The 57,671-nt window shown below is 57.2% G+C and carries 45 protein-coding genes (2 of these 45 only partly in view); 24 read left to right on the top strand and 21 right to left on the bottom strand.

Features of this window, described 5'->3' with window-relative positions:
* The 5 genes from SERAS12_RS22720 to maa all read left to right on the top strand — a co-directional run.
* Window positions 1-466 carry the 3' portion of a YitT family protein gene (locus tag SERAS12_RS22720; protein ID WP_006317804.1) on the top strand. 152 nt of this gene lie to the left of the window's left edge, so only the last 466 of its 618 coding nucleotides appear in the window; its start codon lies beyond the left edge, outside the window; it ends in the stop codon at window positions 464-466.
* A 41-nt stretch (window positions 467-507) separates the two neighbouring features.
* Complete coding sequence (locus SERAS12_RS22715) at window positions 508-1,701, top strand: amino acid aminotransferase (RefSeq protein WP_013814736.1); 1,194 nt, start codon at window positions 508-510, stop codon at window positions 1,699-1,701.
* Between the two features lie 126 nt (window positions 1,702-1,827).
* On the top strand, window positions 1,828-2,244 hold the full coding sequence (locus SERAS12_RS22710; RefSeq protein ID WP_004948741.1) for a secondary thiamine-phosphate synthase enzyme YjbQ: 417 nt from the start codon (window positions 1,828-1,830) through the stop codon (window positions 2,242-2,244).
* Window positions 2,245-2,248: 4 nt separating this feature from the next.
* Window positions 2,249-2,602, top strand: coding sequence for an MmcQ/YjbR family DNA-binding protein (locus tag SERAS12_RS22705; RefSeq protein ID WP_004948738.1), 354 nt, complete (start codon window positions 2,249-2,251; stop codon window positions 2,600-2,602).
* 165 nt (window positions 2,603-2,767) lie between these two features.
* The gene (gene maa, locus SERAS12_RS22700) at window positions 2,768-3,325 is read left to right on the top strand and encodes a maltose O-acetyltransferase (RefSeq protein WP_013814735.1); all 558 of its coding nucleotides are present in this window, start codon (window positions 2,768-2,770) and stop codon (window positions 3,323-3,325) included.
* A 34-nt stretch (window positions 3,326-3,359) separates the two neighbouring features.
* Here maa and SERAS12_RS22695 read toward each other — a convergent pair whose 3' ends face one another.
* Window positions 3,360-4,412 (bottom strand): NAD(P)-dependent alcohol dehydrogenase, encoded by a 1,053-nt coding sequence (locus tag SERAS12_RS22695; protein WP_013814734.1) that lies wholly within the window; start codon window positions 4,410-4,412, stop codon window positions 3,360-3,362.
* A gap of 223 nt (window positions 4,413-4,635) precedes the next feature.
* The gene (uvrA, locus tag SERAS12_RS22685; protein ID WP_013814733.1) at window positions 4,636-7,470 is read right to left on the bottom strand and encodes an excinuclease ABC subunit UvrA; all 2,835 of its coding nucleotides are present in this window, start codon (window positions 7,468-7,470) and stop codon (window positions 4,636-4,638) included.
* A gap of 277 nt (window positions 7,471-7,747) precedes the next feature.
* Between uvrA and ssb1 the strand changes: the two genes are divergently transcribed.
* Window positions 7,748-8,284, top strand: coding sequence for a single-stranded DNA-binding protein SSB1 (gene ssb1 / locus SERAS12_RS22680; protein WP_006317814.1), 537 nt, complete (start codon window positions 7,748-7,750; stop codon window positions 8,282-8,284).
* Window positions 8,285-8,347: 63 nt separating this feature from the next.
* Here ssb1 and SERAS12_RS22675 read toward each other — a convergent pair whose 3' ends face one another.
* Window positions 8,348-9,097: a 3-oxoacyl-ACP reductase family protein gene (locus SERAS12_RS22675; protein ID WP_013814732.1), complete on the bottom strand. Its 750-nt coding sequence runs from the start codon at window positions 9,095-9,097 to the stop codon at window positions 8,348-8,350.
* Between the two features lie 129 nt (window positions 9,098-9,226).
* Here SERAS12_RS22675 and SERAS12_RS22670 point away from each other — a divergent pair, with 129 nt between their 5' ends.
* Window positions 9,227-10,144 carry a LysR family transcriptional regulator gene (locus SERAS12_RS22670; RefSeq protein WP_013814731.1) on the top strand — a complete coding sequence of 306 codons (918 nt, stop codon included), beginning with the start codon at window positions 9,227-9,229 and terminating at the stop codon, window positions 10,142-10,144.
* Between the two features lie 56 nt (window positions 10,145-10,200).
* Here SERAS12_RS22670 and SERAS12_RS22665 read toward each other — a convergent pair whose 3' ends face one another.
* A complete protein-coding gene (locus tag SERAS12_RS22665; RefSeq protein WP_013814730.1) occupies window positions 10,201-10,461 on the bottom strand; it encodes a YdgH/BhsA/McbA-like domain containing protein in 261 nt (86 codons plus the stop codon).
* 178 nt (window positions 10,462-10,639) lie between these two features.
* A complete protein-coding gene (locus SERAS12_RS26715; RefSeq protein WP_275426053.1) occupies window positions 10,640-10,783 on the bottom strand; it encodes a hypothetical protein in 144 nt (47 codons plus the stop codon).
* A gap of 17 nt (window positions 10,784-10,800) precedes the next feature.
* Between SERAS12_RS26715 and SERAS12_RS22660 the strand changes: the two genes are divergently transcribed.
* The 4 genes from SERAS12_RS22660 (at window position 10,801) to SERAS12_RS22645 (ending at window position 15,470) form a co-directional block, all read left to right on the top strand.
* Entirely contained in the window at window positions 10,801-11,469 is a 669-nt protein-coding gene (locus tag SERAS12_RS22660) for a glutathione S-transferase family protein (RefSeq protein ID WP_013814729.1), read from the top strand.
* 47 nt (window positions 11,470-11,516) lie between these two features.
* Window positions 11,517-11,924: a VOC family protein gene (locus tag SERAS12_RS22655; protein ID WP_013814728.1), complete on the top strand. Its 408-nt coding sequence runs from the start codon at window positions 11,517-11,519 to the stop codon at window positions 11,922-11,924.
* A 349-nt stretch (window positions 11,925-12,273) separates the two neighbouring features.
* Window positions 12,274-13,635: an NCS2 family permease gene (locus tag SERAS12_RS22650; protein ID WP_013814727.1), complete on the top strand. Its 1,362-nt coding sequence runs from the start codon at window positions 12,274-12,276 to the stop codon at window positions 13,633-13,635.
* A gap of 185 nt (window positions 13,636-13,820) precedes the next feature.
* Window positions 13,821-15,470: a Na+/H+ antiporter gene (locus SERAS12_RS22645; protein WP_013814726.1), complete on the top strand. Its 1,650-nt coding sequence runs from the start codon at window positions 13,821-13,823 to the stop codon at window positions 15,468-15,470.
* Between the two features lie 29 nt (window positions 15,471-15,499).
* Here SERAS12_RS22645 and SERAS12_RS22640 read toward each other — a convergent pair whose 3' ends face one another.
* On the bottom strand, window positions 15,500-16,387 hold the full coding sequence (locus SERAS12_RS22640; RefSeq protein ID WP_013814725.1) for a LysR family transcriptional regulator: 888 nt from the start codon (window positions 16,385-16,387) through the stop codon (window positions 15,500-15,502).
* Window positions 16,388-16,522: 135 nt separating this feature from the next.
* Here SERAS12_RS22640 and SERAS12_RS22635 point away from each other — a divergent pair, with 135 nt between their 5' ends.
* A complete protein-coding gene (locus SERAS12_RS22635) occupies window positions 16,523-16,945 on the top strand; it encodes a CidA/LrgA family protein (protein WP_013814724.1) in 423 nt (140 codons plus the stop codon).
* A complete protein-coding gene (locus SERAS12_RS22630; protein ID WP_013814723.1) occupies window positions 16,938-17,627 on the top strand; it encodes an LrgB family protein in 690 nt (229 codons plus the stop codon). The genes SERAS12_RS22635 and SERAS12_RS22630 overlap by 8 nt, the downstream gene beginning before the upstream one ends.
* Before the next feature lie 47 nt (window positions 17,628-17,674).
* On the opposite strand, the gene SERAS12_RS22625 is transcribed toward SERAS12_RS22630, so the two are convergent.
* The 15 genes from SERAS12_RS22625 to SERAS12_RS22555 all read right to left on the bottom strand — a co-directional run bounded on the left by SERAS12_RS22625 (window position 17,675) and on the right by SERAS12_RS22555 (window position 35,071).
* Window positions 17,675-21,616 (bottom strand): non-ribosomal peptide synthetase, encoded by a 3,942-nt coding sequence (locus tag SERAS12_RS22625; protein ID WP_013814722.1) that lies wholly within the window; start codon window positions 21,614-21,616, stop codon window positions 17,675-17,677.
* Window positions 21,617-22,265: 649 nt separating this feature from the next.
* Complete coding sequence (locus tag SERAS12_RS22620) at window positions 22,266-22,961, bottom strand: CTP synthase (protein ID WP_013814721.1); 696 nt, start codon at window positions 22,959-22,961, stop codon at window positions 22,266-22,268.
* Between the two features lie 127 nt (window positions 22,962-23,088).
* Window positions 23,089-24,009 (bottom strand): kdo(2)-lipid IV(A) palmitoleoyltransferase, encoded by a 921-nt coding sequence (gene lpxP, locus SERAS12_RS22615; protein ID WP_004948702.1) that lies wholly within the window; start codon window positions 24,007-24,009, stop codon window positions 23,089-23,091.
* A gap of 361 nt (window positions 24,010-24,370) precedes the next feature.
* Window positions 24,371-24,667 carry a DNA-binding transcriptional regulator Fis gene (gene fis / locus SERAS12_RS22610; RefSeq protein ID WP_000462905.1) on the bottom strand — a complete coding sequence of 99 codons (297 nt, stop codon included), beginning with the start codon at window positions 24,665-24,667 and terminating at the stop codon, window positions 24,371-24,373.
* 21 nt (window positions 24,668-24,688) lie between these two features.
* On the bottom strand, window positions 24,689-25,654 hold the full coding sequence (dusB, locus tag SERAS12_RS22605) for a tRNA dihydrouridine synthase DusB (RefSeq protein WP_004948691.1): 966 nt from the start codon (window positions 25,652-25,654) through the stop codon (window positions 24,689-24,691).
* A gap of 386 nt (window positions 25,655-26,040) precedes the next feature.
* Entirely contained in the window at window positions 26,041-26,775 is a 735-nt protein-coding gene (locus SERAS12_RS22600; RefSeq protein WP_013814720.1) for a carbonic anhydrase, read from the bottom strand.
* A gap of 190 nt (window positions 26,776-26,965) precedes the next feature.
* Window positions 26,966-27,847, bottom strand: coding sequence for a 50S ribosomal protein L11 methyltransferase (prmA, locus tag SERAS12_RS22595; RefSeq protein ID WP_013814719.1), 882 nt, complete (start codon window positions 27,845-27,847; stop codon window positions 26,966-26,968).
* A gap of 11 nt (window positions 27,848-27,858) precedes the next feature.
* Window positions 27,859-29,304 (bottom strand): sodium/pantothenate symporter, encoded by a 1,446-nt coding sequence (gene panF, locus SERAS12_RS22590; protein WP_013814718.1) that lies wholly within the window; start codon window positions 29,302-29,304, stop codon window positions 27,859-27,861.
* Entirely contained in the window at window positions 29,294-29,536 is a 243-nt protein-coding gene (locus SERAS12_RS22585) for a YhdT family protein (RefSeq protein WP_013814717.1), read from the bottom strand. The genes panF and SERAS12_RS22585 overlap by 11 nt, the downstream gene beginning before the upstream one ends.
* A gap of 153 nt (window positions 29,537-29,689) precedes the next feature.
* Window positions 29,690-31,039: an acetyl-CoA carboxylase biotin carboxylase subunit gene (gene accC, locus SERAS12_RS22580; RefSeq protein ID WP_013814716.1), complete on the bottom strand. Its 1,350-nt coding sequence runs from the start codon at window positions 31,037-31,039 to the stop codon at window positions 29,690-29,692.
* Between the two features lie 10 nt (window positions 31,040-31,049).
* Window positions 31,050-31,517 carry an acetyl-CoA carboxylase biotin carboxyl carrier protein gene (gene accB / locus SERAS12_RS22575; protein ID WP_013814715.1) on the bottom strand — a complete coding sequence of 156 codons (468 nt, stop codon included), beginning with the start codon at window positions 31,515-31,517 and terminating at the stop codon, window positions 31,050-31,052.
* A gap of 32 nt (window positions 31,518-31,549) precedes the next feature.
* Complete coding sequence (gene aroQ, locus SERAS12_RS22570) at window positions 31,550-32,002, bottom strand: type II 3-dehydroquinate dehydratase (protein ID WP_004948665.1); 453 nt, start codon at window positions 32,000-32,002, stop codon at window positions 31,550-31,552.
* Between the two features lie 241 nt (window positions 32,003-32,243).
* The gene (gene msrQ / locus SERAS12_RS22565; protein WP_013814714.1) at window positions 32,244-32,843 is read right to left on the bottom strand and encodes a protein-methionine-sulfoxide reductase heme-binding subunit MsrQ; all 600 of its coding nucleotides are present in this window, start codon (window positions 32,841-32,843) and stop codon (window positions 32,244-32,246) included.
* Entirely contained in the window at window positions 32,844-33,845 is a 1,002-nt protein-coding gene (gene msrP / locus SERAS12_RS22560) for a protein-methionine-sulfoxide reductase catalytic subunit MsrP (protein ID WP_013814713.1), read from the bottom strand.
* 248 nt (window positions 33,846-34,093) lie between these two features.
* A complete protein-coding gene (locus SERAS12_RS22555) occupies window positions 34,094-35,071 on the bottom strand; it encodes an MDR family oxidoreductase (RefSeq protein ID WP_013814712.1) in 978 nt (325 codons plus the stop codon).
* A gap of 307 nt (window positions 35,072-35,378) precedes the next feature.
* On the opposite strand from SERAS12_RS22555, the gene csrD reads away from it, so the two are divergent.
* The 11 genes from csrD to SERAS12_RS22500 form a co-directional block, all read left to right on the top strand.
* The gene (gene csrD, locus SERAS12_RS22550) at window positions 35,379-37,310 is read left to right on the top strand and encodes an RNase E specificity factor CsrD (protein ID WP_013814711.1); all 1,932 of its coding nucleotides are present in this window, start codon (window positions 35,379-35,381) and stop codon (window positions 37,308-37,310) included.
* A gap of 412 nt (window positions 37,311-37,722) precedes the next feature.
* Window positions 37,723-38,766 (top strand): rod shape-determining protein MreB, encoded by a 1,044-nt coding sequence (gene mreB / locus SERAS12_RS22545; protein ID WP_004948655.1) that lies wholly within the window; start codon window positions 37,723-37,725, stop codon window positions 38,764-38,766.
* Between the two features lie 94 nt (window positions 38,767-38,860).
* Complete coding sequence (gene mreC / locus SERAS12_RS22540; protein WP_013814710.1) at window positions 38,861-39,865, top strand: rod shape-determining protein MreC; 1,005 nt, start codon at window positions 38,861-38,863, stop codon at window positions 39,863-39,865.
* Window positions 39,862-40,350, top strand: a complete 489-nt coding sequence (mreD, locus tag SERAS12_RS22535) for a rod shape-determining protein MreD (RefSeq protein ID WP_004948651.1) — start codon at window positions 39,862-39,864, stop codon at window positions 40,348-40,350. Before mreC ends, mreD begins: the two co-directional genes overlap by 4 nt.
* Before the next feature lie 8 nt (window positions 40,351-40,358).
* Complete coding sequence (locus SERAS12_RS22530) at window positions 40,359-40,943, top strand: nucleoside triphosphate pyrophosphatase (RefSeq protein WP_013814709.1); 585 nt, start codon at window positions 40,359-40,361, stop codon at window positions 40,941-40,943.
* 38 nt (window positions 40,944-40,981) lie between these two features.
* Window positions 40,982-42,451, top strand: a complete 1,470-nt coding sequence (gene rng / locus SERAS12_RS22525) for a ribonuclease G (protein WP_013814708.1) — start codon at window positions 40,982-40,984, stop codon at window positions 42,449-42,451.
* A 95-nt stretch (window positions 42,452-42,546) separates the two neighbouring features.
* On the top strand, window positions 42,547-46,359 hold the full coding sequence (gene yhdP, locus SERAS12_RS22520) for an AsmA2 domain-containing protein YhdP (protein WP_013814707.1): 3,813 nt from the start codon (window positions 42,547-42,549) through the stop codon (window positions 46,357-46,359).
* A complete protein-coding gene (gene nit1, locus SERAS12_RS22515) occupies window positions 46,356-47,216 on the top strand; it encodes a deaminated glutathione amidase (RefSeq protein WP_004948637.1) in 861 nt (286 codons plus the stop codon). Before yhdP ends, nit1 begins: the two co-directional genes overlap by 4 nt.
* Window positions 47,217-47,223: 7 nt before the next feature.
* Window positions 47,224-48,669: a metalloprotease TldD gene (tldD, locus tag SERAS12_RS22510; protein WP_013814706.1), complete on the top strand. Its 1,446-nt coding sequence runs from the start codon at window positions 47,224-47,226 to the stop codon at window positions 48,667-48,669.
* A 269-nt stretch (window positions 48,670-48,938) separates the two neighbouring features.
* Window positions 48,939-50,612: a ShlB/FhaC/HecB family hemolysin secretion/activation protein gene (locus tag SERAS12_RS22505; RefSeq protein ID WP_013814705.1), complete on the top strand. Its 1,674-nt coding sequence runs from the start codon at window positions 48,939-48,941 to the stop codon at window positions 50,610-50,612.
* A gap of 26 nt (window positions 50,613-50,638) precedes the next feature.
* Window positions 50,639-57,671, top strand: the 5' portion of a protein-coding gene (locus tag SERAS12_RS22500) for a hemagglutinin repeat-containing protein (protein WP_013814704.1). The gene runs 2,912 nt beyond the window's last position; the window shows 7,033 of its 9,945 coding nt (coding positions 1-7,033); the start codon lies at window positions 50,639-50,641; its stop codon lies off the right edge, out of view.

The following is a 57,671-nucleotide window of genomic DNA, read 5'->3' as shown; positions in this document are numbered from 1 at the left end:
CTTAATCAATTACCTGACACCGCTGTCGTTCGGCGTAGCGTTCTTTTTGCTTAACCTGCCGTTCTATTATCTGGCGATCCGCCGTATGGGGTGGGCGTTCACCGTCAAAACCTTCTGCTCGGTGGCGCTGGTGTCGATATTTTCCGATTTGCACCCCTATTTCATCCATTTCGACCGCCTGCAGCCTTTTTATGCAACGGTGTTCGGTAGCATGATCATGGGGTTAGGGTTTATTGTGTTATTTCGCCATAAGGCCAGCCTGGGCGGCGTCAATATTCTCGCGCTGTATCTGCAGGATAAATACGGTTTGCGCGCCGGCAAGTTGCAAATGGCGGTCGATATTTCTATCGTATTAGCCTCACTTTTTGTGGTGAATATTTCCCTGCTAATTGCGTCTATATTAGGTGCAATGGTGCTGAATCTGATTATCGCGATGAACCATCGCCCTGGTCGTTACAGCGTTTGAATCTGTACCCTCTGAATAACCCAATCTAGGAGAACGACCCCGTGTTCCAGAACGTTGATGCCTATGCAGGCGATCCTATCTTGTCGCTGATGGAAAAATTCAAAAAAGACACGCGTGCGCACAAGGTTAACCTGAGTATCGGTCTTTACTATGACGAGCGGGGGATTATCCCGCAGATGAAGGCGGTTGCCGCAGCGGAAGCGCAGTTGAACAGCGTGGATCAGGGCGCGTCGGTGTATCTGCCGATGGAAGGTCTGCTGCCTTACCGTACCGCCATTCAGCACCTGCTGTTCGGTGCTGAGCACCCGATGCTGCAGCAGGGACGCATCGCCACCATTCAGACCGTAGGCGGTTCCGGCGCGCTGAAAGTGGGTGCCGATTTCCTGAAAAGCTACTTCCCGGATTCACAGGTGTGGGTCAGCGATCCTACCTGGGAAAACCATATTGCCATCTTCGGCGGCGCCGGTTTCAAAGTGAACACCTATCCGTACTTTGATGGCGAAAGCCTGGGCGTGAAGTTTGACGCCATGTTGAGCGCGTTGAAACAGCTGCCGAAACACAGCATCGCGCTGCTGCATCCGTGCTGCCACAACCCGACCGGTTCTGACCTGACCAATGCCCAGTGGGACGAGGTGGTCAAGGTGATCGCCGAACGTGAGCTGATCCCTTTCCTCGACATCGCCTATCAGGGCTTTGGCGGTGGCATTACCGAAGATGCTTACGCTATCCGCACTATCGCCGCAGCCGGTCTGCCGTGCCTGGTGAGCAATTCGTTCTCGAAAATCTTCTCGCTGTATGGCGAACGCGTCGGCGGCCTGTCGGTAGTGTGCGAAAGCGAAGAAGCGGCCGGGCGCGTGCTGGGGCAATTGAAGGCCACCGTACGTCGCAATTACTCCAGCCCACCGAACTTCGGTGCGCAGGTGGTGGCGAAGGTGCTGAACGATACGCAGTTGAAGGCCCAGTGGCTGGCGGAAGTGGAAACCATGCGCACCCGCATCCTTGAGATGCGCAAAACGCTGGTAGAGGCGCTGAAAATCGCGTTGCCGCAGCGTAACTTCGATTACCTGCTGCAGCAGCGCGGCATGTTCAGCTACACCGGTTTCAGCGCGGCGCAGGTTGATCGCCTGCGTGAAGAGTTCGGCGTGTACCTGATCCACAGCGGGCGCGTTTGCATGGCCGGCCTGAACCACAACAACGTGCATCAGGTGGCTGAGGCGTTTGCCGCAGTGCAGTAAAAACTGTTAGGGTGAACTGAAGTTCGCAAAGGAGCGATAGCGATATCGCTCCTTTTTTGTTGTCGGTTTGCCGCCAAAGTTGCCGCAAACCGGATAGAGAATATACTGATTGAGGGGCGCTCACTCATGTGGCATCAGCAAACGCTTATCCTCAGCGCAAAAGCGCGTGGTTTTCATCTGGTTACCGAAGAGATTACTGACCAGTTAACCCACTTACACCGCCTGCAAACTGGCCTGCTGCATCTGTTGTTGCAGCATACCTCGGCCTCGCTGACGCTCAACGAGAACTGCGATCCCACGGTGCGAGCCGATATGGAGCAGCATTTCCTGCGTCAGGTACCCGAGAACGCACCCTATCAGCACGACTACGAGGGGCTGGACGACATGCCGGCACACATCAAATCCTCGCTGCTGGGCGCATCTTTGATGCTGCCCGTCGGCCACGGGCGGCTGATGTTGGGCACATGGCAGGGAATTTGGCTGGGGGAGCACCGCATCCACGGCGGTTCACGCCGTATTGTGGCCACTTTACAGGGGGAGTAACCCAATGAATAACACCGCATTGCTGGAATACTGCATGGCGAAGCCGGGCGCGGAACAAAGCGACCAAAACCAGTGGCAGGCCAGCCAGATCAAGGTCGGCGACGTGATGTTCGCCATGGTGTGCGAGGTACAGGGCCGGCCAGCGCTGGCGGTGAAATCAAGCCCGGAGTTGGCGGAAAGCCTGCGCGAGCATCACCCGGAGATCGTCGCCTGCGCTGGTCTGAACAAGGCACACTGGAATACGGTGTTTCTCGACGGCAACCTGCCGAACTCGCAATTTTACACCCTGATCGACAGTTCATATCAGCTGGTGCTGGAAGGGTTACCCGACCACGTGCGGCAGGAACTGCGCGCTTAACCGGCAGGGCAGGCGTGGCGGCCTGCCTTTTCCGTTCCGTTGTCTCCCTTTTTTCTCTTTAAATTGTGATCGCGATTCGAGAATGGGAACGTTCCCGTTTTATTGGGCGCCAGGAACGACTAGGCTTTTTAATCGATGAACCTCGAGACCAAAGGATGCCGTGAGATGGCCATGAGTGAAGAAAAACGCAAGATGATTGCCGGCGAACTGTACGACGCCGGTGACGAGCTGCTGCGCAGCGAACGCAAGCGCGCACGTCAGCTGGTGCACCATTACAACCATTCATCCCCGGACGAGGGCGCCCTGCGTAAAGAGTGGCTGACGGCGCTGTTGGGCCGGTATCAGGGGGGAACCATCGAACCGACGTTCCGCTGCGATTACGGTTATAACATCTATCTGGGGAAGAATTTTTACGCCAATTTTGACTGCGTAATCCTGGATGTGTGCGAAGTGCATATTGGCGATAACTGCCTGTTGGCGCCGGGTGTGCATATTTACACCGCTACCCATCCGCTGGATGCGCCAACCCGCGTCGGCGGTGCGGAGTTCGGCAAACCGGTAAGCATTGGCAATAATGTCTGGATCGGCGGCAGGGCGGTCATTAACCCCGGCGTTACTCTGGGAGATAACGTGGTGGTGGCGTCCGGGGCGGTCGTCACCAAAGACGTGCCGGCCAACTGCGTGGTCGGCGGCAATCCGGCACGGGTGATTAAACAGCTATAGCAAAAAACGGGCGCCGCAGCAGGCGCCCGTAGCATTATGCTCGCAGAGAGTTGATATCCACCACGAAACGGTATTTCACGTCGCTTTTCAGCATGCGCTCATAGGCTTCGTTGATTTGCTGCATCGGGATCAGTTCGATATCCGAAGTAATGCCGTGCTGGCCGCAGAAATCCAGCATCTCCTGGGTTTCTGCAATGCCACCGATCAGCGAACCGGCGAGGCGGCGGCGTTTCATGATCAGGTTGAACACCTGCGGTGACGGGTGGTCATGTTCCGGGGCGCCGACCAGCGTCAAGGTGCCATCACGTCGCAGCAGGTTGAGGAACGGGTTCAGATCGTGCTGGGCGGCTACCGTGTTGAGAATAAAATCGAAGCTGTTGGTGTGCTGCGCCATTTCTTCCGGGTTGCGAGAGATCACCACCTCATGAGCGCCGAGGCGTTTGGCGTCTTCAACTTTGGAAGCCGACGTGGTGAACAGCACCACATGAGCGCCCATTGCTCGCGCCAGCTTGACCCCCATATGCCCCAGCCCGCCGAGACCGACGATACCGACTTTCTTGCCCGGCCCGGCACCCCATTGGCGCAGTGGCGAATAGGTGGTGATACCGGCGCAAAGCAGCGGCGCGACGCCGGCCGGGTCGAGGTTTGCCGGCACCCGCAGCACAAAGTCCTGATCCACCACCATCGCGGTTGAGTAGCCGCCGTAGGTGATGGCGCCGGTTTGCCGATCCTGGCCGTTATAGGTGCCGGTAAAACCGTTTTCACAGTATTGCTCCAGCCCTTCGTCACAGCTCGGGCAGCTGCGACAGGAATCGACCATGCAGCCGACACCGACCAGATCGCCAACCTGATGGCGGGATACGTGGCTACCGACGGCGGTCACGCGGCCAACAATTTCATGGCCGGGCACTACCGGGAAAATCGAGTTGTTCCATTCGTTGCGGGCCTGGTGCAGATCCGAATGGCAAACGCCACAGAACAGAACCTCGATTTGCACATCGTGGTCGCGCAGGGCGCGCGGTGTGTAATCGAAAGGAACGAGCGCTGACTTCGCGTCATGCGCGGCATAGGCATGCGTAATGTTCATGGTAACTCCAGTCATCAGTGAATGGGGGGAGAATGCTTTCCGGCGGCAGAGTGCCGGTGAGACGCGGCCCAGGTCATACAGGCGGCGCAGAGGGAACATTGATGATAAAAGGGGCGAGCAGGGAGGGAAATGCCTGAAAATGTCTAAATCTTGCCTGTTTCTCTTTAATTTGGGCAGAACGGATAAAATGGCGGGCCGCAAAACGGCCCGCTGACAAGAAAGGTTATTTCTTCATTTTCAGTAACGGCTTGAGGAAGCGTGCGGTATGCGAAGCTTCGCAGTTGGCCACGGTTTCCGGCGTGCCGGAGACCAGGATCTCACCGCCGCCGCTGCCGCCTTCCGGCCCCAGGTCGACAATCCAGTCCGCCGTTTTAATCACGTCCAGGTTGTGCTCAATCACCACGATGGTGTTGCCCTGATCGCGCAACTGATGCAACACCGCCAGCAGTTGCTGGATATCGGCGAAGTGCAGGCCGGTGGTCGGTTCATCAAGGATATACAGCGTCTGGCCGGTACCGCGTTTAGACAGCTCGCGCGCCAGCTTGACGCGTTGCGCCTCACCGCCGGACAGCGTGGTCGCCGACTGGCCGAGGCGAATGTAGGACAGGCCGACGTCCATCAGCGTTTGCAGCTTGCGCGCCAGCGCAGGCACCACGTCGAAGAAATCGCGCGCTTCTTCGATGGTCATCTCCAGCACTTCGTGGATGCTTTTGCCTTTGTACTTCACTTCCAGCGTCTCACGGTTATAGCGCTTGCCTTTGCACTGGTCGCAAGGCACGTAGATATCCGGCAGGAAGTGCATTTCCACCTTGATCACGCCGTCGCCCTGACAGGCCTCACAGCGCCCGCCCTTGACGTTGAAGCTGAAGCGGCCCGGGTTATAGCCGCGGCTGCGCGACTCCGGCACGCCGGCGAACAGTTCGCGCACCGGGGTGAAGATGCCGGTGTAAGTGGCCGGGTTGGAGCGTGGGGTTCGGCCGATCGGGCTTTGATCGATGTCGATCACTTTGTCGAAATGTTCGAGGCCGGTCACTTCGCGGAACGGCGCAGGTTCGGCAATGGTGGCGCCGTTGAGCTGGCGTTGGGCGATCGGGAACAGCGTGTCGTTGATCAACGTGGATTTGCCTGAGCCGGAGACCCCGGTAATACAGGTAAACAGCCCCACCGGCAACGTCAGCGTCACGTCTTTCAGGTTGTTGCCGCGCGCGCCGCTCAGCTTCAATACCTTGGTCGGATCGGCCGGTACGCGCTGCTCAGGAATGGCAATCTCGCGTTTGCCGCTGAGGAACTGGCCGGTCAGCGACTCAGGCTGCGCCATGATGTCTTCGACGGTGCCTTCCGCCACCACCTGGCCGCCATGCACGCCGGCGCCGGGGCCGATGTCGATCACGTGATCGGCGGCGCGGATGGCGTCTTCGTCATGCTCCACCACGATCACCGTGTTACCCAGGTTACGCAGGTGGATCAGGGTTTCCAGCAGGCGTTCGTTGTCACGCTGGTGCAGGCCGATCGACGGCTCATCAAGAACGTACATTACGCCCACCAGGCCGGCGCCGATCTGGCTGGCCAGGCGAATACGCTGTGCTTCACCGCCGGACAGGGTTTCCGCCGAGCGCGACAGCGACAGGTAGTTAAGCCCGACGTTCACCAGGAATTTCAGGCGGTCGCCAATCTCTTTCAGGACTTTTTCGGCGATCTGGGCGCGCTGGCCGCTGAGCTTCATGTTCTGGAAGAAGGTCATGGCGTGGCCGATGCTCAGATCGGAGATTTCCGGCAGCGTGGTGTCTTCGACAAACACGTTGCGCGCTTCTTCGCGCAGGCGGGTGCCGTGACAGGAGGCGCAAGGGCGGTTGCTGATAAACTTCGCCAGCTCTTCGCGCACCGCGCTGGATTCCGTCTCTTTATAGCGGCGTTCCATGTTGTGCAGCACGCCTTCGAACGGGTGGCGGCGCACGGTGGTGTCACCGCGATCGTTAATGTATTTGAACTCGATCGATTCTTTGCCGGAACCGCTGAGCACCGCTTTCTGCACGTTGGCATCCAGGGAGTTGAACGGCGCTTCGACGTCGAAGGCATAATGTTCCGACAGCGAACGCAGCATCTGGAAGTAATAGAAGTTGCGGCGATCCCAACCGCGGATTGCACCGCCGGCCAGCGAAAGCTCGGGGTTCTGCACCACGCGTTCCGGATCGAAGAACTGCTGCACGCCCAGGCCGTCACAGGTCGGGCAGGCGCCGGCCGGGTTGTTGAACGAGAACAGGCGCGGTTCCAGCTCGCGCATGCTGTAGCCGCAGATTGGGCAGGCGAAGTTGGCGGAGAACAGCAGCTCATCCGCTTTTTCGTCGTCCATGTCGGCCACTACCGCCGTGCCGCCGGACAGTTCCAGCGCGGTTTCGAACGATTCCGCCAGGCGCTGCGCCAGATCTTCACGCACCTTGAAGCGATCGACCACCACTTCAATGGTGTGCTTCTTCTGCAGCTCGAGCTTCGGCGGATCGGAGAGGTCACAGACTTCGCCGTCGATGCGCGCACGGATATAGCCCTGGGTCGCCAGGTTTTCCAGCGTTTTGGTGTGCTCGCCCTTGCGGTCTTTCACCACCGGCGCCAGCAGCATCAGGCGTTTGCCTTCCGGCTGGCCGAGCACGTTGTCCACCATTTGGCTGACGGTTTGCGCCGCCAGTTCCACATGGTGATCCGGGCAGCGCGGTTCGCCGACGCGGGCGAACAGCAGGCGCAGGTAATCGTGGATCTCGGTGATGGTGCCGACCGTGGATCGCGGGTTATGCGAGGTGGATTTCTGCTCGATGGAAATCGCCGGCGACAGACCTTCAATATGGTCGACGTCCGGTTTTTCCATCAGCGAAAGAAACTGGCGTGCATAGGCGGAGAGCGACTCGACGTAGCGGCGCTGCCCTTCGGCATACAGCGTATCAAAAGCCAGCGAGGACTTGCCTGAACCGGACAAACCGGTGACGACGATCAGCTTGTCACGCGGGATAATCAGGTTGATGTTTTTGAGATTATGGGTTCGAGCACCACGAACTTCGATATTGTCCATTTACACTTCCCGTCTTGATGATACACCGCGCCTGTCTGGGTTTAGTGCGGGTGATTTTGTGATCAACCGCGCAAAAAACCGGCACAGCCAGTACGAAACGCATAATTATGACACAAAAAAACCTGAATGAATATCCAGTATACGAATGCAACAAGGTCGTTCGAAAGGACAATTCTGGAATACAATACGCAGTTATCAACACGGGTGTCGTTTCAGGCTGAGCGTGTTAAACTTACTCGTTTATACTGTGTAAAAATCAATCATCAGGAGAGTTCTCATGGCCAGCAGAGGCGTAAACAAAGTAATTCTGGTCGGGAATCTGGGCCAAGACCCGGAAGTCCGTTACATGCCGAATGGCGGCGCAGTGGCCAACATTACCCTGGCGACCTCCGAAAGCTGGCGTGACAAGGCGACTGGCGAGCAGAAAGAAAAAACCGAGTGGCACCGCGTTGTGTTGTTCGGCAAGCTGGCTGAAGTTGCGGGCGAGTATCTGCGTAAAGGTTCCCAGGTGTATATCGAAGGTGCCCTGCAGACCCGTAAATGGACCGATCAGGCTGGCGTAGAAAAATACACCACCGAAGTTGTGGTTAACGTTGGCGGCACCATGCAGATGCTGGGCGGCCGTCAAGGCGGCGGCGCACCTGCAGGCGGTGGTCAGGCAGCAGGCGGCCAGGGCGGTTGGGGCCAGCCTCAGCAACCACAGGGCGGCAACCAGTTCAGCGGCGGCCAGCAGGCGCGCCCAGCGCAGAACAACGCGCCGGCAGCCAGCAGCAACGAACCGCCAATGGACTTCGACGACGATATTCCTTTCTGATATCAGGCTGTCTGAAGCCAATAAAAAAGCCCCTTTTCGGGGCTTTTTGCTTTTCTGCCAACCTTAAGCCGAGAAGCCGCCGTCGATGCTCAGACTGGCACCGGTGATATAACCCGCTTGCGGGCCGGCCAGGTAGGTGACAAAGCTGGCGATCTCCTCATCTTTACCGTAGCGACCGATGGCTATCAGCTGTTTCAACTGCTCGGCGAAATCGCCGTCGTCCGGGTTCATCTCGGTATCCACCGGGCCGGGCTGCACATTGTTGACGGTGATGCCGCGCGAGCCGAGATCGCGCGCCATGCCCTTGGTCAGGCCGACCAGCGCGGATTTGCTCATCGCGTAAACTGCGGCGCCGCCAAAGGGCACTCGCTCGGCGTTGGTGCTGCCGATGTGAATGATGCGGCCACCGTCGTTCATATGGCGTGCAGCTTCCTGGCTGGCAACAAAGACGCTGCGTACGTTCACCGCGAGCATACGGTCCAGATCTTCCAGCGCCAGTTCTTCGGTGCTGCCCAACGTAAACACCCCGGCGTTGTTCACCAGAATGTCCAGATTGCCGAAGCTGTTCACCGCCTGGCGTACCGCCTGCTGTACTGCGGCGGCGTCGGCGCTGTCGGCTTTGATGGCGATAGCCTTGCCGCCGGCGGCGGTGATTTCACTCACCACGGCATCGGCCCGATCGGCGGAAGCTACGTAGGTGAATGCCACCGCGGCACCATCACGCGCCAGCCGTTTGACGATGGCGGCGCCGATACCGCGTGAGCCGCCCTGAACGAATGCGACTTTGCCTTGCAGAGAGAGGGTTACTGACATGATGTTTCTCCAGAGTGGGTAAGGTTAAAAAATCTACCGGACCAGTATCGGAGAAACGCAACGTGGCCACTAGCCACAAAGCGCTATAATCAGCTTAAACCATTGGTTTGAAATCAACAGAGGAAAGCCATGCTCGGCCATCTGGAATGTTTTGTCAGCAGCGCGGAAAACGGCAGTTTTTCCGCTGCCGGCCGCAAACTGGGCATCAGCTCTGCGGCGGTGGGGAAAAATGTCACCAAGCTGGAGACGCTGGTGGGCGTACGGTTATTCCAGCGCAACACGCGCAAGCTGATCCTGACCGAAGAGGGGGAACGTTTTCTTCAGGAGGTGAGCGGCGGTTTGCAGTCGATCCAGTGCGCGCTGAAAGGGGTGAACAGCAGCGGCTCTATAGCGGCAGGTACGCTAAAGGTCAGCATGGGCACCGCCTTCGGTCTGCATTTTGTGATGCCTCTGTTGCCGGCGTTTTTGTCTCGTTATCCGGCGATCGTGCCAGACTGGCATTTTGACAATCGCAAAGTGGATATGATTGGCGAGCACTTCGATGCCGCAATTGGCGGCGGCATCGAACTGGCGCAGGGGATGATTGCGCGTGAATTGGCGCCGGCTCACGGGGTATTGGTAGCCTCGGCGGATTATCTGCGGCGTCATCCGCTTTTGAGCCAGCCGGAACAGCTGGCGAATCACGCGGGAATTTTTATCCGCTCGCCGCAAACCGGGCGCATTCGCAACCTGCCGCTGCGCAATGCGGATAACGAACAGCGGGCGCCATTGATGACCATTAACATGACGGTGAATGAGCCGGAGGCGGCGGCGCGAGCGGCGGAAATGGGGCTGGGCATTGCGTTGATCTCCATGCCAAGTGCCTTGCCTTATCTGGAAAGTGGTCGCTTATTGCGGGTGTTGCCAGCCTGGTATGTCGATCGCGGCAGCGTCTATCTTTACTTTCCCACTACCAAATTCCTGCCCAGCAAAACCCGGGTGTTTGTCGATTACATCACCGAGCAATTTCGCCTGCAGAAGCTGGCTACGCGTTTTGATGCGCGCTAGAAACGAGAAAAGCCCCTCGCGGGGCTTCTTTCTTCCGTCAGTGGGCTGTCTGACGATCAGTTGAAAATTTCAGCGGTGCCGTGCAGTTTGTTCTGGCCACCGGCGGAGATGATGCGGTAAGCGCTGGCGCCTGATGCTGCGGCCTTGTTAGCCAGTTCGGTTTCCAGTGCGCTCAGGTTAGAGGCGCCGGCAACGGAGATGACACCGATTTTCTGAGCGTCGGCCGCAGGTTGGCTGGAAGGCTGGTCAGCGGCAACGGAAGCGAAAGAGGCGGTAGTCAGCAGTACGGCAGTAGCAAAAATTTTGATGTTCTTCATGATTCAATCCTCAGGGTATTTTTCAGGTGAGAGCTTGTATCCTCTCGATGTGCTGAATAATAGACTTGCATGTGCAAAGAGAAAATCGGAGAGTTTTGATTATCTGATTCAAATAAATTGACTTAATTTAGAGCGCTGGCGTGCTGGAATAATCGCCACTACCCTTTAAAGGTGATTCTTAAAGGGGAGGCGCAATGACATCAATGCATTTGTCGGCCGCCATCAGATCCGCTTTTACCGCTTCACTGACGATCGACTGACGTTGCGCGCCGTGCCGCTGCAAATCGGTGACGGCGTGCAGACTGGCGAACTGATTTGGCAACGGATTGGAGAAATTTCATGATTATCGTGCACCATCTGAATAATTCACGCTCGCAGCGCATCCTGTGGTTTCTGGAGGAGCTGGGTGTGCCGTACCAGGTGCAGCGTTACCAGCGCGACCCGCAAACCCTGCTGGCGCCGCCGGAGTTGAAAAAGATCCACCCGTTGGGCAAATCCCCGGTGATTGTCGATGGCGATCTGACCCTGGCGGAATCCGGCGCCATTATCGAATATTTGCAAGAAGCCTACGATGCCCAGGGATTGTTTATCCCGACTGACCATCATGCTCGCCAACAATACCGTTACTGGCTGCATTATGCGGAAGGATCGCTGATGCCGCTGCAGGTCATGAAGCTGGTGTTCAGCCGCCTGGGTCAATCGCCGGTCCCCTGGCTGTTGCGGCCGGTAGCAGGGGCGATTGGCAAAGGGGTTCAGCGGGAGTATCTGGACAAACAGATCGCTACGCATCGCGATTATCTTGAGCAGCACCTGAGCAAAAGCACCTGGTTTGTCGGCAATGAATTCAGCGCGGCGGATATCCAGATGAGCTTTCCGCTGGAAGCGATGGCGGCGCGCGGTTCGCTGGACAATTGCCCGAAGCTGCGCGGTTATCTGCAGCGTATTCATTCCCGGCCAGCCTACCAGCGGGCGCTGGAGCAGGGCGGCCCTTATGAATTGCTGAGCTGAGGGCATGATCTATACTTGACGGGTTAACGTCTGTTCGGAGATAGCCTATGGCTACGCAAATTTTTGTTAACCTGCCGGTGGACAACTTGCCCGCATCCACCGAGTTTTTCACCCAGTTGGGTTTCAGCTTTAATCAGCAGTTTACCGATGATACCGCCGCCTGCATGGTGGTCAGCGAGACCATTTATGTGATGTTGCTGACTCACGATAAATTCAAAATGTTCACCCCGAACCCGATTGGCGATGCCAGGAGGGCGACCGAAGTGCTGGTTTGCCTGTCGCAGCCCAGCCGGGCGGCGGTGGACAGCCTGGTGCGCAAGGCGATTGCCGCCGGCGGCAATACCTATAATCAGCCGCAGGATTACGGTTTTATGTACGGCCACGGTTTCCAGGATTTGGACGGCCACATCTGGGAACTGATGTACATGGATGAAAAAGCCGCACAGGCTCAGTAACCGGTTTTTGCCCCCTGAGCCGGGGGCGCCCCATCGGATTTACCTATGTGACAAATCTCGCCTTTTCGATAATGATTGATCTCGACGCTTTTCTGCATGAATTGCCGCGATCTTTGGTTGATCAGAGGGTATGGAAGGCCGGATAATCGTTTGCCTTGAATAAACCACCATTAATCACCCGCATCACGCGATGAGAGTTAAACGTTTGCCTTTTTACGCGGCGCCAACGGGCGGCGCGGCCGAAGGGCAGGGAAGCCAACGTGATGGAAAAGATTCCGTAATGAACATGCGCGGGCGGAATAACAAGCCTTTTGAAACGGGCTGGCAATGAAACACAGGGGACAGCAACATGTCGAATTCTCAAGCGAACAACGCCGTTAAACCAAAAGGCGGGCTTGATGGCTATTTTAATATTTCCGCACGCGGCAGCTCCGTGCGTCAGGAAGTGGTGGCGGGATTAACCACCTTCCTGGCGATGGTTTACTCGGTGATCGTGGTGCCGAGCATGTTGGGTAAAGCGGGCTTTCCGCCAACGGCGGTGTTTGTTGCCACCTGCCTGGTCGCCGGCCTCGGTTCATTGCTGATGGGGTTATGGGCTAATCTGCCGATGGCCATCGGTTGTGCGATTTCCCTGACCGCCTTCACCGCTTTCAGTCTGGTGCTGGGCCAGCACATCAGCATTCCGGTGGCGCTGGGCGCGGTATTCCTGATGGGCGTGCTGTTCACCATTATCTCGATAACCGGCATCCGTTCCTGGATCTTGCGCAATCTGCCGATGGGCGTGGCGCACGGTACCGGTATCGGCATCGGTCTGTTCCTGCTGCTGATCGCCGCCAACGGCGTGGGTCTGGTAGTGAAGAACCCGCTGGATGGCCTGCCGGTGGCGCTGGGCGCATTCACCTCTTTCCCGGTGGTGATGACGTTGCTTGGCCTGGCGGTGATTTTCGGGTTGGAAAAACTGCGTGTGCCCGGCGGTATTCTGCTGGTGATCATCGCCATTTCGGTGATTGGCCTGCTGTTTGACCCAGCGGTGAAATATCAGGGGCTGTTCGCCATGCCAAGCCTGGCGGACGCCAATGGTCATTCGTTGATCTTCAGCCTGGATATTATGGGTGCGTTGCAACCTGTGGTGTTGCCGAGCGTGCTGGCACTGGTGATGACCGCAGTGTTTGACGCTACCGGCACCATTCGCGCGGTGGCCGGCCAGGCCAACCTGCTGGATAAGGACGGGCAGATCATCAACGGCGGCAAGGCGCTGACTTCGGATTCCCTGAGCAGCATTTTCTCCGGCCTGGTGGGCGCAGCCCCGGCGGCGGTCTATATCGAATCCGCAGCGGGCACCGCAGCGGGCGGTAAAACCGGCCTGACCGCAACCGTGGTCGGCCTGCTGTTCCTGCTGATCCTGTTCCTGTCGCCGCTGTCTTATCTGGTGCCGATTTACGCTACCGCACCGGCGCTGATGTACGTCGGCCTGCTGATGTTGAGCAACGTCACCAAGCTGGACTTCAACGACTTTGTCGACGCCATGTCCGGCCTGCTGTGCGCGGTGTTTATCGTGCTGACCTGTAACATCGTCACCGGTATCATGCTGGGCTTCAGCTCGCTGGTGATTGGCCGCATTTGCTCCGGTGAATGGCGCAGGCTGAATATCGGTACCGTGCTGATCGCCGTCGCACTGGTGGCGTTCTACGCCGGTGGCTGGGCGATTTAATCTTCTGTGTTTCCCCCTCCCGTTGGGTGGGGGAAAGTCTGACTGCATTCCCCCTTCAGAAAAGTCTTCTTCTTTCTGTGCTGCGTTTTGAAAGGCACAACAAGCTTTAATCGCTGTAAAAAAAGTGATCTACTATCGGGGTATATATCAGAGATGTAGTCTGAACCCGAGAGTCTAAGGAAAGCATGGAAATATTTTTTACAATCCTCATTTTGATCCTGGTGGTTTCCCTGTCCGGGGTGGTGACACGTATGTTGCCGTTCCAGATACCGCTGCCGTTAATGCAAATTGCCATCGGGGCTCTGCTGGCGTGGCCGCATTTCGGGCTGCATGTCGACTTTGACCCCGAACTGTTCCTGGTGCTGTTTATCCCGCCGCTGCTGTTTGCCGACGGTTGGAAAACCCCAACGCGTGAATTTCTGCATCACGGCCGTGAAATTTTGGGGCTGGCGCTGGTGCTGGTGTTGCTTACCGTGGTCGGTATCGGTTACCTGATTTACGCCATGGTGCCGGGCATACCGCTGGTGGCGGCGTTTGCGCTGGCGGCGGTGCTGTCGCCAACGGACGCCGTGGCGCTGGGCGGCATTGTCGGCAAAGGGCGCATTCCGAAACCGATCATGGGCGTGCTGGAAGGCGAGGCGCTGATGAACGATGCGTCCGGCCTGGTTTCACTCAAGTTCGCCATCGCGGTGGCGATGGGCACCATGGTGTTTACCGTGGGCGGTGCCACTCTGGAATTTCTCAAGGTCGCTATCGGCGGTCTGCTGGCCGGTGTGGCTGTCACCTGGTGTTACAGCAAATCGCTGCGGATGATGAGCCGCTGGAGCGGCGATGATCCGGCCACGCAAATCGTGTTCCTGCTGCTGTTGCCGTTCGCTTCTTATCTGATTGCCGAACACATCGGCGTCTCCGGCATTCTGGCCGCGGTTGCCGCGGGGATGACCATCAGCCAGTCCGGCGTGATCCGCAATGCGCCATTGGCGATGCGCCTGCGTGCCAATAGCGTCTGGGCGATGCTGGAGTTCGTGTTTAACGGCATGGTGTTCATCATGTTGGGCCTGCAACTGCCGGGGATCCTGGAAACCTCAATCCTGCAGGCAGAGCTGGATCCGACCATTCAGACCTGGTACCTGTTCGCCGACGTGGCGATTATCTACGCAGCGTTGTTGTTGTTGCGCTTTACCTGGTTGTGGCTGATGAAAAACGCCAGCCGACGCTTTATGAAAAAACGGCCGCTGCAGTTTGGCGATTACAGTACGCGTGAGCTTTGGATAGCGTCGTTCGCTGGGGTGCGCGGGGCAATCACGCTGGCCGGCGTGCTGTCGATTCCGCTGCTGCTAAGTGACGGCACCGCCTTCCCGGCGCGCTATCAGTTGGTGTTTATCGCTGCCGGCGTGATCCTGCTTTCACTGATCGTCGGCGTGCTGGCATTGCCGTTGCTGCTGCGCGGCGTAGTGGTGGCGGACAAGAGCGCCAGCAAGAGCGAGGAGCGGATGGCGATTGCCATGGCGGCGGAAGTGGCGATCGAAAGCATCAACAAGATGGAAGAACGCCTGGCCGTCGATGTAGAAGAAAACATCGACCCGCAGGTGCTGAAAGAGATCAGTTCACGGGTCGTGGGCACGTTGCGGCGGCGCATCACCACCAAAGACGATATCGAAAATGCGCTGATGCTGGAGAACCTCGAGCGACGCTTCCGCCTGACCGCGCTTCGCGCCGAGCGTGGGGAGCTGTATCACCTGCGCGCAACGCAGAAAATCAGCAACGAGACGCTGCAAAAGCTGTTGCACGATCTCGACCTGCTGGAAGCGCTGCTGATAGAGCGCGAAGGGTAATGCCAACAGGGCCGCAGACGCGGCCCTAGTTATTTGACCGGCGGCCAGTAGTCGCGGCAGCAGGCGATCCAGGCCTGGGCGCCGTGCGACAGGTAGTTGCCCTGGCGCCAGATTAGCCCTACACGCCATTCCATCTTCGGTTCCAGCGGCAGCCAGATCAGGTTTTCTTTATCCAGCCACTGGCAAACCGGCTCCGGCAGGGTAGCGATGCCGACCCCGGCCTGCACCATCGATGCCAGAAAATCCCACTGCCCGCTGCGTACGGCAATCTGCGGTTCAAAACCGGCCAGGCGGAACGCCTTCATCAGCATTTTGTACAACGAGAAATCCTCGTTATAAATCAGGATCGGCCAGTTGGCCAATTCGGTGATATCGATGCTGGTGCGGTTAAGCCAGTGCGGCGTACGCGGCACAACCACGCACATCGGATGACTCAGCAGCGGCAAGAAGGTCAGCGGTTGATCCAGGTCGACGGGCAATATCGTCATCGCCAGATCCAGTTCGCCGGACATCACCGCCTGCTCGACCGATAACCCGCCCAGCTCGGAAATTTTCAGCTCTATGCCAGGATAGGTCTGGCGAAACTGGCGGATCAAATCGGCTATCTGCCGGCCAACCATTGGCGGGATACCCAGCCGCAACACGCCTTTTTTCACCGAACTGATGTCTTCCAGTTCGGCCTCCAGTTGGCGGAACTCATCCAGGATCGCCAGCCCACGCTGGTATACTGCCTGGCCGCTGTCGGTCAGGTGCAGCTTGCGTCCTTCGCGGATCAGCAGCGTACACTCCAACTCTTCTTCCAGATGCCGCAGCATTTTGCTGATGGTCGGCTGGGTGACGAACAGTTTCTCCGCCGCGCGGGTAAAGCTTTGCTGGCGCACGACTTCCACGAAGTAACGCAGGGTGCGGACATCCACGTTGGGCTCTCCTCAGGGCAATACCGGCAGGAAACTATTCCCTGATGGCATGATATTGATGATTTTAATTCATTTCAGGCAAGGTTTCCTGGCCGCGTATACTGCAAACCTTGAATTTTTTTGAGGTTATCTTCCATGTCATTGGCGTTACGCCGTGCAACCCCCTCTCTGTTGACCCGCCTGCAGGTGCCGGTGCAGGTTGTTTTGTACGCGGTGCTGTTTCTGATTGCCGACCGGTTGGTAAAGCAATTTCATCTGCCGCTGCCCGCCAACATTGTCGGCATGCTGATGCTGCTGGCGCTGATCCTGCTGAGGATTTTACCGTTGAGCTGGGTCAGGGCCGGTTCACGCTGGCTGCTGGCAGAGATGCTGCTATTTTTTGTCCCGGCGGTGGTGGCGGTGGTCAACTATGCCCAGTTGCTGATGGTGGAAGGCTGGAAGATTTTTTTGGTGATTGCGATCAGTACCATGCTGACGCTCGGCGCAACCGGGCTGGTGGTCGATCGGGTATACCGCCTAGAGGTTTGGCTGCAGAGACGGAAACAGCGCGATGAATGATTTTATCCTTAGCCTGGCCTGCTTTCTGGCTACGCTGGCGTTGTACTTCGCCAATAAGAAGCTCTACCGTCGTCATCGCACTCTGCTGCTGATGCCGTTGGTGCTGACTCCCATGATCCTGGTGCTGCTGCTGGTGGTGACGCATATATCGTATCAGGATTACATCGGTGAAACGCACTGGTTGCTGTGGTTGTTGGGGCCGGCGACCATCGCGTTTGCGGTGCCGGTTTATGAAAATTTGCATATTATCCGCCGCCACTGGCTGTCGCTCAGCGCCGGGGTATTGACGGCGGTTTTAGTGGCGGTTTACAGCTCGGTATGGCTGGCGCGGCTGCTAACGTTGCCGGAAGAGGTACAACGCAGCCTGGCGGTGCGTTCCATCACCACGCCGTTTGCGCTGGAGGCCGCCAAACAGATGGGTGGCCAGCCGGATTTAGTGGCGCTGTTCGTGGTGATTACCGGAGTATTCGGCATGGCGGTGGGGGACATTCTGTTTCTGCGGCTGGCGGTGCGCAGCAGCCTGGCCAAAGGCGCCGGGCTGGGGGCGTCGTCGCACGGTGCCGGCACGGCGAAAGCCTATGAAATGGGACAGGAAGAAGGCGTGGTTTCCAGCCTGGTGATGATGTTGGCGGGGGTTATCACGGTGATCGCTGCGCCGTTGATTGGGCAGTTAATGTGGTAAGTCTGTCGATGGAGGTCTGCGGCGACGAGCGCCGCAGACCTGTCATATCAATGAATGTCGTCGAGCATCATCGGTGAACAAGTAGATTCGCGCAAGGCGCGGCCAATCTCATCATGGCTGGAGATAATGGAGTTATGGTTGCAGGCCAGTGGATGCACGTGCAGATGCCGACTAATCGCCGAAAGGCCGTTGTCGGCGATCGCCAGTAATTCCCGTTCATCGCCGATATCTGCGAGGTCCAGGTTTGTATCCTCGGTGGCCTTGAACAGGATGATCCGCGCATGCTGCAGCGGTGCGCTGAGCGTTTGTTTCGCCAGCGCCAGCTCCGTCGGTTCCGCCTTCAGCGCTCTGTCGGCCGCCTCGCCATCGATGCCCAACATTGCCAGCATCGGCGCCAACATGCCGGGTTCACTGCGGATTTGGAACTGTGTTCGGTAAAACGTATCGAGTAAGAACAGCTGAATGTCGCGGTAGCCTAGGCTCTCAAGCTGGGCGGCCATTTCCAGCGCAATCAGCCCTCCCAGAGACCAACCTAACAAGCGTACGGGATGAGAGGGCGACAGCCGCATATGGCCGAGATAGTACGATGCCAGTTCGCGCAGTGAAGTGATGTGCGGTTGCTGGAACAGGTTGTAATTGTTGACCCCGAAGACATTGAAATCCTTCTCCAGAGAGTTCGCCAGATCGCGATAAACATCGCAGCCGGTGACGGCCGGATGAATCATCCAGACGTTGTCGGCGCCGGGCGAGCGGTTCAGACGTTTAATCTGCTTGAAATTAAAGCTGGCCTGGTTCAGGTTGGCCAGCAGTTGTTGCAGCGGTGCGGGAGCCGCCAGCGTTGTTTCGGGGGTAACACCCCCGGTGAGGATGCGCGCTTGCCGACGCAGGGTGGGGTGCGCAAACAGCGTTTTGATACTCAGCGCATATCCGCTGCGTTTCAGCTTGATCAGCAACTGAATGGCGTGCAGCGAATGGCCGCCGAGCGCGAAAAAGTCGTCATCCAGGCCGATGCGTTCTGCGCCAAGCAGCTCTCCCCAAAATGTGGCAAGCTGCCGCTCCTGCGGAGTCTGCGGCGGTTCATAAGGCACCGTATCCTGCAACGGAGTAGGGGCCGGCAGGGCTTTGCGATCCAGCTTGCCGTTAGGGGAGAGTGGGAATGCCTCCAGCCGGATATAACTGGATGGCACCATATAATCCGGCAAATGTTGCTGCAACTGGCGGCGCCAGTCGGTGGGGTGCGCGTCTTTATCCGGCGCGATGACATACGCCACCAGGCGTTTCCCGCCATGGGCGTCTTCTTTTGCCAGGATCGCGGCGTCTTCCACGCCGGCGCATAGTCTCAATTGCTGCTCAATTTCCCCCAACTCAATGCGTACGCCATGGATCTTGACCTGGAAATCGTTCCTGCCCAGATATTCGATATTGCCATCCGCCAGCCAGCGCGCAAGGTCACCTGTTTTATACAGGCGCGCCTGAGGGTCGCGGCTGAAAGGATCGGCAATGAAGCGTTCCGTGCTTAATTCCGGTCGATTCAGGTAGCCGCGGGCAACCTGAATACCGCCGATATGCAATTCACCGGCGACGCCGGGCGGCAGTGGCTGCAACTGATTGTCCAGAATATAGAGCTGAGTATTGGTGATAGGCTTGCCGATCGGCACCAGTGCCCGTTCGTCATCGAGACGACAATGCCAGCTGGAAACATCCACAGCCGCCTCCGTCGGGCCATAGAGGTTGTGCAGTTCCGCCTGCGGCAATTGCCGCAGGCAGCGCTGTACCGTGGCGAGCGGGAGAGCTTCGCCGCTGCACATGATGCGCCGCAAGGCGTTGCACTGCGCCATGTCGCCATGCCGTAAAAACAGTTGCAGCATTGAGGGAACAAAGTGCAGCGTGGTGACGCCGTGTTTTGCGATGCAGGCGCTCAGATAGTCCGGATCCTGATGGCCACCCGGTTTGGCGATGGCTAGCCGGGCGCCAACCATCAGCGGCCAGAAGAATTCCCAAACTGACACGTCGAAGCTGAACGGCGTTTTTTGCAACACCACATCCTCCGGCGTCAGCGGATAAGCTTGTTGCATCCATAACAGGCGATTGATGATCCCACGGTGTTCATTCATCACCCCTTTGGGTTTCCCCGTCGAACCGGAAGTATAAATGACATAGGCCAGGCTGCGCTGCGGATCAGAAGCCAGTGGCGCAAGGTTGTCCGCCGACGTGTGCCGCCAAAGATGGCTGTCGCGCTGCAGATGCAAACGCGGCACTGTGATGTCGCGGAGCGGGTGCAATGCGTGTTCGCCGCCGTCGTCGATCAACACATATTTAGCGCCGCAATCTTGCAACATATGGCGCAAGCGATCCTGCGGGTAATCGGGATCGAGCGGTACATAAGCTGCGCCCGCTTTTAAAATGGCGTACAGGGCGATCACCATTTCCGGTCCACGGTCAACGCAAAGCGCAATACGATCATCCGGTTGCAAACCTTGCTGCCGCAGGAACGCGGCAAACCGGTTGGCCTGCTGATTCAATTGACGATAGCTGATCGAATGGTGTTCGTAGCAGAGGGCCGGAGCGTCCGGTGTGCACTCTGCCTGCCGTTCCAAAAACTGATGCAAACTCTGCGGCATGTCCGCCCAGACTTGATGCGTATTATTCCATTGGTGGAAAATCTGCTGCTGTTCGTTTGGCAGCAGCAGCGGCAGTTTCCCCACTGGCAGTGCCGGATCTCCGTCCAGCACTTCGTCGAGTAACCTTATGATGCGGGCGGCGATGCGCTCGCCATCCTCGTGGCTGAACCAAGCCTGATTGAGGTTAAATTCCAGCAAGGGATCCTCGCCAGGAAGATAGTGGCGCAGGTAGATGCCCAGCGGCAATTGTTCATGGCCATGGTGCATATTCTCAACCTTAAACTGGCTGCCTTCCAGCTCGATATCGGTAGGGAAAACTTCCAGCGAAAAACTGATATCAAACAGCTGACGCCTTCCTTGTTGGTGCAGATTTAAGTGACGGTTAAGCTCGGCAATCGGGAAGCGTTGATGGCGATAGCATTGCCGCAATTCGCCGCCAATTTGCCGCAGCAGGTCGGCGAAGGAGTGCTGCAGATCGACGTTGATACGCAGTGGGATCATGGAAGAGAACATCCCCAGCGTTTGCTTATGATCTGCGGTGCTGCGGTTGTGAACCGGAACGCCCAAAATGACGTGCTCCATCTGCCAAATCCGGGCGAACCAAAGGGCAATCAAGGCGGTGAAGAAATGCATCGCCGAGCTACCCCGTTCGGCCGCATAGCGCTCCAGTTGAAGAAAACGCTCGTGCGGCAGACGTTTGATAACTTGGCTGCTAGGGTAGGTTTGCTGCTCGCAGTAATTCTGACGGCGCTCCAATATTGGAGACGGGGCCGCGGCAAAGCGTTGCAGCCACCAGTCGCGGTCGCGTTCATAACGTGATGACTGCTGATAGGCCTGGTCGCTGACGACGAAGTTTTGGTAACAAGAGGCGCCGATCTGGCCTTCTTCTCCGGCTTTTAATTGCTTATAACGATCCATGATCATGCGGCTTAACAAAGAGATTGAGGTGCCATCCGCAATCAGATGATGGGACGCCAGCAACCACAGCGTCGTGGTGTCGTTCACTCTGGCGACATGACAGCGCCAAAGCAAATCTTCGTAGAGCTGATAAGGCTGAATAAATTTGCTTCGCAAATGTGTTTTCGCCTGGTTGAATGCATCATTTTCCTTTGAGAAATCATGGTAATGTAATTCAATTTGTTTTTTGAACAGCGGCTCCTGAATGACGCCTTGAGGTGCTTCTTTCAGGGTGGTTTGCAGCGCATCGTGTTGTTGCTGGATTTGGCGGATAGCCTCTTTAAACAACGGGAGTGAGATTTCCCGTTCCACATGCCATAAACACCCTACGTTATACAATGGGATCTCGGGATTCAAAGATTGGTCGAGCCACACAGCCTGTTGCACGGTTGTCAGAGAATAAGCGGACACGGAACCACCTCCATAAATTAGGAATTAATCGACTTAAATAGAGTTAGCAGTCGTTAAGTACCCGAATATTATAAAAGGTGAAAATTGAATTGGCCTGGGTTTACATTAATTTTTTTTAATTGTTACATGTAATAATGTGAAATGTTTTTATTTTAAATACAATTATTTCATTTTCATTTTTTTGAAATCCGTTCGTCAGGTCGAATATATTTTAATGATCATTATTACGATGGTAGCTAACTCTTATTTGTTTTTTGTATCCATTTGTTTATATTTGATTTTTTCTTTGTGTTTTTATGTTGATGTTAGACTTATACAGCGAGTTTCTCCTTGTGATTATCCTCCCGGGGTACCTTCGGCAGATCGCAACGTGTTGAACTTAAAAAATAATAAAGAATTATTTATACAATATTCTTATGAAGGCAATGATAAACAGGGGGGGCGGCGGGGCGCTATTAATGATCTTTTATATGACGGTAAAATTAAGTTGAGATGAATAATCCGTTATCAGACAGGTTTTAGTTAACTTTAATAAGATGGAAATGATATTAGCGGGGGTGATTAACCATTTAATTATTGGTGAGTGCCTTTTCTCGCGGCAACGCGTTGGGCTATATAGTAGCCCTCATTTTCTGAGGGCTAGAGGGTTTCAGACTTGTGCTGCGGTCTTGATCAGCTCGACCACCAGCGGCGACAGCTCATCGCGCAACGCGGCACGTTCGGACTGGAATAGCGTAGCGGCGTAAAAACGGTGCCCCGGCAGCTCTATCGAGCGCACGTCACCTGCGTGGTCATGGCTACTGATAATCAGCGGGTGTTGCTGCAGATCGGCAACGAAATCCGGGTTAACGCCGAAATTGCAGTGGTAACCTTCATGCGTTTCCAGCTTGCCGTAAGCGCGGGCGATCAGCGTGTCTGGCTGTAAAATAATGTCCCCGCTTTTTTCCACCAGCGAACAGCTCAACGGAGCGATAACCAACCGGCCGCCGGTGTCGGTTTCCGCATGTCCGGCATCGTGCCAGCCCATAACGTTACGAGCGTATTCCACAACCGCATACTGGAAGCCAGCGCAGGAGCCGAGGAAGGGGATATTCTGTTCGCGTGCATGGCGAATGGTCATAAAGACGCCATCGTCATGGTTGTACGGGCTGCCGGGTACTACCCAGATAGCATCATAATCCTGCAATACCGAGGTGTCGGTGAGGGTTTCTGTAGGCAGCCAGTGGGATTGAATATCGACGTTAAGGTGTGCGGCGGTGAGCTGGAGAGCGACGGGGATAGCCTGGTGAGATACGGCCTGGGGTTTGTAGTCACCGACCAGAGCAATGCGGACGTGAGTTTTCATCGTTTCCTTTTCCTGTGCGGGTAAAAAAAGAGGTTACAGCAAAGCCTAAGGACCGGCAGCAGGTTTTTTAAACGCAACGCACAAAAAAGCCCGGCGTTTTGGCCGGGCTGGGAAACAGAATCTGGGCTCAGTACAGCGAGGGAGCGCCGATCGGTCGGGTTTTGAAGCGGCGATGCAGCCACATGTATTGCTCCGGCGCCCGCATGATCTCTTTCTCGACCACTTTGTTCATATAGGCCGCCGCCGCAAGTTCATCGCCTATCGGGTAATCTTCCAGCGCAGGCTGGATCAACAGGTCATAGCCGCGGCCTTTCTCGCGGCGGATCAATACCACCGGAACCAGTGCCGGCTTGGCCATACGCGCCAGCATAAAGGTGCCGCTGGTGGTGGCGGCCTGATCGACGGCGAATAACGGCGCGAATACGCTGCCACGTGGGCCATAGTCTTGATCCGGAGCGAACCACACGGCTTCACCGCGCTTCAGTGCATGCACCATGCCGCGCAGGTCTTTGCGATCGAGCATGGCCTTGTTGGAGCGCATGCGGCCTTTGGTCTGTGCCCATTCCATCGCTTTATTGTTGTGCGGGCGGTACATCGCCATCATGGGCTGGCACAGCCCCATAGCACGGCCGCCCAGTTCCAGCGACATAAAGTGCACGCCAATCACCAGTACGCCGCGTTCATTCTGCTGCGCCATTTTCAGGTGATTGATGCCGGAGACGTTGAACCAGCGTTTGACACGCTTATCTGACCAGAACCAGGCCATACCGGTTTCCAGCAGGCCCATGCCAAGGGATTCGAAATTGCCGATCACTTTGCGCTCACGTTGCGCCTCGTCCATATCCGGGAAACACAGCTCCAGGTTACGGCGGGTAATGGCAACGCGACGTTTCAGGAAACGCATCGAGGTGCGGCCCATCCATACGCCGAGCTTGTGCAGCAACGGGTAAGGCAGTTGAACCAGCAGGAACAAAATGGCCAGGCCGAACCAGGTAAACCAGTAGCGCGGGTGCAGCAGGGCCGAACGGAATTCTTGTGGACGCTTCATATCAACTCATTTATGCAGTAGGGGGCAGTAATCTGTAACGCATAAAGGATCCACTCGATTGCGATACGACTACTAAGACACCCAGACATCATTATGGTTTAGCCAGATTCCATAATTGACTAAATCTTTACACTCGAAGGGGCGGTTCGCGCTGCTATCAGGCTTCGGAAGGATGGCTGTAGGCCAGCGAAGGCGGCTCCAGGAATGCGTATTGTATCACACAATACGGGTTACGAAGGAAGAGGGGCATACGAATATTCTCATTCGCATTACGCTGGGGCTGATGCGGTGTAAAGACAAAGAAAAAGGCGCTTATCGAATGAGATAAAGCGCCTTTTTTCAACAACCTGACTGACTAGTATCAGTTCATGCCGTATTTTTTCAATTTCTTACGCAGCGTACCGCGGTTGATGCCCATCATCAGAGCAGCACGGGTTTGGTTGCCACGGGTGTATTGCATCACCATGTCCAACAGTGGCTGTTCAACTTCAGCCAAAACCAGCTCATACAAGTCATTAACGTCCTGACCATTCAGTTGAGCAAAATAGTTCTTCAGTGCTTGTTTAACCGAGTCACGCAGAGGCTTTTGAGTCACTTGATCCTGTGAGTTCACGGTAGAAACGGTCAGTACGTCAGAATTTACGCGTTGTTCGAACATAGTTCTGTCAGCTCTTTTTTGTTACGCAAGATTTTCGAAATATGCCTCCAACGCCTCCAGCTGTTCGCTGGCATCCTCTATGGCGTTGAATGTGCGCCGAAACTGGTCATTCGGGGCGTGTTCCTGTAGATACCAGGACACGTGCTTACGAGCAATCCGGAATCCCTTGCCTTGGCCATAAAAGCCGTGCAATTCCCGAATATGCCCTATCAACAAGCGCTTAACCTCGCCAAGCGGCAAAGGTGGCAGCAACTCCCCAGTGTCCAGATAATGCTGGATTTCCCGGAAGATCCAGGGTCTCCCCTGAGCAGCGCGGCCTATCATCAGGGCATCGGCCCCGGTGTAGTCGAGCACTGCTCTGGCTTTATGCGGGTCAGTAATGTCTCCATTCGCGATAATCGGAATGGAAACACTCTGCTTAACTGCCCGAATGCTGTCGTACTCCGCGTTGCCGTTGAACAGGCAGGCACGGGTTCGGCCATGAATAGTCAGGGCCTGTATACCACAATCTTCGGCCAGTTGGGCAATCTCTACACAGTTACGGTGTTCTGGTGCCCAGCCGGTGCGAATCTTAAGTGTTACCGGCACATCCACTGCGTTAACGACCGCATGGAGGATCTGTTTAACCAGATCCGGGTACTGCAGCAACGCAGACCCTGCAAGCTTCCGGTTCACTTTTTTGGCCGGGCATCCCATATTGATGTCGATGATCTGTGCGCCGCCGGCCACGTTAATCCGCGCCGCGGCAGCCATATCATCGGGATCGCATCCGGCAATCTGCACGGAACGGATCCCTGGTTCATCGCTATGTACCATACGCAGACGCGACTTATCCGTCCGCCATACCTCCGGATTGGAGGAGAGCATTTCGGATACAGCCATCCCAGCACCCATTGCATGACATAGGGTTCTAAACGGGCGATCTGTAATGCCGGCCATAGGGGCCGCAATCAAGCAATTTGTAAGCTGGTGGTGTCCAATGCGCATAGACAAAGAGTAACCATACTGTGTCCGCAAGGGCGCGTATATTACGCATTTTTGCGTTGAGATGAAAGGCCAAACTTTGACCAATTCGCCGTTATCGGGCAGAGAAAAGGGGCTGCGTCAGGTTTTATAAAAATATTGTATATATTTAACAATGAGTTGACTTTAATTGATTGTTTTTAGCGCAATAAAATATTCCCGACACAACAGAATTTTATCTGCAATCAGCGCGGATTCCACTGGAGAACGGTAGCAATATACGGTGTTTATCAGGGTATTCCGTTGAGAATAGGCTGAATTACGCTTAACCGCCTTGCGCGGGGATCGGCTAAACAGGTGTTTGTTCGCCGCCGGGGGGCAAAACCGGCGGTGAAACCCTGTGGATGACCTCAGTCGATGATGACCCGGCCATTCAGCGGCTGTATCGGGCGGTTGTTCGCATGCCGGACTGCGTTCTTGAATTGAGCAATCTGTTCGGCCGACGCGCTAACGGGTTTACCCAGCACCATCCAGCTAACGCCTTCGGAGCAGGGTGGGGTGGTCAGCGAACCGCTGAAGCGATAGAAGTTAAACTGCTTCGGCAACAGGGCCTGGATATCCAGCGGAGCGCTCAGCACGGCGGCTTGATTGACGGTGGTCGGTATCTGTTGCCAGGCCTTCGCCAGTTGCGCGTTTGCCTTGCCTTGTTGGAACATCAACGCCAGCACCGCCAGTTCACCGTCTTTGCCTTTATAAACAAAGTGGGCTTCCAGCGGGAACTGTTTGCCGTCAATTTCGTTTTCGCTCGGGGCATGGAAGTGGAACTGCTGCAGCGTGAAGGTGCTGCTATCCAGTACCAATGTATTGCCGCCGCTGACGTTGACCTGCACGGTGTGGCCGTTGTTGACGATCTGCTGCTTGCCTGGCTGGAATGCCAACTGCAATTGGGCGTGGTGGGTTTCCAGGGCGCCCTTGATATTGATCGGCGACTGATTCTTACCGGTTTCACACAGCGAAAAATCTGGGGAAAGTTTGCCCCAATGCGCCGGATCTTCCTGGCCATCATAGCTCCAATGCGTCTGTTCAGCCGCAGTGACCGAAAAGCTGCCGGCTAAAAGCGCGGCAATCAATAAATGACCTTTCATGTTAACTCCCTTTAAAAACGACAGTATGAGATTTGCCTGAATTGTCGCCGTCACCTCAGGGGGCGTTGGCGCTAGGGAGAGAGAATACACCTACTAACTGTATGTATAAATCAGTCAGGCTTGAGGGAAATAAAAAATCCACCGGAAGGGGGGAGCTTCCGATGGATTTTTGCATGAAAGGGCGGTGTGATTAGTTACGCTGGCCGGTGATGCGGCACCATTCTTCGCGCTCTGCGACCGGATCGAGCGTGAATTTGTCTTCATAGGCTTCCGCTACGCTTGCCGCCTGGGTGGCCAGCACGCCGGACAGGCCCAGATAGCCTCCGGACTTCGGCAGGCAGCCGATCAGCGGCGCCAGCTCGCGCAACGGGCCGGCCAGGATGTTGGCGACCACGACGTCTGCCAGCAGGTCGGTCGGTTGGTCTTTCGGCAGATACAGCTCCAGACGCTCTGAAACGCCGTTACGCTGCGCATTGTCGCGGCTGGCCTGAATGGCTTGGGGATCGATATCGATGCCGATAGCGCGTGCTGCACCGAGCTTCAGCGCGGCAATCGCCAGAATGCCGGAACCGCAACCGAAGTCGATAATGGTTTTTCCGGTCAGATCGAGGCTGTCCAGCCACTGCAGGCACAGCGCAGTAGTTGGGTGAGTGCCGGTACCAAATGCCAGGCCCGGGTCGAGCATCACGTTGACCGCGTCCGGATCGGGCACGTCGCGCCAGCTCGGGCAGATCCACAGGCGCTCGCCAAAGCGCATCGGGTGGAAGTTATCCATCCACTCGCGTTCCCAGTCCTTGTCTTCCAGCTGTTCTATCTTGTGGCGGAAGCCGGCGCCCAGCAATGGGTGTTGCTCCAGTATCGCCACCACTTCAGCCATGTCGGTTTCAGCGTCGTACAGCCCGATCACATCGGTATCGCCCCACAGCAGGGTTTCACCCGGCAGCGGCTCGAACACTGGGTTGTCGTGGGTGTCCTGGAAGGTCACCGATACCGCGCCGCTTTCAACCAGCGCGTCGCTCAGGTCTTCCGCCTGGCTGCCGGTGGTGTTCAGTTTTAGTTGGATCCAAGGCATAGCAATTCTCTTTAAGAGGGTAATGATGACGTCACCCGACGCTTTTCGCCGACGACGTTACCGATATAAAACGCCAGCAGGCTGAGTAACAACGAAGGCACGATGGGGTGCAACCCCGCCAACTGCAGCTTGAAGCTGGCCAATAGCGTATAGCATACCGCACCCGTCACCATTGAGCTAAGCGCTCCCTGCGCGTTGGCGCGTTCCCAGTACAGGCCAAGCACCAGCGGCCACAGGAAGACCGCTTCCAGGCCACCAAACGCCAGCAGGTTCAGCCAGATGATCATTTCCGGTGGTCGCCAGGCCGCCAGCAGCACCAGCAGGCCAAGGATCAACGTGGTCAGGCTGGAGAAACGCTTGATCAACCTTTCGTTCTGCATTTGCTGCGGACGCACGCCAAGATAGAGATCTTTGACGATAGTGGCGGAAGATTGCAGCAGTTGGGCGTTAATCGTCGACATGATTGCCGCCATCGGTGCGGCCAGGAAAATGCCGGCGGCGTACGGCGGCAGCACGGTGATCATCAGCGTCGGGATCACCTGATCGGGGATCTTCAGATCCGGCAACACCGCGCGGCCCAGCGCGCCGGCCAGATGCATGCCGAACATCAGCACCGCCACCACCATGGTGCCGAGGATAATGCCGCGATGCACCGCTTTGCTGTCTTTGTATGAGATGCAGCGCACCGCGGTATGCGGCAGGCCAATCACGCCGAAGCACACCAGGATCCAGAACGATGCCATAAAGGGCAGGCTGAGGATCTGCTCGCCGCCCTCCGGTGATACCAGCGCCGGGTCGATCTGTTGCAGTTTGTCCACCGCGCTGTGCAGGCCGCCGGCGGCGTGGATCACCGCAACCAGCAGCAGCACGGTGCCAAGAAGCATCACCAGCCCTTGCATGGCGTCATTGAGCACGCTGGCACGGAAGCCGCCAAAGGCGGTATACAGCGCGATGCTGATGCCGAAAATCAGCAGGCCGGTGTCGTAGGGTATACCGGCAGCGGTTTCCAGCAGGCGCGCGCCACCGATAAATTGCACCGTCATGGCGCCCAGGAAAGCCACCAGCAGGCTAAGACTGGCCAACCATACCAACAGGCGGCTTTGATAGCGGCCGTACAGCATGTCGTTCAGGGTGATGGCGTTATAGCGGCGCGCCAGAATGGCGAACTTTTTGCCCAGTACGCCGAGCGACAGCCACACCGCAGGCAACTGGATCATTGCCAGCAGCACCCAGCCCAGGCCGTATTTATAGGCGGCGCCGGGGCCACCGATAAACGAACTGGCGCTGATATAGGTGGCGGTCAACGTCATGGCCAGCACAAAGCCGCCCATTGACCGGTTACCGAGGAAATATTCGCTGAGGAAGTTGCCGCTCTGACGCCGGCTGTAAGCATATACCGACAGCCCGAACACCAGCAGCAGATAGGCGATCAACGGCAGGATCACTTCAGTTTGCATCGCCATCCTCCAGCGAAATATCGCGGAACACGCCGCGTACCATCAGCCAGCACAGGCCGATAAACAGCAGCGGTACCAGCAGGCACGCCATTTCGAACCAGTGCGGCAGGCCGGTGATGCCGGCATCGCTGTCCGGCAGATAGGCCGCCAGCGACCAGGCCAGCAGGTAGAGCAGCGTCAGCCACAGCGCCCAGCGCGCTTCGCGGTGTGCCTGAATAAAGCGTTTGTCCATCAGTGTCTCCCACAGGTCTAGGGTGAGGGATGTATCAAAGGTAGGGAATTTTACGGCATGTGGGCGTTTTGCCAAGCCGTTACTGGCCTGAAACGAAAAAGAAAAAGGCCGGTGATTAACCGGCCTTCTGTCAGGCAATGCGAGTAGCCTGCCTTAGGTTTCCTGCAGACCCAGCTTTTTCTCCAGGTAGTGGATGTTGGTGCCACCGTGCTGGAAGTTTTCGTCGCTCATGATCTTTTGCTGCAGTTCAACGTTGGTTTTGATGCCATCGATGATCAGCTCAGCCAGGGCGTTCTTCATGCGGGCAATGGCCACGTCACGGTTTTCACCGTAAGTGATCAGTTTGCCGATCATGGAATCATAGTACGGCGGTACGGTATAACCGGCGTAAATATGAGATTCCCAACGCACGCCGAAACCGCCTGGCGCATGGAAACGGGTGATCTTGCCCGGGCTCGGCAGGAAGGTGTTCGCGTCTTCGGCATTGATACGGCATTCCACCGCGTGGCCGTGAACCTTCACTTCGTCCTGTTTGATCGACAGCGGTTGACCGGCAGCGATGCGCAGCTGCTCTTTGATCAGATCCACGCCGGTGATCATTTCGGTCACCGGGTGTTCAACCTGAATACGGGTGTTCATTTCGATGAAATAGAACTCGCCGTTTTCATACAGGAACTCGAAGGTACCTGCACCGCGATAACCGATTTCCACACAGGCCTTCGAGCAGCGCTCGCCGATGTAACGGCGCATTTCGCTGGTGATGCCCGGTGCTGGTGCTTCTTCAACCACTTTCTGGTGGCGACGCTGCATGGAGCAGTCGCGCTCGGCCAGATAGATGGCGTTACCCTGGCCGTCCGCCAAAATCTGAATTTCGATATGACGTGGGTTTTCCAGGTATTTCTCCATGTAAACCATGTCATTGTTGAATGCCGCTTTGGCTTCAGCTTTGGTCATGGCAATGGATTGCTCGAGATCTTTGTCGCTGCGCACTACGCGCATGCCACGGCCGCCGCCGCCGCCGGACGCCTTGATGATCACCGGGTAGCCGATGCGCTTGGCGAAGGCACGGTTTTTGTCCATGTCATCGGTCAGCGGGCCATCGGAGCCAGGAACGCAAGGCACGCCGGCTTTCTTCATGGCGTTGATCGCAGAAACCTTGTCGCCCATCAGGCGGATGGTTTCGGCTTTCGGGCCGATGAAGATAAAGCCGGAACGTTCGATCTGCTCGGCGAAATCGGCGTTTTCAGACAAGAAGCCGTAGCCCGGGTGGATCGCCACTGCGCCGGTGATTTCCGCCGCAGAGATGATGGCCGGGATGTTCAAATAGCTTTTTACCGAGGGCGCAGGACCAATACAGACGGTCTCGTCAGCCAGCAGTACGTGTTTCAGATCGCGATCGGCTGTGGAGTGCACGGCAACGGTTTTGATGCCCAGCTCTTTACAAGCACGCAGGATACGAAGCGCGATCTCGCCGCGGTTGGCGATAACAATTTTATCAAGCATGTTCGCCTCGTTATTCGATGACGACCAGTGGCTCGTCAAATTCAACCGGTTGGCCGTTTTCTACCAGAATAGCTTTAACAACGCCGGATTTGTCCGCTTCGATCTGGTTCATCATTTTCATGGCTTCAACGATGCACAGAGTGTCGCCGGCGTTTACTTTCTGGCCGACTTCGATGAAGGCTTTCGCATCCGGGCTTGGCGTGCGGTAGAAAGTGCCTACCATTGGGGAACGGACGATGTGGCCACTCATGGCCGCCGGTGCCGCAGGGGTTTCTGCAGCAGGCGCGCTGGCAACGGCGTTAGCCAAAGCTGGCTGCTGCTGAGGCTGCATGGCATAGGCCTGTGGCATCATTGGGTAAGCCTGCACCGGAGCGGCACGGCTGATGCGAACCGACTCTTCGCCTTCAGAGATTTCCAGTTCAGAAATGCCTGATTCTTCAACCAGTTCGATCAGTTTCTTGATTTTACGAATATCCATGAGTGTGATTCCGTACTCTTTTTGCGTAGCAATTAGTGGGTTTTTGACAGACGGTTAACCGCTGCCTGTAAAGCAAATGTGTAGCCATCTGCGCCGAGGCCGCAAATCACGCCTACCGCAACATCGGAGAGGTAGGAATGATGGCGGAAAGGCTCGCGGGCGTGCACATTGGAGAGGTGGATCTCGATAAACGGGATCTGCACCGCCAGCAATGCATCACGCAGCGCCACGCTGGTATGCGTGAACGCGGCAGGGTTGATCAGAATAAAATCTGTGTTGCCGCGTGCCTGATGTATGCGATCGATAAGCTGATACTCGGCGTTGGATTGCAGATGGCTCAGGGTGATATCCAGCGCGGATGCCTGGTTTTCCAATCCGTTAACTATCTCTGTCAGCGTCGTGCTGCCGTACTTCTCCGGCTCACGCGTCCCCAGCAGATTCAGATTGGGGCCGTTCAGAAGCAAAATGTGAGACTTGTCTGCCATTGTGCTGGTATCTCCGGCAATAAAACCATCATCGTAGAAAATAACCCGATGTCACCGATTTGTCACCTGTTAAGGGGGAAATTCACCCTGTGAACAGGAGCAAGGCCGGGCATTATAACGATATCGTAGCAATTCGCAGCTAAATACTGGTCTTATCAGCGAAGATATTCAACCCTAAATCAGCAAACTGACGATGGCGTTATCGCATTATGAGGGATAGAACACAGAAAAGTTCCGCCCTTTAACGCCACCAATTGCGGAATTTCTTGTATCGCAGCGCCAGCAGCAGTATAGCCAACAGAGCGTAAATGAAAGGCTGCGGCGAAAAGGTTTTTACCGACCACAGGTAGTGAATCGGTGCCAGTATCGCCGCCAGATAGACGAAGTTATGCAATGTCTGCCATTTGGCACCCAGTTTGCGCATGGCCCACAGCGTAGAGGTGGCGGCTAGCGCCAGCAGAATCAGCCAGCTGATAATGCCGAGTGTCAGATAAGGGCGAGTCACCAGTTCGCGCCCCAGAAGACCGATATTGCTCAGCCCCAACTCAAGCGTCGAATAGCTTATCAGATGCAGCGTGCCCCAGGCAAAACACCACAACCCCACCAGGCGGCGACAGCGGATCAGCAGCGGTTGGCGGGCATAGCGCGCCAGCGGGGCAATCATCAGGGTCGACAACAGCAGTTTCAGCGTCATCCTGCCGGTAAAATGCTGAATATCCTTGGCCGGATCGGCGCTGAACCAGCCCTGATCCACCGCCAGCACCAGCCAGAGAAAAGGCAGGAATGCCGCCAGATAAATAGCGACCTTGATCCCTTTGATGTGAGTCGGCGTTAAACGCACTTAGAAATTCTCCCGCAGATCCATCCCGCGATACAGCGACGCAACCTGATCGGCATAGCCGTTGAACAGCAGCGTCGGCTGACGTTTGACATCCAGAATGCCGCCGGAGCCGATAAAACGCTCGGTCGCCTGCGACCAGCGCGGATGATCGACGTGCGGGTTCACGTTAGCGTAGAAACCGTATTCATTGGGTGCGGACTCATTCCAGGTCGTCGGCGGTTGATCGCGCACCAGGCGAATATGGACAATCGATTTAATGCCTTTAAAGCCGTATTTCCATGGGGTGATCAGCCGCAGCGGCGCGCCATTTTGCGGCGGCAGCGTTTTGCCGTACACGCCAACGGTCAGCAGCGCCAGCGGGTTCATGGCCTCATCGAGACGCAGCCCTTCGACATACGGGTACTTCAGGCCGCCGCCGATAAAACGATCCTTCTGGCCCGGCATCTGTTCCGGATCGTACAGCGTCTGGAAGGCGACATAGCGCGCATTGCTGTTCGGCTCTGCCAGTTTGATGAGTTTACCCAGCTCAAAGCCAATCCAGGGAACTACCATCGACCAGGCCTCCACGCAGCGCATGCGGTAGATGCGCTGTTCCAGTGGGAAGCGTTTGATTAAATCATCGATATCCAGCGTGATCGGTTTACCGACTTCACCGTCGATGCGCACTTTCCAGCCTTCGGTTTTCAGTCCGCCGGCATTGGCGGCGGGATCGGCCTTATCGAGACCGAATTCGTAGAAATTGTTGTAACCGGAAACCTTGTCTTCGGGCGTCATGGCCAGTTTCGCCTGCCAGGCGGGCGGCTTGCTGAACGCCAACGGCTTGCCTGCCGGAGCTTTGGGCCGATCGTTACCTTTGAACCATGACAGCACATCGGCCTGCGCATTAAGCGGCAGCGCCAACGACGCGGCGGTGATACCTAACGCCTGCAGCACTTTGCGCCGCTGATAAAACACAGTCTCGGGCGTGACGTCGGCCTCGGTCAATTTTGGGGATTTGCTCATGGTGTTTTTCTCCGCATTTTTACCCGTCGCCTTGCAAAATTGGGCGTTCAAACCTGCTCCGGTCAGACTGACTGTAGGGACGAGTCTATTCGCCCCGATGAACGCGGGCGCAGTATGCCGCGCCCCTGCAATACGCTGGGGTATATAAAGGTAAGCATGGCGTGAAAGCAGGGCTTATGCGAGAGGCGGCAGGAAAATATGAAATTTCGCAGGGCGGGTTTCCCCCCGTTGCCGGGGGGCGGACAGATTTAGCGGATCTTCACCAGCGTGCGGCCGGTGACTTGGTTATCCAGCAGCGCTGCGGCGGTGGCCGGCGCCTGTTCCAGCGTAATTTCCTGCGTGGCCTGCTGGTAGAAGCTGTCCGGCAGGATACCGGCCAGGCGTTCCCAGGCAGTTTGGCGGCGGTGCAGCGGGGCGTGTACCGAGTCCACACCCTGCAGGCGTACGTTGCGCAGAATGAACGGCATCACCGTGGTTGGCAGGTGGTAACCACCAGCCAACCCGCAAGCGGCGACGACGCCGTTATAGTTCATCTGCGCCAGCACCCGTGCCAACAGGGTGTCGCCGACGGTATCTATCGCACCGGCCCACAGTTGTTTCTCCAGCGGACGTGGCGCTTCCAGGTAGCCGCTACGCGACAGCACCTCTTTGGCGCCCAGCGCTTTCAGGTAGTCGACGTTGCTTTCGCGGCCACTGATCGCGGTGACGTGATAGCCCAGGGCCGTCAGAATGGCGATCGCCGCGCTGCCAACGCCACCGCTGGCGCCGGTCACCAGAATGTCGCCGTCATCCGGCCGTACGCCGCCTTCTTCCAGCGCCATCACGCATAGCATGGCGGTAAAGCCGGCGGTGCCGAGGATCATCGCCTTGCGTTCATCCAACCCGTGCGGCAGCGGCACCAACCATTCGCCGGATACCCGGGCCTGTTCTGCCAGGCCACCCCAGTGATTCTCGCCGACGCCCCAGCCGGTGAGCACCACGCTCTGGCCCTCTTTAAAGCGCGGGTCTCGGCTGTCACGCACCGTACCGGCGAAGTCGATGCCCGGCACCATAGGAAATTGGCGGATGATCTTGCCTTTGCCGGTGATCGCGAGCGCATCTTTATAGTTAAGGCTGGACCAGTTGACGTCGATCGTCACATCGCCATCGGGCAGTTGATCGCTGCTGATCTCTTTGATGTGCGCCAAAGTTTGCTCGTCTTGTTGTTCCAATAACAGTGCACGCATGTCACTCTTCCTCTCGTTATCACTTTTGCCATATATGGCTGAATCAGATTTATTTGACTATATGCTTACTAAGGCACTTATGCCCTGATAAAGGGCAAAAAATGACGTTTTAAGGTTTTCTTCGCAGGCCAGGCTTGATAGGTTGAGCAGCACGATTTACTGCCTGATGTTGACGGACCGAGTGCAGTGAAAAGTCAGTTATTAATTAAGAAATCAAGGTATTGAGTTGCATTCATTTGAGCGGATTCGGGGCCTTTATACCTCCAAAGGTGAAAATTCACGTAACCATAACGGACAAGGCACAGGGATGCGATTTACCACTAAACTGTCTGCGCTGATCACCCTGCTTGTTGCTCTGGCGATGTTTTTGATGCTGATGGGGTGTTCATACAGTTTCTTCTACGTGACACAGGATCGTCTGGAGCGCCGCTTCGATTCGCTGGTGACGTCGCTCGATCAGTCAATGCTGCATGGTTCCCCCGATGAACAGCAACAATGGTTGCCGCTGGTGATGCGCCCGCTTGGCATCGTGGCCGTCAGCGTCGATAGCGGCCGCACCAATCTCTTCACTTATAAACTGCCGGCTTTGAAGTTGCCCTGGGATTTGCTGAACGGCTGCCGGCAGGTTTCCCGGCCGTTGCTGCAGCACCCGGGCAGTTCGCTCCACATTACCTATATCGATCCATTCGTCAGCGATGTGCGCTCGCTGCAATCCACCGGGGCTGTCACGCTGTCGATCGTCGCGATGGTGGTGATTTTGTTGTTCAGCCTGCGCTGGCTGCGTGAGCAGGCCGAGGGAGAAGATCGGCTGGAGCGCCGTGCGCGCCGCATTCTTAACGGTGAACGAGAAAACGTGATGCAGGGCGATGTGCGCGAATGGCCGGCCAACGTCAGCGGTGCGCTTGATCGCCTGCTGGCGGATTTGGCGGAAGCGCGTGAAGCGCGCAGCCGGGTCGATACGCTGATCCGCGCCTTTGCCGCACAGGACGCAAAAACCGGGCTGAACAACCGATTGTTTTTTGATAACCAACTGGCCACTCAATTGGAGGAGGAAGGCTCGCACGGCATTGTCATGATGGTGCGGTTACCCGATTTCGATACGCTGCGGGAAACCCACGGCAACTCGGCGGTGCAGGAACTGATGTACTCGCTGGTCAATCTGCTGTCGACCTTCGTGATGCGCTATCCGGCGGCGCTGTTGGCGCGCTATTTCCACAGTGATTTCACCGTGCTGTTGCCGCACCGCACGTTGAAAGAGGCGGACGGCATTGCCGCACAGTTGGTGAATGCCATTGATGCACTGCCTTCAACGGCGCTTATCGATCGCGAAACGTTCTTGCATATCGGCATAGTGGCGTATCGCAGTGGGCAAACCCCGGAGCAGGTGATTGATTACGCGGAACAGGCAACGCGTCACGCCACGTTGCAAGGGGAAAACGGCTGGTACGTTTACGACAGCCAGGTGCCTGAAAAAGGGCGCGGCAGTGTTAAATGGCGCACCCTGCTGGAACAGGTATTGGTACGAGGCGGCCCACGCCTGTATCAGAAACCGGCGGTAACGGTGGAAGGGGACGTTCATCACCGCGAGATCATGAGCCGGATTTATGATGGAACCCAAGAGCTGCTACCCTCGGAATATATGCCGCTGGTGCAGCAGTTGGGGCTGGCCGAAAGTTACGATCGTCAGCATATCAGCCGCATTCTTCCCTTGTTGGCGCTGTGGCCGGAAGAGACGCTGGCATTTACGCTTTGTGTCGATTCATTATTGCAGCGCAGTTTCCAGCGCTGGCTGCGCGATACCCTGCTACAGTGTGAAAAAAACCACCGTCGACGAATTCTGATTGAACTTGCAGAGGCAGACGTGTGTCAACATATCGACCGTTTGCGACCGGTGCTGAGATTGCTTTCAGGATTGGGGTGTCGTCTTGCCGTTTCTCAGGCGGGGCTAACCGTGGTCAGTGCCTCTTATATCAAGTCCTTAGCGGTAGAGATCGTCAAACTTCACCCGGGTTTAGTGAGGGGAATTGATAAGCGTGATGAAAATCAGCTGTTCGTTCAGAGCCTGACCGGTGCCTGCGAAGGCACCCGTGCCAAGGTGTTTGCCGCCAGCGTGCGGACGAACAACGAATGGCAGACGCTGAAAGAACGTGGGATCCTTGGCGGGCAAGGTGACTTTTTTGCGCCGCCGGAGCCGATAGACGTGGGGCGCAAAAAATATTCGCGTCGTTATCGCGTTTAACCTGAATGCCTGGCAAAAATTGACGTAGAATGAGCGCCAATTCATCCGGGCTATCTTATCTGTCATTTTGGGATTATCCCCAAACTGCCTGCGACAAGAACGCCTATTTGATATAGGCTCTTGTCAGTCCTTTTCTGTTGTACGTTGGTAGGTGCTTACCACCCGCGTCAATCAGGGAATATGTTAGATTTTATGAGCTGTGTTACGCCGTTTTGTGCGCTGACAGGGTGGTAAACTGAGCCTTTGTTCAGGGAATTCAGGCCTCATCCAATTTCCGTGCATTCGAGCAGAAACAATACAGACTATTTTTCACCGAAGTAGAACGTTTTTGCGCCTTGTCGCTGCTTCGTGTGGTTGGTAAAGTAGGCGGATTTTATTTTCCGCCCCCAGCTTGCAGGATTATCCTTTAGTTATGTTTAAGAAATTTCGTGGCATGTTTTCCAATGACTTGTCCATCGACTTGGGTACCGCCAATACCCTGATTTATGTTAAAGGGCAAGGCATTGTACTGAACGAACCGTCGGTGGTTGCCATTCGCCAGGATCGTGCCGGTTCACCCAAGAGCGTTGCGGCCGTGGGTCATGCGGCAAAACAGATGCTGGGCCGTACGCCCGGCAATATCGCGGCTATTCGCCCGATGAAAGACGGCGTAATCGCCGACTTCTTCGTGACCGAAAAAATGCTGCAGCACTTTATCAAACAGGTTCACAGCAACAGCTTCATGCGGCCAAGCCCGCGTGTGTTGGTGTGCGTACCGGTTGGCGCAACTCAGGTTGAACGCCGCGCCATTCGCGAATCCGCCCAAGGGGCCGGTGCGCGTGAGGTGTTTCTGATTGAAGAACCGATGGCTGCGGCGATCGGTGCCGGCTTGCCGGTTTCTGAAGCGACCGGTTCCATGGTGGTTGATATCGGTGGCGGTACCACTGAAGTTGCGGTGATCTCACTGAACGGTGTGGTGTACTCGTCTTCCGTACGTATCGGCGGCGATCGCTTCGACGAAGCCATCATTAATTATGTGCGCCGTAACTATGGCTCGCTGATTGGTGAAGCGACTGCCGAGCGTATCAAGCACGGCATCGGCTCAGCTTATCCGGGCGATGAAGTGCATGAAATTGAAGTTCGCGGCCGTAACCTGGCTGAGGGCGTGCCACGCGGCTTTACCCTGAACTCCAATGAAATCCTCGAAGCGCTGCAGGAGCCGTTGACCGGCATCGTCAGTGCGGTGATGGTGGCGCTTGAACAGTGTCCGCCGGAGCTGGCCTCCGACATTTCCGAACGCGGTATGGTGTTGACCGGCGGTGGCGCACTGCTGCGCAACCTGGATCGCCTGCTGATGGAAGAAACCGGTATCCCGGTAGTCGTGGCAGAAGATCCGCTGACCTGCGTAGCCCGCGGCGGTGGCAAGGCGTTGGAAATGATCGACATGCATGGCGGCGATTTGTTCAGCGAAGAATAGTCAGCCCCAGGAAAGAGGAACCGTATCGGATGACAGCGCAAAGCGAAAATCAGGTACGGTTCCTTTTTCTGTTGTCGAGGAACTCGCATAATTTATGAAGCCGATTTTTAGCAGGGGACCTTCCCTGCAACTCCGACTTTTTTTGGCGGTGATTGCGGCCATTGGCCTGATCGTTGCCGATAGCCGTCTCGGTACGTTCGTGAAAATTCGTAACTACATGGACACGGCCGTCAGCCCTTTCTATTTTTTGGCCAATGGGCCACGTAAAGTTTTGGACGGCGTTTCAGAAACGCTGGCTACCCGCCAACAGCTGGAGCTGGAAAACCGAGCTCTGCGGCAGGAACTGCTGCTGAAAAGCAGCGACACTCTTCTTCTTGGCCAATTCAAGCAGGAAAACGCCCGCTTGCGTGAGCTGCTAGGCTCGCCACTGCGCCAGGATGAACACAAAATGGTCACCCAGGTGATCTCTACCGGTTCGGATCCTTATAGCGATCAGGTCGTGATAGACAAAGGTTCGGACAACGGCGTTTATGAAGGCCAGCCGGTGATCAGCGATAAAGGCGTAGTCGGCCAGGTGGTGGCGGTGGCGAAGTTCACCAGCCGCGTGCTGCTGATTTGCGACGCCTCGCACGCACTGCCGATTCAGGTGCTGCGCAACGATATCCGGGTGATTGCCGCAGGCAGCGGTTGCGCCGACGATTTGCAACTCGAGCACCTGCCGAACAATACCGACATCCGCGTGGGGGATGTGCTGGTCACTTCTGGCCTGGGCGGCCGCTTCCCGGAAGGTTATCCGGTAGCGGTGGTCTCCTCGGTTAAAGTGGATAACCAGCGTGCTTATACCGTGATCCAGGCGCGGCCAACCGCAGGTCTGCAACGCTTGCGCTACCTGCTGCTGCTGTGGGGCGCCGATCGCAATGGCGATATGCCGCTGCCACCGGACGAAGTTCACCGCGTTGCCAATGAACGCCTGATGCAGATGATGCCGCAGGTACTGCCGCCGGCCGATGCCATGGGCCCGCAACCGTCCCTGCCTGCCGCCGCAACGGGTGCCGCTGCGACGCAGACCGCGGCACCGGTTGCGGGAGCCACGCAATGAACCGCTACCGCAGCAACGGGCGCTGGGTAATCTGGCTGTCATTTTTGGTGGCGCTGGTGCTGCAAATCATGCCGTGGCCGGAGCAAATCTATATGTTCCGGCCGTCCTGGTTGGCTTTGATCCTGATTTACTGGGTGATGGCGCTGCCACACCGGGTGAACGTCGGCACCGGCTTTGTGCTGGGGTTGGTCATGGATCTGATCCTCGGCTCCACGCTGGGCGTACGCGCGCTGGCGTTGGGTATCATCGCCTATCTGGTGGCGTTCAAATTCCAGCTGTTCCGCAACATGGCGCTATGGCAACAGGCGCTGATCGTCGTACTTTTATCCCTGGCGATGGACGTTGTGGTGTTCTGGGCCGAGTTTTTAGTGATCAACGTCTCTTTCCGCCCAGAGGTGTTCTGGAGTAGTGTGGTTAACGGCATTCTGTGGCCGTGGTTGTTCTTGCTGATGCGCAAAATCCGCCGTCAGTTCGCCGTACAATGAGGATATCAATGACTTCGCTTTATCTGGCCTCCGGCTCTCCGCGTCGACGTGAATTACTGACCCTGCTGGGCGTTCCGTTTGAAGTTATCCTGACGGATACCGAGGAGCAGCGTCGGGAAGGGGAAGCCGCTGAAACTTACGTGCGCCGTCTGGCGCAGGACAAGGCTAAAGCGGGCGTGGCGCTGGCGCAGCAGAACTGGCCGGTGCTGGGCGCGGATACCATTGTGGTGCTCAACGGCCGGGTGTTGGAAAAACCGCGCGACGAAGCGCATGCGGCAGAAATGCTGGCGGTGCTCTCGGGCAAGCAGCATCAGGTGATGACCGCAGTGGCGATCGCCGATAGCCAGGACGTTTTGTGCCAACTGGTGGTCACGGACGTGACGTTCCGCAACCTGTCACAACAGGATATCTGCGATTATATTGCAACGGGCGAGCCGATGGATAAAGCGGGCGCCTATGGAATTCAAGGAAAGGGTGGTTGTTTCGTCAGAACGATAACCGGGAGTTATCACGCGGTGATGGGTCTGCCGCTGGTCGAAACACATGAGCTGCTCAGTCATTTTGTCGCATTACGTGATGTAAGAACCGGTTGATGGGCGCTGCCATTATCGACCGGCTCTGAGGAGAAGGCATGACAGCTGAGCTACTGGTTAATATCACACCGTCTGAAACGCGGGTTGCCTATATTGATGGCGGCATCCTGCAAGAGATCCACATCGAGCGCGAATCCAAACGCGGCATCGTCGGCAATATTTATAAAGGGCGCGTAAGCCGCGTCTTGCCGGGTATGCAGGCGGCATTCGTCGATATCGGCCTCGACAAGGCCGCCTTCCTGCACGCCTCCGATATCATGCCGCACACCGAATGTGTCGCCGGTGATGAGCAGAAGAATTTCCACGTGCGCGATATCGCCGAACTGGTGCGCCAGGGGCAGGATCTGATGGTGCAGGTGGTGAAAGATCCCCTTGGTACCAAAGGCGCGCGCCTGACCACCGACATAACCCTGCCTTCGCGTTATCTGGTGTTCATGCCGGGTGCGGCGCACGTTGGCGTCTCGCAGCGCATTGAAAGCGAAGCCGAGCGCGAGCGGTTGAAAAAGGCCGTAGCCGCCTACTGCGACGAGCTGGGCGGTTTTATCATCCGAACGGCGGCAGAAGGCATCGGCGAAGAAGAGCTGTCGCAGGACGCCGCATTTCTCAAGCGCCTGTGGACCAAGGTCATGGAGCGCAAAAAGCGCAATCAGACCAAATACAAACTGTACGGCGAGCTGGCGTTGGCGCACCGTATTCTGCGCGATTTCGCCGGTGCGGCGTTGGACCGGATCCGCATTGATTCGCGTCAGACCCACGATCAACTGGTGGAATTTACCGGCGAATACATTCCGGATATCACCGACAAGCTGGAGTTGTACGCCGGCAAGCAACCGATCTTCGACCTGTACGATGTCGAAAACGAAGTCCAGCGGGCGCTGGAGCGCAAGGTGGAGCTGAAATCCGGCGGTTACCTGATCATCGACCAGACCGAGGCGATGACCACCGTGGATATCAACACCGGCGCCTTTGTCGGCCACCGTAATCTCGACGAAACCATTTTCAATACCAATATCGAAGCGACGCAGGCCATTGCCCGTCAGCTGCGGCTGCGCAACCTGGGCGGTATTATCATCATTGACTTCATCGACATGAACAATGACGAACATCGCCGTCGGGTACTGCATTCGCTGGAGCAGGCGTTGAGTAAAGATCGGGTAAAAACCACGATCAACGGCTTCTCTCAGCTAGGCTTAGTGGAAATGACGCGTAAACGCACGCGAGAAAGCATTGAACATGTGCTGTGTCATGATTGTCCTACCTGTAATGGGCGCGGCACCGTGAAAACGGTGGAAACCGTCTGCTACGAAATTTTGCGTGAAATTGTTCGCGTACACCATGCTTACGATTCCGATCGTTTCCTGGTATACGCCTCTGCGGCGGTTGGCGAAGCGCTGAAAGGCGAAGAATCACATGCGCTGGCCGAAGTGGAAATCTTTGTTGGCAAACAGGTTAAGGTGCAGATCGAACCCTTGTACAGCCAGGAACAGTTTGACGTTGTCATGATGTGATCGTTGGCCCTCGCCCCATACCTCTCCCCGAGGTAGGGTGAGGACGAACAGTCGAGGTATTCCCGTTGCCAGGCAGCGGAAGCAAGGAGAACTGCGTGAGGCGACTGCCTGGGATTTTGTTAGCAACAGGCGCCACTCTGGTTGTTGTTGTGGCGTTACTGGTCAGCGGGCTGCGTCTGGCGTTGCCTGAACTGAACAAGTATCGCCCTCAGGTGCTGGCAAAAGTGGCAAGCCTCTCCGGCGTGCCTTTCCAGGTCGATTTCATGCAGGGGAGCTGGGAAACCTTCGGCCCACAGCTCGAAATGCGTAACGTGCGCGCTACGCTGCCCAAGAGCAATTTGCATATCGAACGCGTGACGCTGGCGCTGGATGTGTGGCAGTCGCTGCTGCACTGGCGCTGGCAGTTCCGCGATCTCACCTTTTATCAATTTCAGCTCGACATGAATACCACGCTGGGTGGTGATGATCGTAAGGGCAACACCATCGAGCCGGGCAGAATCAGCGATTTGATGCTGCATCAGCTCGATCATTTTGATCTGCGCGACAGCCGTATCTCTTTTCTCATGCCTGCCGGCGCGCGCGCCGAATTCGAAATCCCACAGCTCACCTGGCTCAATGGCCGCGATCGCCACCGCGCTGAAGGGCAGCTTAGCCTGTCGACGCTGAATGGCCAGCACGGCGTGGTGCAACTGCGTATGGATCTGCGTGATAACCAGGGATTATTAAATACCGGTACGGTCTATATGCAGGCCGATAACATTGACATGAAGCCGTGGTTTACCCGCTGGTTGCGCGCCAATACCGGCCTGGAGAGCGCGGATTTCAGCCTGGCGGCCTGGTTGCAGATCAAAAACGGCGAGATAGCCGGTGGCAATGTGCTGCTGAAACAAGGCGCGGCTAACTGGAGCGTGGGAACCGAACAGCACCGGCTGGATGTGGATAATCAGGCGTTGGCGCTCAGTCGCCAAGGCAATGGCTGGCAAGTTGACGTGCCGCAGCTCAGTTTGCAAACCGACGGCAAGACCTGGCCGAAGGGCAGGCTTTCAGCGCTGTGGCTGCCGGAAAATACCGAATTTATGGGGCCGGGGCAGAACGAAGAATTACGCCTCCGCGCTACCGATATTCAGCTTGAGCGGCTGTCGGCGTTGTTGCCCACGTTCTCATTCCTCAGCCCGGACGTACTGGAGCGTTGGAACGATTTGCAGCCGCAGGGCAAACTCGATGCGCTGGCGCTGGACATTCCGCTGAAACAGCCGGAAAAAACCCGTTTCCAGGCCCGCTGGCAAGATGTCAGCTGGCAGCACTGGAAACTGCTGCCGGGGGTTAATCACTTCTCCGGCGCGCTGAGCGGCGGCGTGGAGAATGGCCGCCTGCAGCTTGATCTCAACAACAGCACCTTACCTTATGGCGACATGTTTCGCGCCCCGTTGGAAATCAGCAGCGCGCGCGGTGCGCTGACCTGGCTTAACAACGACCAGGGCTGGGAGTTGGCCAGCAAGAACCTGGATGTGAAGGCCAAATCACTGTGGGTTAACGGCGATTTCCGCTATCAGCAGCTGGCGAAAGGCGATCCCTGGTTGAGCATTTTGGCCGGTATTCGTTTGTATGACGGCGCAGACGCCTGGCGTTACTTCCCCGAACCGCTGATGGGCAAGCACCTGGTGGATTATCTTGGCGGCGCTATTCAGGGAGGACAGGTGGATAACGCCACGCTGATTTACGCCGGCGATCCGCAACATTTCCCTTATCGCAAGAACGAAGGGCAGTTTGAAGTGTTTGTGCCGCTGCGCCATTCTACCTTCCAGTTCCAGCCGGGCTGGCCGGCGTTGACCGATCTGGCGATTGATCTCGACTTTGCCAACGAGGGGTTGTGGATGAATGCCCCGCAAACCAAGTTGGGCAAGGTGGACGGCAAGAATATTACGGCGGTCATTCCGGACTATCTGAAAGAACGCTTGCTGATTGACGCCGACGTGGCGGGCGAAGGCTCAGAGATCCATAACTATTTCAACCAGACCCCGTTGCATGATTCGCTCGGTTCCGCCTTGGATGAGCTGCAGATTGGCGGTAATGTCAGTGGGCGCTTACATCTCGATATCCCCTTGAACGGCGAGGATGTGCGTGCGCAGGGTGAGGTCGAGTTGAACAACAACTCACTGCTGGTTAAGCCGATTGAAAGCGAACTGAAAAAGGTCAGCGGCAAATTCCGCTTTGATAATGGCAATCTGACAAGCGACACCCTGTCGGCTAACTGGTTCGGGCAGCCGGTGGCGGTGAATTTCACTACCCAAGAGGGCAAAAGTGACTATAAGGTCAATGTTGGCCTGAAAGCTGACTGGTTGCCGGCCAAATTCCCCGGCATACCGCAGGACGTGAGTGACGCGCTGAACGGCAGCGCGCCGTGGCAGAGCCAGGTTGCGATCGTTCTGCCACATCAGGGCGCGGCCAGCTATGACATTGGCCTCGATGCCGACCTCAGAAAAGTAAGCAGTCACTTACCGCCACCGCTGGATAAACCGGCGGGTGACCCCTTGCCATTGAGCGTTAAGGTGAAGGGGGGCCTGAATGGATTCATGCTGACCGGCAGCGCAGGCAAGCAAAACCGGTTCAACAGCGAATGGATCTTTGCCAAAAAGCAGGTGACGCTGGCGCGCGCCGCATGGCAAACCGACGCCGGCGCTACGCCGCCGTTGCCGGGTAGCCCATCGCTGACGCTGAACCTGCCGCCGCTGGACGGTGAGAAATGGCTGGCGCTGTTGGCACCTGCGATAAAACAAAGCGGTGGTTCAGGCCAGGTGGGCGGTTTTAATTTCCCGACCACCGTGGCGCTGAAAACGCCGCAATTGATGTTGGGCGGCCAGGCATGGCATAAGTTGCAACTGACGGCGGAAAAACAGCTTGGCGGCACGTTGGTCAGCGCCAAGGGCGATGAAGTTGACGGTAACCTGCGGATCGTGGATCGCGGGCCGTGGCGTGCTGACATCAATTACCTTTATTACAACCCGCAGTTCAGCACGGACAAGAACGTCCCGGCGGCGACCAACCCGTTGGCTGCTGCGGATAAAGTCTCCTTCCGTGACTGGCCGTCGCTGATGTTGCGCTGCAAGTCGTGTTGGGTGATGGGGCAGAATCTCGGCAAGGTCGAAGCCGATCTGGCCAATCAAGGCGATACCCTTCTGCTTACGCATGGGCTCATCGATACCGGCAAAGGGCGCATGACCGCCAGCGGCCTGTGGAAGCAAAACGCGCAGGAAGAGCGCAGCTCGCTGAAAGGCAAGCTGCTGGGCAGCAAGATCGACGAAACCGCCGCCTTCTTTGGTATCACCACCCCGCTGAAGGGCGCGCCTTACGATGTCGATTTCGACCTCTACTGGCGTGGCCAACCGTGGAACCCGCAGGTAGACACCCTCAGCGGCGCGTTGACGATTAAAATGGGCAAGGGTGAGATCGACAGCATGGGCGGCGGCCGTGCCGGCCAGTTGCTGCGTTTGGTGAGTTTCGACGCCCTGTTACGCAAGCTGCAGTTTGATTTCAGCGATACCTTCGGTAAGGGCTTCTACTTTGACTCCATCCGCAGCACCGCGTGGATGAAAGATGGCATAATGCATACCGAAAATCTGTTGGTTGACGGGCTGGCGGCAGATATCGCGATGAACGGCCAGATCGACCTGGCGCGCCGCCGGATTGATATGGAAGCGGTGGTGGCGCCGGAGATTTCAGCCACGGTCGGCGTGGCGACGGCGTTCGTGATCAACCCGATCGTCGGCGCGGCGGTGTTTGCCGCTTCTAAGGTACTGGCACCGTTGTGGAACAAGATCTCGCTGATTCGCTATCACATCAGCGGCAGCCTGGATCAGCCAAAAATTAACGAGGTGTTGCGCAAGCCAAAGGAGAATAAGGCGTCATGAGAAATGCTAACGTTGCGTTGTTACAGTTGTGCAGTGGCGATCGGGTGCGTGATAACCTGGCCCAGATTGAACAGCAGATTAAGCAGCTCAATGCCGGGGTAAAACTGGTCATGACACCGGAGAACGCGCTGCTGTTCGCCAACTCTGCCGCTTATCGCCAGCATGCGGAGCCGCAGGGTGATGGCCCACTGCAGCAGGCGGTGCGTGAGTTGGCGCGGCGCTATGGCGTATGGTTGCTGGTTGGCTCGATGCCGTTGATCAGCCGCGAAAATCCTGCGCTGATTACCACCAGCAGCCTGCTGTTTGACGATCAGGGTGAAATCCGGGCGCGCTACGACAAGCTGCATATGTTCGACGTGGACATTAACGACTCCCACGGCCATTATCGGGAATCGGACACTTACCAACATGGTCAGCAGTTGACCGTGGTGGATACGCCGGTCGGTCGGCTTGGCATGACGATATGTTACGATCTGCGCTTCCCGGCCCTGTATCAGGCGCTGCGCGCACAGGGTGCGGAACTGATTTCCGTGCCGGCCGCCTTTACCCGCGTGACCGGCGAGGCGCATTGGGAAATCCTGCTGCGCGCCAGGGCGATTGAAAACCAGTGCGTGATCCTGGCGCCGGCGCAGGTTGGCAGCCACGGCCCGACCCGCCGCACTTGGGGCCACTCGCTGGCAGTGGACGGTTGGGGTAAGGTGCTGGCCGAAAACCCGGATGCGGTTTCGGCGTTGAAAGTACGGGTCGACACTGCCGGCCTCAACACCCTTCGTGCGCAAATGCCGGTATTGCAACACAACAGATTCCAGACGTCGCTGACGGCGCCGTTTGAAAAAACCTCCTCCAATAAAGAGTGAAAAAATTATGAGCCTGACGTTTGTCAGTGAGCAGTTACTTGCTGCGAATAAGTTGAGCCACCAGGACCTGTTCTCTGTCTTGGGGCAACTGGCCGAACGCCGCCTCGATTATGCCGATCTCTATTTTCAGTCCAGCTACCATGAGGCCTGGGTGATTGAAGACAGCATCATCAAGGATGGTTCTTATAATATCGACCAGGGCGTCGGGGTGCGCGCCGTCAGCGGCGAGAAAACCGGTTTCGCCTATGCCGATCAGATAACCCTGAACGCCCTGCATCAAAGCGCCCAGGCGGCGCGCAGCATCGTGCGCGACAGCGGTGACGGTCGGGTGCATACGCTCGGTGAAATCAGCCATAAAGCGCTGTATCCGCTGCTCGACCCGCTGCAAAGTCTGCCGCGCGAAGAGAAAATTGCCCTGCTGCACCGCGTTGATAAGGTTGCCCGTGCGGCCGATAAGCGGGTGCAGGAAGTGAGTGCCAGCATCACTGGCGTGTATGAACAAATCCTGGTGGCCGCGACCGACGGCACCCTGGCGGCGGATGTTCGCCCGCTGGTGCGTCTTTCCGTCAGCGTGCTGGTGGAAGAGGACGGCAAGCGTGAACGCGGCTCCAGCGGCGGCGGCGGCCGTTTCGGTTATGACTATTTCCTGGAAATCGCCGATGGCGACGTCCGTGCCGACGCTTACGCCAAAGAGGCGGTGCGCATGGCGTTGATTAACCTTTCCGCCGTAGCGGCCCCGGCCGGCAATATGCCGGTAGTGCTGGGCGCCGGCTGGCCCGGCGTGCTGCTGCATGAAGCGGTAGGCCACGGCCTGGAAGGGGATTTCAACCGTCGCGGTACTTCGGTATTCAGCGGCCAGATGGGCCAACTGGTGGCTTCCGAGCTTTGCACCGTGGTGGATGACGGCACCCTGCAGGGGCGCCGCGGTTCCTTGGCCATCGATGATGAAGGCGTGCCGGGCCAGTACAATGTGCTGATCGAAAACGGCATCCTGAAAGGCTACATGCAAGACAAGCTGAATGCGCGCCTGATGGGCGTTGCGCCGACCGGCAATGGCCGCCGCGAGTCCTATGCGCATCTGCCGATGCCACGCATGACCAACACTTACATGCTGGCGGGCAAATCCACGCCGGAAGAGATCATCGCCAGCGTGGAGTACGGCCTGTATGCGCCGAACTTTGGCGGCGGCCAGGTGGATATCACCTCCGGCAAGTTTGTGTTCTCCACCACCGAAGCTTATCTGATTGAGAAAGGCCGCATTACCAAGCCGGTGAAGGGCGCGACGCTGATCGGCTCCGGCATTGAGGCGATGCAGCAGATTTCGATGGTCGGCAACGATCTGGCGCTGGATAAAGGCGTGGGCGTTTGCGGCAAAGAGGGGCAAAGCCTGCCGGTGGGCGTCGGTCAGCCGACCCTGAAGCTGGATATGCTGACCGTTGGCGGTACCGCGTAGTTCTTTTCTGGGGCCGGTTCACGGCCCCAATAAATTCGTTTTTTGCGGTGCTTATCGCATTAGCCATAATTAAGACGGATTCGCTGCTTTTTCCGATTAGAGAAAACCAATAAGCCATTTTTAAGTGTAAAAACTGATCTTATGGGGTTTTTGTTTAAGATTTTTCTTGTTTGGTTAGGCCATCTAATGTTTCACCAATAATTTATGCCTTGTTACCTGCCGCACGCCGCCTTTAGAATGCCGAAAAAGTCATAGGGACGGCCTTCTGAATGGATTCAGTAACTCGGCGGCTTTCAGCCGCTTTACTCTGCATTTTCTTTTCCTCCACCGCTGGTGCCAACCTGCTTAGCCCGGCGGATCGCGACAGTATTCAACAGCAGCAGCGTGAATTGCTTGAGCAAAATCAGCAGCAGCGGCAGGAACTGCAACGCAACCTGACACCGACGTTGCCCGCGTCTGCAGAATCAAACGCCAGCTCTGGCGGACCCTGCTTCACCATCACCACCCTTCGGCTGGAAGGCGCAGACCACCTGCCGGCCGGCGCGCGGCAGGAGTTAACTCAAGCCTACCTGCAACGCTGCCTGAATCTGGGCCAAATCCAAACGCTGGTACAGAAGATCTCCGATTGGTATATCAGCCGTGGCTATATCACCAGCCGCGCATTCCTGACCGAGCAGGATTTGTCGCGTGGGGAGCTACGGTTGCTGGTGCTGGAGGGCAAGCTGGAAAAGATCCTGCTGGAACAGCACGACGATCGCATGCTGAAAATGGCTTTCCCCGGCCTGCAGGGCAATATTCTCAATCTGCGCGATATCGAACAGGGCATGGAGCAGATCAATCGCCTGCGGCAGCAGCCGGTGCAGATTGAAATTCTGCCCGGCAGCAGGCCGGGTTATTCGGTGGTCAATTTGAGCGCCAAACCCGAGTTCCCGCTGATGCTGGGGCTGGGGTTTGATAATAGCGGTCAGAAGAGTACCGGTACCGGTCAAATCAACGGCTCGCTGACCGGCAATAATCTGTTGGGCGTGGCGGACCAGTGGTTCGTTTCTGGCGCGCGCAGCAGCGATTTTGCCAAGGATCACAATGCACGCAGCGTGCAGGCCGGCGTCAGCCTGCCTTATGGCTATTGGCTGCTGGATTATAACTATGCCTACAGCGACTACCTGGCCACCATCAATAATCAGGGCTTTGACTGGCGATCCAGCGGCGACAGCCAGACTCACCGATTGAGTCTGTCGCGGGTACTGTTTCGCGATGGTGAAATGAAAACCGGCCTGTCTGTGGGGCTGACGCACCGCATTAACCGTAACGCTCTCAACGATACCCGTTTGGAAAGCAGCAGTCGCAAGTTGACCAGCGTCACGCTGGGGCTCGGCCATAGCCAGAAATTGCTGGGCGGCTTCGCCACGTTAAACCCGGCCTACAGCCGCGGCGTGCCCTGGCTGGGTGCCGAAGACGACAGCGGTAAAATCAAGGAAGCGCCACGCGCCGAGTTCCACAAGCTTTCGCTTTCCGGCAGTTACTACCTGCCGTTGACGCAGGACTGGACTTACCTCACCAGCCTGTACGGCCAGTGGACGCCCCACCGTTTGTATGGCAGCGAGCGCCTGACGATTGGCGGCGAGAGCTCGGTGCGCGGCTTCAAAGAACAGTATCTTTCCGGCGACAAGGGCGGCTATTGGCGCAATGAAGTTAACCGGACGCTGGTGACGCTGCCGTATCTGGGCAGTATCAACGCCTTGGCCGCGCTGGACGGCGGTTGGCTGCATCACGACGCGCTGGACGCCAACGCTTGCGGCACGTTGTGGGGCGGAGCCATCGGGCTGGGCAGCCGCAACCGCTATTTCGGCAGCCAACTGACCGTCGGTTGGCCGCTGGCTTATCCAGATTGGCTGAAGCCGGATCGGGTGTCGGTGTATTACCGGGTCAATATCGTACTTTAACGTTAACGTACAGGAAGGTTTCAGGGATGAAACATAAAAATAATCAACCGCTCAATGCCTACCAGCGCCTGCTGAGTTACACCCTGTGCGGTCTGCTGGCCGGCCAGCCGCTGCTTCCGGCTTTTGCCGCAGGCGTTAACGTCGCCGAAGGCAATACCCGCGTCGATCAGGCCGCCAATGGCGTGCCGGTGGTCAATATCGCCACACCGAACCAGGCCGGTATCTCTCATAATAAATACAATGATTTCAACGTCGGCAAAGAAGGCCTGATCCTCAATAACGCCACCGGTCAGCTCAACCAGAGCCAACTGGGCGGCCTGATCCAGAATAACCCCAACCTGCAGGCCGGCAAGGCAGCGCAGGGCATCATTAACGAAGTGGTGGCGCCCAATCCTTCACAGCTGCAAGGCTACCTGGAAGTGGCGGGCAAGCAGGCCAGCGTGATGGTGGCCAACCCCTATGGCATCACCTGCGACGGTTGCGGTTTTATCAATACCCCCAATGTGACGTTGACCACCGGCAAACCGGTACTGGGTGCCGACGGCAAGCTGCAGGCGCTGGAAGTGACTCAGGGGGCGATCACCGTTCAGGGTAAAGGGCTGGATGCCAGCCAGAGCGATAAATTCGCCCTGATCGCCCGCGCCACCGAAATCAACGCAAAACTGCACGCTAAAGACGCCCGCATCACGCTCGGCGCCAACCAGGTAGACGCCGCAGGCAACGCCACGCCGATCGCCGGCCACGGCGCCGCACCCAGGGTGGCTATCGACACCGGCGCGCTCGGCGGCATGTATGCCAACCGCATCCATCTGGTGTCCAGTGAACAGGGCGTGGGGGTGAATCTCGGCAACCTTCACGCCCGCGAGGGGGATATCAACCTCGACGCCAGGGGCAAGCTGACGCTGCACAATTCGTTGGCGCAGGGTGCGTTGAGCGCGAATGCGGCCGACCTGGCGCTGAGCGGCAGCCACCAGGCCGGGCAGGCGATAACCCTGAACAGCGGAGGCAATATCGCGCTGGATCAGGCCACGCTGAGTGCGGCAGGCGATATGACGCTTAACGCTGCCGGCAAACTGCAGGCCGACGGCAGCACATTGCTGGCCGGCGCCGATAAGCAACAACGGGCTACCGCCGCGCAAACGCTGAAAGTGAACGCCGGGGAGCAGCAATGGAATAACAGCCGCCTCACTGCCGGGACGATAACGGCGCAGGCGCAACGTGGCCTGCAACTGGACGACGCGTCTATGTTGGCCGGGTTGAAGCAGGTAGATCTGCAGGCCGGTGCACTGATGCTGGGGGGTAACGCTGCGTCGGGCGGCGATCTGCACCTCTTGGCAGACAGCCTCACCGGCGGTGTGGCCAGCCGGGTGACCGCCGAAGGCGATATCGGGCTGACGCTCAGCGGCGCTGGCGACTGGCGGGGAACATTGACGGCCGGGCGTGACCTGCAACTGCAGGCCAACACGTTGAATAACCGTGGCCAACTGGCCGCCAATCGCGACAGCCGGGTTCAGGCGCAGCAACTGACCAACACCGGATTGATGCAGGCGCAGGGGGCGCAGAACCTGACCGGCAGGCAGTTGGATAACAGCGGCAAACTGCAGGCGGGTGGCGAGCTGACGATCAACGCCGATGGCGTGAACAATCAGGGGCTGATCGGTTCTCAACAACGGCTTGATTTGACGGTGAAGAATGGCCTGAACGTGGACGGTTCGCTGTATGCCGACGGCCCGCTGACGGTGCAAGCGGGCGAGTTTTTACTGGCCGGCAGCGCTACCGGCAAACAGAGCGTAGCATTTAATGGCGGCGCGCTGAAAACCGCGCAGGGTTCTTCGCTACTCAGTGATGGCGACATCGCGCTCCAGGGGGATGAGGTGCGGCTCGGCGGGCTGCTTTCTGCGGAGCGCGAGCTGACGATCGACAGCCAAAGGCTGATTGCCGCTGCGAGCGGACAAACCCAGGCCAAACAGGGTATGTCTCTGAAAGTCGCCGAGGGTGCGCAACTTGCCGGCGTGTTCAGCACGCTGGGGGATCTGAAGGTCAGCGGCGCTACCGTGGACAATACCGCAGAGCTCGGTGCTCGCAACCTCGACTGGCGCGGGGATTATTTGAGCCAGCGCGGGCAGGTGCACGCCAGTGAGCAATTGACGCTGGCCGTCAATCGTCTTGATCAGCAGGGTGAACTGCTGGCCGGCAAGCAACTGGCTCTGCGCGGCGAGCGGCTGACCAACAGCGGATCAATAGGTGCTACGGTGCTGGATTTGGCTTTCACGCAGTCGGTAGACAACCTGGGCGTGCTGGTGGCGAACAACGCACTGACGCTGGCCGCTCCGCGGCTGAATAACGCCGGACGGCTTGCGGCGAAAGACGTCGCAATCAATACGAGCGCTCTGGACAACGGTGGGCTGCTGCAGGCTAAAGGCAAGGCGGATGTTACTGCTCAGGACCTGCAAAACCGCCTGACGGGGCGGATCCTCGCTGGCGGCGTGTTAGCGCTGCAAAGCGCGCAGTTGAACAACGTCGGCAAGCTGCAGGGGCAGGCTATTGATATCACCGCGCAGCGTTGGGACAACGCCGGCAGCGCGCTGGGGATTGACGGGCTGACCGCGTGGGTTGGCCAACTGGATAACCAGGGGCAGGTATTGAGCCGTGGGGCATTGGCATTGAACGCCGACGTGCTGGACAACGGCGGTAAGGTATTGACGGAAGGCGCGCTGAGGCTGAAGGCCGACAGCATCGATAACCGGGGAGAAGTACAGGGCGACAGCGCACAGATCGAAGCCGACGCGTTGAACAACAGCGGCAACCTGATCGGCGTGAAAAAGCTGGCGCTGCAACTGCAACAGGATCTGCATAACCTTGCCGGTGGCCAGTTGCTGAGCGGCGGTGAACTCGACGTCGCGGCGGCAGCGGTCAATAACGCTGGGCTCTGGCAGGGCGCTCGCATTCTGCTGTCGGCGCGGCAGTTGGATCATACCGGCACCTTGCAGGCAAAACAGTTGATCCGAGTGGATCTGAGCGGCGATCTCAACGCCGGTGCGGGCAGCAAAATCGTCTCTAATGGCGAAGCGGCGCTGACGGCGCTGGCGTTGAACAATCAAGGCAACTGGCAGGCCGCCGCATTGCGCCTGAAAGGCGACAACCTGAATAACGGCGGTGTGTTGACCGGCGTTAACCGGCTTGATGCCGAGATCGCCGGTGCAGCAGTGCAGCAGGCCTCGGGGCAGATGCTGAGCGACGGCGAACTGCGGCTGAATGCGGAACGCATCGAGAATCCGGGCCTGATGCAGGCGGGGGATCTGCGGCTCACGGCCGTGCAATTGGACAACGGTGGCAGGCTGCTGGGGAAAAACAGCCTTAACGCTGAGCTGAGTGGGGTATTCAATAACCTGGCCGGCGGCAACGTGCGCAGCCAAAATGTGCTGCAACTGACGGCGGCAGAGCTGAACAACGCCGGTGAGATGCAGGGTGATGGGCGCAGCGCACTGCGGCTGGATCGTCAGTTGATCAACCCGGGCAAGCTGATCGTCGGCGGCGCGTTGGATCTGCAGGCACCAACGCTGAATAACGCCGGCTGGCTGCAGGCGGGTAGCCTGATCTTCAACGGATCGCAGCTTGATAACAGCGGTACGCTTCTCGCCGCCGGTGATAACCAACTGACGCTCAAAAACCTGAATAATCAGGGGACGCTGCAAGGCGGCAATCTGCAACTGAAGGCGGACAGCCTGGAGAATGCCGGTACGCTGCTGGCGACGCGCCAGATGGCGATCGAAGCGCGGCAGATGGATAACCGACAGGGTGGCAAGCTGTTCAGCGCCGGTGATGCGATGCTGGCAGGCAGCCTGTTGAATCAGTACGGTCAACTGGTGGCGCTGGGCAACATCGCGCTGACGTTGAAAGAGGCCTTTACTCAGCAAGGTACCCTGGCGGCGGGCAATGCGCTGAGCCTTGAAGCCGACGGCGATATTCTGCTGCAAGGGACCACTCAGGGGCAAAGCCTGAACCTGCGCAGCCGCGGGTTGCTGACTAACGCCGGCACGGTACGCGGCGGTGGCGGAGAGGTGCGTCTCGAGGCTGAGAGCATCAAACAAAACGGTGGCGCCAGTCTGCAATCGGGCGGGCGAGTGCAACTGCTCAGCCGCAGTGACATTACCAACAACGGTTTTATCGGTACCGCCGGCGATCTGCTGCTGATTGCCGCCAATCAGCTGTTTAACAGCGGCATGCTGTACGGCGGCGGCAATATGCAGCTGATGGCGGATCGCATCGTCAACCAGCGCGGCGATATTCTGGCGGGCAACAGCCTGTGGATGCAGAAAGATGCCGACGGCAATGCCAACAGCGAGATCGTCAATACTTCCGGCACCGTCGAGACTGAAAACGGCGATATCCAGATAAAAACCGCGCACCTGCTTAACCAACGTGATGGGTGGTCGGTTAGTAAGGAACAGCAGACAGCAATCAGGGATCCGCTGTGGAATGGTCAGCCTCTGGTCGGTATGAAACTGGGGGATTTGCCTGAGAGCGAATTGGGCTATTACATCGAAACCGTGCGTACCGGCGGTAGCATGGGGCATGGCAATGGTTCCGTTGATGATTACTATTATCTGGCACCGAAAGCCGCCGCCGTCGATAAAAAAATCCTGGTTGAATCCTCCAGAGTGACTGTCACCACGAGCGGTGGCGCTGGGCGCATTGCGGCAGGCAAGAACATTGTCGGCAATGTCACCCGTTTCGATAATATCGCCAGCGATATGTTGGCTGGTGGCAATATCTCACTGACCGGCGCCACGTTGAACAATGAGAGCACACAAGCAGGCAGCCAGAATAAGTACCTGAATTACCGTTATGACGGAGAAGTTGCACAATATGATTTCGACAAACACCATTCTCTGGCTGACTTCAAAAAGAGCGGTGGTTATATCCGTGATAACGTCAATACATCCATTCAGTACCGTTTAACCGGCCAGCCGGAGTACGAGAACGAAAATGCGGTTCTTTACCGTTCCGTCATTCAGGCTGGCGGTGCGGTTAACGCCAGCTTTACCGACACTATCAGTAACACGGCAGTAACGCCGAATGCCGGCAGCGTGAGCCATTCGATCGTCCGGCCAACGCTCGACGGCCTGCAACAACCGAATGCCATCGATGGCGTACAGCAGCAAGGGCTGGCGGGCGATCAGGGTGTCGCCGTCGGCGGCCCGGCGTGGCGCGACAGTTTGCAGAGTGCATTGGGTTCGCTCGGCAACAACGCCGCCGAACTGGCGGATTACCCGCTGCCGAATGGCGGCAATGGCCGCTTCGTCCCGACCGAGGATCCGAACAGCCCATACCTGATCGCTACCAACCCCAAACTGGATGGTCTGGGGCAACTGGACAGCGGCCTGTTCAACGATTTGTACGCCATGCTGGGCCAGCAGCCCGGCGCTGCGCCGCGTGAAAATGACAGCCGCTTCACTAACGAAACGCAGTTTATCGGTTCGGCCTATTTCCTCGATCGCCTCAAACTGAATCCGGACTACGACTACCGTTTCCTCGGCGATGCGGCGTTCGATACCCGTTACATCAGCAACGCCCTGCTGACCCAGACCGGCAAGCGTTATATCAACGGCGTCGGCTCTGATCTGCAGCAGATGCAACAGCTTATCGACAACGCCGCCCAGGCGCAGAGCGGCCTGAATTTGCAGCTCGGGATCAGCCTGACACCGCAGCAGGTGGCACAGCTGGACAGCAGCATAGTCTGGTGGGAGAAGGTGACGGTCAATGGCCAAACGGTGCTGGCACCGAAGCTGTACCTGGCCAAAAAAGACCTGGCACCGCTCAGTGGCAGCGTGATTGCAGGCAACAGCGTTAATCTGAACGCCGGCAGCATCAACAACGACGGCAGTACGTTGCAGGGTGGCGAGCGGCTGAGCGTTACCAGCCAGAGCGGCATCAGCAATATCAATCGCGGGCTGATCGATGCCGCGGGCGAGCTGCAACTCACCGCCATCGGCGACATCAACAATATCGGTTCCACCCTCAGCGGCCGGCAGGTGGCGCTGGAAAGCCTCGACGGCAGCATCATCAACAAAACCCAGACCCGCCAATGGGATGCCAAAGGTTCTCTGGGCGGCGAGTCTCTGGCCCTGTCGCGTACTGAAATTGGCGATATCGCCGCCATCAGCGCCGAAGACGGGCTGAGCATGCAGGCCGGGCGGAACATCGATATTACCGGCGCGAAAGTGACCTCCGGCGGCGGAATGAAGCTGCAAGCGGGCGGCGACGTTAACCTGATTGCCAACAATACCTATACCGCCGATAAACATAACGGCAACGAGCGCATCAGCAGTGGCACTACCCGCAGCACCCTCGCCAGCGGCGGCGATTTGCAGTTGCAGGCCGGGCGTGACTTGAACTCGCAGGCGGCGGCGATAGTGGCGGATAGCAATGTCGGGCTGAACGCCGGGCGTGACCTTGACCTCAACGCGCAGCAAAGTCGGGAGTATCAGGCGAGCCACGACGGCGGCAAGCAGCAGGTGAACGACTCTTTCCGCCAACAAGGCACTGAAATCGCCAGCGGTGGCGATACGCACATGCAGGCCGGACGCGACGCGACCCTCAACGCCGCGCAGGTACAGGCAGGTGGTGACGTCTCGGTCAACGCCGGGCGCGATATCGCGCTCAACAGCGCCACCGAGAGCGACTACAGCTTCTTCGAGGAGACCAAAACCAGGAAAGGCTTGCTGTCCAAGACCACCACCCATACGGTGAAAGAGGACTATGCCACCCGCGAGAAAGGCAGCTTGCTGAGCGGCAATAACGTTTCGCTCAACGCCGGCAACGACCTGAAGGTACAGGGCTCGACGGTAGTGGGCGACGGCAAGGTCAGCCTGCAGGCAGGCAATAATGTCGCGATCGTGGCGGCCACCGAAGAACAATCGAGTTACCGGCTGAACGAGAAGAAAACCAGCGGCATGTTCAGCGGCGGCGGCATCGGCGTCACCTTCGGCAGCACCTCGTCGCGCCACCAGTTGAACGAAGACGGCACCACCCAAAGCCAGAGCGTCAGCACCATTG

The sequence above is a fragment of the Serratia sp. AS12 genome, from assembly GCF_000214195.1.
GTDB classification, from domain to species: Bacteria; Pseudomonadota; Gammaproteobacteria; order Enterobacterales; family Enterobacteriaceae; genus Serratia; species Serratia plymuthica.
Note: the sequence above shows the minus strand (reverse complement) of the source record. Positions and strands in the feature narration are given on the sequence as shown.

Bases quoted from the DNA above. Each gene is read 5' to 3' on its own strand.
- SERAS12_RS22710 (WP_004948741.1), top strand. From the start codon at position 1,828: ATGTGGCATCAGCAAACGCTTATCCTCAGCGCAAAAGCGCGTGGTTTT.
- SERAS12_RS22705 (WP_004948738.1), top strand. From the start codon at position 2,249: ATGAATAACACCGCATTGCTGGAATACTGCATGGCGAAGCCGGGCGCG.
- maa (WP_013814735.1), top strand. From the start codon at position 2,768: ATGGCCATGAGTGAAGAAAAACGCAAGATGATTGCCGGCGAACTGTAC.
- SERAS12_RS22695 (WP_013814734.1), bottom strand. From the start codon at position 4,412: ATGAACATTACGCATGCCTATGCCGCGCATGACGCGAAGTCAGCGCTC.
- uvrA (WP_013814733.1), bottom strand. From the start codon at position 7,470: ATGGACAATATCGAAGTTCGTGGTGCTCGAACCCATAATCTCAAAAAC.
- ssb1 (WP_006317814.1), top strand. From the start codon at position 7,748: ATGGCCAGCAGAGGCGTAAACAAAGTAATTCTGGTCGGGAATCTGGGC.
- SERAS12_RS22675 (WP_013814732.1), bottom strand. From the start codon at position 9,097: ATGTCAGTAACCCTCTCTCTGCAAGGCAAAGTCGCATTCGTTCAGGGC.
- SERAS12_RS22670 (WP_013814731.1), top strand. From the start codon at position 9,227: ATGCTCGGCCATCTGGAATGTTTTGTCAGCAGCGCGGAAAACGGCAGT.
- SERAS12_RS22665 (WP_013814730.1), bottom strand. From the start codon at position 10,461: ATGAAGAACATCAAAATTTTTGCTACTGCCGTACTGCTGACTACCGCC.
- SERAS12_RS22660 (WP_013814729.1), top strand. From the start codon at position 10,801: ATGATTATCGTGCACCATCTGAATAATTCACGCTCGCAGCGCATCCTG.
- SERAS12_RS22655 (WP_013814728.1), top strand. From the start codon at position 11,517: ATGGCTACGCAAATTTTTGTTAACCTGCCGGTGGACAACTTGCCCGCA.
- SERAS12_RS22650 (WP_013814727.1), top strand. From the start codon at position 12,274: ATGTCGAATTCTCAAGCGAACAACGCCGTTAAACCAAAAGGCGGGCTT.
- SERAS12_RS22645 (WP_013814726.1), top strand. From the start codon at position 13,821: ATGGAAATATTTTTTACAATCCTCATTTTGATCCTGGTGGTTTCCCTG.
- SERAS12_RS22635 (WP_013814724.1), top strand. From the start codon at position 16,523: ATGTCATTGGCGTTACGCCGTGCAACCCCCTCTCTGTTGACCCGCCTG.
- SERAS12_RS22630 (WP_013814723.1), top strand. From the start codon at position 16,938: ATGAATGATTTTATCCTTAGCCTGGCCTGCTTTCTGGCTACGCTGGCG.
- SERAS12_RS22620 (WP_013814721.1), bottom strand. From the start codon at position 22,961: ATGAAAACTCACGTCCGCATTGCTCTGGTCGGTGACTACAAACCCCAG.
- lpxP (WP_004948702.1), bottom strand. From the start codon at position 24,009: ATGAAGCGTCCACAAGAATTCCGTTCGGCCCTGCTGCACCCGCGCTAC.
- fis (WP_000462905.1), bottom strand. From the start codon at position 24,667: ATGTTCGAACAACGCGTAAATTCTGACGTACTGACCGTTTCTACCGTG.
- dusB (WP_004948691.1), bottom strand. From the start codon at position 25,654: ATGCGCATTGGACACCACCAGCTTACAAATTGCTTGATTGCGGCCCCT.
- SERAS12_RS22600 (WP_013814720.1), bottom strand. From the start codon at position 26,775: ATGAAAGGTCATTTATTGATTGCCGCGCTTTTAGCCGGCAGCTTTTCG.
- prmA (WP_013814719.1), bottom strand. From the start codon at position 27,847: ATGCCTTGGATCCAACTAAAACTGAACACCACCGGCAGCCAGGCGGAA.
- panF (WP_013814718.1), bottom strand. From the start codon at position 29,304: ATGCAAACTGAAGTGATCCTGCCGTTGATCGCCTATCTGCTGCTGGTG.
- SERAS12_RS22585 (WP_013814717.1), bottom strand. From the start codon at position 29,536: ATGGACAAACGCTTTATTCAGGCACACCGCGAAGCGCGCTGGGCGCTG.
- accC (WP_013814716.1), bottom strand. From the start codon at position 31,039: ATGCTTGATAAAATTGTTATCGCCAACCGCGGCGAGATCGCGCTTCGT.
- accB (WP_013814715.1), bottom strand. From the start codon at position 31,517: ATGGATATTCGTAAAATCAAGAAACTGATCGAACTGGTTGAAGAATCA.
- aroQ (WP_004948665.1), bottom strand. From the start codon at position 32,002: ATGGCAGACAAGTCTCACATTTTGCTTCTGAACGGCCCCAATCTGAAT.
- msrP (WP_013814713.1), bottom strand. From the start codon at position 33,845: ATGAGCAAATCCCCAAAATTGACCGAGGCCGACGTCACGCCCGAGACT.
- SERAS12_RS22555 (WP_013814712.1), bottom strand. From the start codon at position 35,071: ATGCGTGCACTGTTATTGGAACAACAAGACGAGCAAACTTTGGCGCAC.
- csrD (WP_013814711.1), top strand. From the start codon at position 35,379: ATGCGATTTACCACTAAACTGTCTGCGCTGATCACCCTGCTTGTTGCT.
- mreB (WP_004948655.1), top strand. From the start codon at position 37,723: ATGTTTAAGAAATTTCGTGGCATGTTTTCCAATGACTTGTCCATCGAC.
- mreC (WP_013814710.1), top strand. From the start codon at position 38,861: ATGAAGCCGATTTTTAGCAGGGGACCTTCCCTGCAACTCCGACTTTTT.
- mreD (WP_004948651.1), top strand. From the start codon at position 39,862: ATGAACCGCTACCGCAGCAACGGGCGCTGGGTAATCTGGCTGTCATTT.
- SERAS12_RS22530 (WP_013814709.1), top strand. From the start codon at position 40,359: ATGACTTCGCTTTATCTGGCCTCCGGCTCTCCGCGTCGACGTGAATTA.
- rng (WP_013814708.1), top strand. From the start codon at position 40,982: ATGACAGCTGAGCTACTGGTTAATATCACACCGTCTGAAACGCGGGTT.
- nit1 (WP_004948637.1), top strand. From the start codon at position 46,356: ATGAGAAATGCTAACGTTGCGTTGTTACAGTTGTGCAGTGGCGATCGG.
- tldD (WP_013814706.1), top strand. From the start codon at position 47,224: ATGAGCCTGACGTTTGTCAGTGAGCAGTTACTTGCTGCGAATAAGTTG.
- SERAS12_RS22505 (WP_013814705.1), top strand. From the start codon at position 48,939: ATGGATTCAGTAACTCGGCGGCTTTCAGCCGCTTTACTCTGCATTTTC.